At 40.3% G+C, this 57671-nt stretch carries 46 protein-coding genes (1 of these 46 running past the window's edge); 38 read left to right on the forward strand and 8 right to left on the reverse strand.

What is annotated here, in order from left to right; translation table 11 throughout:
* The first annotated feature begins 220 nt into the window (after nucleotides 1-220).
* The 21 genes from DC498_RS20660 to DC498_RS20760 all read left to right on the forward strand — a co-directional run bounded on the left by DC498_RS20660 (nucleotide 221) and on the right by DC498_RS20760 (nucleotide 28088).
* The gene (locus DC498_RS20660) at nucleotides 221-478 is read left to right on the forward strand and encodes a DUF6364 family protein (protein WP_116876068.1); all 258 of its coding nucleotides are present in this window, start codon (nucleotides 221-223) and stop codon (nucleotides 476-478) included.
* A gap of 7 nt (nucleotides 479-485) precedes the next feature.
* Entirely contained in the window at nucleotides 486-908 is a 423-nt protein-coding gene (locus DC498_RS20665; protein WP_116876069.1) for a type II toxin-antitoxin system VapC family toxin, read from the forward strand.
* Nucleotides 909-1132: 224 nt separating this feature from the next.
* Nucleotides 1133-1903: a GntR family transcriptional regulator gene (locus DC498_RS20670; RefSeq protein WP_240628063.1), complete on the forward strand. Its 771-nt coding sequence runs from the start codon at nucleotides 1133-1135 to the stop codon at nucleotides 1901-1903.
* Nucleotides 1904-2137: 234 nt separating this feature from the next.
* Nucleotides 2138-5260 carry a SusC/RagA family TonB-linked outer membrane protein gene (locus DC498_RS20675; protein ID WP_116876071.1) on the forward strand — a complete coding sequence of 1041 codons (3123 nt, stop codon included), beginning with the start codon at nucleotides 2138-2140 and terminating at the stop codon, nucleotides 5258-5260.
* A 19-nt stretch (nucleotides 5261-5279) separates the two neighbouring features.
* The gene (locus tag DC498_RS20680) at nucleotides 5280-6761 is read left to right on the forward strand and encodes a RagB/SusD family nutrient uptake outer membrane protein (protein ID WP_116876072.1); all 1482 of its coding nucleotides are present in this window, start codon (nucleotides 5280-5282) and stop codon (nucleotides 6759-6761) included.
* A 146-nt stretch (nucleotides 6762-6907) separates the two neighbouring features.
* Nucleotides 6908-8692, forward strand: coding sequence for a class I mannose-6-phosphate isomerase (locus DC498_RS20685; RefSeq protein WP_116876128.1), 1785 nt, complete (start codon nucleotides 6908-6910; stop codon nucleotides 8690-8692).
* Nucleotides 8692-10041: a sugar porter family MFS transporter gene (locus DC498_RS20690; protein WP_116876073.1), complete on the forward strand. Its 1350-nt coding sequence runs from the start codon at nucleotides 8692-8694 to the stop codon at nucleotides 10039-10041. The genes DC498_RS20685 and DC498_RS20690 overlap by 1 nt, the downstream gene beginning before the upstream one ends.
* A 26-nt stretch (nucleotides 10042-10067) precedes the next feature.
* Nucleotides 10068-10865, forward strand: coding sequence for a hypothetical protein (locus DC498_RS20695; RefSeq protein WP_116876074.1), 798 nt, complete (start codon nucleotides 10068-10070; stop codon nucleotides 10863-10865).
* A gap of 11 nt (nucleotides 10866-10876) precedes the next feature.
* Nucleotides 10877-12100: a DUF4185 domain-containing protein gene (locus DC498_RS20700; protein WP_116876075.1), complete on the forward strand. Its 1224-nt coding sequence runs from the start codon at nucleotides 10877-10879 to the stop codon at nucleotides 12098-12100.
* Nucleotides 12101-12222: 122 nt separating this feature from the next.
* Nucleotides 12223-14949, forward strand: a complete 2727-nt coding sequence (locus tag DC498_RS20705; RefSeq protein ID WP_116876076.1) for a GH92 family glycosyl hydrolase — start codon at nucleotides 12223-12225, stop codon at nucleotides 14947-14949.
* A 7-nt stretch (nucleotides 14950-14956) separates the two neighbouring features.
* Nucleotides 14957-15808, forward strand: a complete 852-nt coding sequence (locus DC498_RS20710) for an ROK family protein (RefSeq protein ID WP_165813916.1) — start codon at nucleotides 14957-14959, stop codon at nucleotides 15806-15808.
* A gap of 131 nt (nucleotides 15809-15939) precedes the next feature.
* Nucleotides 15940-16731 (forward strand): phosphatidylinositol-specific phospholipase C/glycerophosphodiester phosphodiesterase family protein, encoded by a 792-nt coding sequence (locus DC498_RS20715; protein WP_116876078.1) that lies wholly within the window; start codon nucleotides 15940-15942, stop codon nucleotides 16729-16731.
* Between the two features lie 164 nt (nucleotides 16732-16895).
* Complete coding sequence (locus DC498_RS20720; RefSeq protein WP_133176924.1) at nucleotides 16896-17237, forward strand: hypothetical protein; 342 nt, start codon at nucleotides 16896-16898, stop codon at nucleotides 17235-17237.
* Between the two features lie 105 nt (nucleotides 17238-17342).
* Nucleotides 17343-18137, forward strand: coding sequence for an MbnP family protein (locus tag DC498_RS20725; RefSeq protein WP_116876080.1), 795 nt, complete (start codon nucleotides 17343-17345; stop codon nucleotides 18135-18137).
* A gap of 4 nt (nucleotides 18138-18141) precedes the next feature.
* A complete protein-coding gene (locus tag DC498_RS20730) occupies nucleotides 18142-19173 on the forward strand; it encodes a cytochrome-c peroxidase (protein ID WP_116876129.1) in 1032 nt (343 codons plus the stop codon).
* Nucleotides 19170-20093, forward strand: a complete 924-nt coding sequence (locus tag DC498_RS20735) for a transporter (RefSeq protein WP_116876081.1) — start codon at nucleotides 19170-19172, stop codon at nucleotides 20091-20093. The genes DC498_RS20730 and DC498_RS20735 overlap by 4 nt, the downstream gene beginning before the upstream one ends.
* A 151-nt stretch (nucleotides 20094-20244) precedes the next feature.
* Entirely contained in the window at nucleotides 20245-20982 is a 738-nt protein-coding gene (locus DC498_RS20740; protein ID WP_116876082.1) for a hypothetical protein, read from the forward strand.
* Nucleotide 20983: 1 nt separating this feature from the next.
* Nucleotides 20984-23755, forward strand: coding sequence for a TonB-dependent receptor (locus DC498_RS20745; protein ID WP_116876130.1), 2772 nt, complete (start codon nucleotides 20984-20986; stop codon nucleotides 23753-23755).
* A complete protein-coding gene (locus DC498_RS20750) occupies nucleotides 23755-24918 on the forward strand; it encodes a DUF4249 domain-containing protein (RefSeq protein ID WP_116876083.1) in 1164 nt (387 codons plus the stop codon). The genes DC498_RS20745 and DC498_RS20750 overlap by 1 nt, the downstream gene beginning before the upstream one ends.
* Entirely contained in the window at nucleotides 24912-27347 is a 2436-nt protein-coding gene (locus tag DC498_RS20755; protein WP_116876084.1) for a hypothetical protein, read from the forward strand. The genes DC498_RS20750 and DC498_RS20755 overlap by 7 nt, the downstream gene beginning before the upstream one ends.
* 15 nt (nucleotides 27348-27362) lie before the next feature.
* On the forward strand, nucleotides 27363-28088 hold the full coding sequence (locus DC498_RS20760; protein ID WP_116876085.1) for a DUF92 domain-containing protein: 726 nt from the start codon (nucleotides 27363-27365) through the stop codon (nucleotides 28086-28088).
* Between the two features lie 39 nt (nucleotides 28089-28127).
* Here the strand turns inward: DC498_RS20760 and DC498_RS20765 are convergent, their stop codons facing one another.
* A complete protein-coding gene (locus tag DC498_RS20765) occupies nucleotides 28128-30359 on the reverse strand; it encodes a ligand-binding sensor domain-containing protein (protein WP_116876086.1) in 2232 nt (743 codons plus the stop codon).
* A gap of 226 nt (nucleotides 30360-30585) precedes the next feature.
* Between DC498_RS20765 and DC498_RS20770 the strand changes: the two genes are divergently transcribed.
* The 3 genes from DC498_RS20770 to DC498_RS20780 all read left to right on the forward strand — a co-directional run bounded on the left by DC498_RS20770 (nucleotide 30586) and on the right by DC498_RS20780 (nucleotide 34860).
* Nucleotides 30586-32406 carry a DNA polymerase III subunit gamma/tau gene (locus DC498_RS20770; protein WP_116876087.1) on the forward strand — a complete coding sequence of 607 codons (1821 nt, stop codon included), beginning with the start codon at nucleotides 30586-30588 and terminating at the stop codon, nucleotides 32404-32406.
* A gap of 131 nt (nucleotides 32407-32537) precedes the next feature.
* Nucleotides 32538-34181, forward strand: coding sequence for a pyruvate dehydrogenase complex dihydrolipoamide acetyltransferase (locus DC498_RS20775; protein ID WP_116876088.1), 1644 nt, complete (start codon nucleotides 32538-32540; stop codon nucleotides 34179-34181).
* A 76-nt stretch (nucleotides 34182-34257) separates the two neighbouring features.
* Nucleotides 34258-34860, forward strand: coding sequence for a 3-keto-disaccharide hydrolase (locus tag DC498_RS20780; RefSeq protein WP_116876131.1), 603 nt, complete (start codon nucleotides 34258-34260; stop codon nucleotides 34858-34860).
* 79 nt (nucleotides 34861-34939) lie between these two features.
* On the opposite strand, the gene DC498_RS20785 is transcribed toward DC498_RS20780, so the two are convergent.
* From DC498_RS20785 to asnB, 5 genes are all read right to left on the reverse strand, one after another.
* Nucleotides 34940-36076 (reverse strand): DegT/DnrJ/EryC1/StrS family aminotransferase, encoded by a 1137-nt coding sequence (locus tag DC498_RS20785; RefSeq protein ID WP_116876089.1) that lies wholly within the window; start codon nucleotides 36074-36076, stop codon nucleotides 34940-34942.
* 42 nt (nucleotides 36077-36118) lie between these two features.
* A complete protein-coding gene (locus DC498_RS20790) occupies nucleotides 36119-36754 on the reverse strand; it encodes an acetyltransferase (protein ID WP_116876090.1) in 636 nt (211 codons plus the stop codon).
* A 40-nt stretch (nucleotides 36755-36794) separates the two neighbouring features.
* On the reverse strand, nucleotides 36795-37400 hold the full coding sequence (locus DC498_RS20795; protein WP_116876091.1) for a sugar transferase: 606 nt from the start codon (nucleotides 37398-37400) through the stop codon (nucleotides 36795-36797).
* Between the two features lie 45 nt (nucleotides 37401-37445).
* Nucleotides 37446-38522, reverse strand: coding sequence for a glycosyltransferase family 4 protein (locus DC498_RS20800; protein ID WP_240628064.1), 1077 nt, complete (start codon nucleotides 38520-38522; stop codon nucleotides 37446-37448).
* Nucleotides 38523-38659: 137 nt separating this feature from the next.
* Nucleotides 38660-40564 (reverse strand): asparagine synthase (glutamine-hydrolyzing), encoded by a 1905-nt coding sequence (gene asnB / locus DC498_RS20805; protein WP_116876093.1) that lies wholly within the window; start codon nucleotides 40562-40564, stop codon nucleotides 38660-38662.
* Between the two features lie 434 nt (nucleotides 40565-40998).
* On the opposite strand from asnB, the gene DC498_RS20810 reads away from it, so the two are divergent.
* From DC498_RS20810 to DC498_RS20850, 9 genes are all read left to right on the forward strand, one after another.
* Nucleotides 40999-42312 (forward strand): flippase, encoded by a 1314-nt coding sequence (locus DC498_RS20810; RefSeq protein WP_116876094.1) that lies wholly within the window; start codon nucleotides 40999-41001, stop codon nucleotides 42310-42312.
* Nucleotides 42299-43459, forward strand: coding sequence for a glycosyltransferase (locus DC498_RS20815; RefSeq protein WP_116876095.1), 1161 nt, complete (start codon nucleotides 42299-42301; stop codon nucleotides 43457-43459). Before DC498_RS20810 ends, DC498_RS20815 begins: the two co-directional genes overlap by 14 nt.
* 109 nt (nucleotides 43460-43568) lie before the next feature.
* The gene (locus tag DC498_RS20820; protein ID WP_116876096.1) at nucleotides 43569-44339 is read left to right on the forward strand and encodes a polysaccharide biosynthesis/export family protein; all 771 of its coding nucleotides are present in this window, start codon (nucleotides 43569-43571) and stop codon (nucleotides 44337-44339) included.
* Nucleotides 44340-44367: 28 nt separating this feature from the next.
* The gene (locus DC498_RS20825) at nucleotides 44368-46797 is read left to right on the forward strand and encodes a GumC family protein (protein ID WP_116876097.1); all 2430 of its coding nucleotides are present in this window, start codon (nucleotides 44368-44370) and stop codon (nucleotides 46795-46797) included.
* 72 nt (nucleotides 46798-46869) lie between these two features.
* A complete protein-coding gene (locus DC498_RS20830) occupies nucleotides 46870-48093 on the forward strand; it encodes an O-antigen ligase family protein (protein ID WP_116876098.1) in 1224 nt (407 codons plus the stop codon).
* A 93-nt stretch (nucleotides 48094-48186) separates the two neighbouring features.
* Nucleotides 48187-49257, forward strand: a complete 1071-nt coding sequence (locus DC498_RS20835; protein WP_116876099.1) for a glycosyltransferase — start codon at nucleotides 48187-48189, stop codon at nucleotides 49255-49257.
* 35 nt (nucleotides 49258-49292) lie between these two features.
* Nucleotides 49293-50339: a polysaccharide deacetylase family protein gene (locus DC498_RS20840; protein ID WP_116876100.1), complete on the forward strand. Its 1047-nt coding sequence runs from the start codon at nucleotides 49293-49295 to the stop codon at nucleotides 50337-50339.
* Nucleotides 50340-50341: 2 nt separating this feature from the next.
* Nucleotides 50342-50815, forward strand: a complete 474-nt coding sequence (locus tag DC498_RS20845) for a 23S rRNA (pseudouridine(1915)-N(3))-methyltransferase RlmH (RefSeq protein ID WP_116876101.1) — start codon at nucleotides 50342-50344, stop codon at nucleotides 50813-50815.
* A gap of 60 nt (nucleotides 50816-50875) precedes the next feature.
* Nucleotides 50876-51520, forward strand: coding sequence for a rhomboid family intramembrane serine protease (locus tag DC498_RS20850; protein ID WP_116876102.1), 645 nt, complete (start codon nucleotides 50876-50878; stop codon nucleotides 51518-51520).
* On the opposite strand, the gene tilS is transcribed toward DC498_RS20850, so the two are convergent.
* Entirely contained in the window at nucleotides 51521-52885 is a 1365-nt protein-coding gene (gene tilS, locus DC498_RS20855; RefSeq protein WP_116876103.1) for a tRNA lysidine(34) synthetase TilS, read from the reverse strand.
* 22 nt (nucleotides 52886-52907) lie between these two features.
* Nucleotides 52908-53222: a tetratricopeptide repeat protein gene (locus DC498_RS20860; protein WP_116876104.1), complete on the reverse strand. Its 315-nt coding sequence runs from the start codon at nucleotides 53220-53222 to the stop codon at nucleotides 52908-52910.
* Nucleotides 53223-53342: 120 nt separating this feature from the next.
* Between DC498_RS20860 and DC498_RS20865 the strand changes: the two genes are divergently transcribed.
* The 5 genes from DC498_RS20865 to rocD form a co-directional block, all read left to right on the forward strand.
* Nucleotides 53343-54086 (forward strand): electron transfer flavoprotein subunit beta/FixA family protein, encoded by a 744-nt coding sequence (locus DC498_RS20865; protein ID WP_116876105.1) that lies wholly within the window; start codon nucleotides 53343-53345, stop codon nucleotides 54084-54086.
* 52 nt (nucleotides 54087-54138) lie between these two features.
* Nucleotides 54139-55107 (forward strand): electron transfer flavoprotein subunit alpha/FixB family protein, encoded by a 969-nt coding sequence (locus DC498_RS20870; protein WP_116876106.1) that lies wholly within the window; start codon nucleotides 54139-54141, stop codon nucleotides 55105-55107.
* A 115-nt stretch (nucleotides 55108-55222) separates the two neighbouring features.
* On the forward strand, nucleotides 55223-55819 hold the full coding sequence (locus DC498_RS20875; RefSeq protein ID WP_116876107.1) for a bifunctional nuclease family protein: 597 nt from the start codon (nucleotides 55223-55225) through the stop codon (nucleotides 55817-55819).
* A gap of 29 nt (nucleotides 55820-55848) precedes the next feature.
* Complete coding sequence (gene ispE, locus DC498_RS20880) at nucleotides 55849-56664, forward strand: 4-(cytidine 5'-diphospho)-2-C-methyl-D-erythritol kinase (RefSeq protein ID WP_240628065.1); 816 nt, start codon at nucleotides 55849-55851, stop codon at nucleotides 56662-56664.
* A gap of 183 nt (nucleotides 56665-56847) precedes the next feature.
* A protein-coding gene (gene rocD, locus DC498_RS20885; RefSeq protein WP_116876109.1) for an ornithine--oxo-acid transaminase crosses the window boundary here: on the forward strand, nucleotides 56848-57671 show its 5' portion. It continues 412 nt past the right edge of the window; only the first 824 of its 1236 coding nucleotides appear in the window; its start codon is at nucleotides 56848-56850; its stop codon lies beyond the right edge, outside the window.

Raw genomic sequence — 57671 nt, forward strand, 5'->3', positions numbered from 1 at the left:
TCTAACTCTCTGACTACTTTTTGCTTAAAGCTAATACTATACCGGATCACCGTTTGGACATCTCTTGTCATGGTATTACAGATTTTTTTGTTCTTAAATCTGTCTACTTATGCTAGGACAAGACATAAACCCCTGATAGCTGATACCTGACAACCGATAGCTAAGAAAATTTCATTTATACGTATAACTTTTTTACATTTGTAGTATAAACATGCTACCAATGGATGCCAAAGTAACTTTAAGCTTTAATGCCGAAGTAATTAAGCAGGCAAAAGCATATGCCGAATCGCAGGGTTTGAGTTTATCCCGCCTTATTGAGTTGCTTTTACAAAAAGTGATCAGCACCGGCCAGCATAATAACATCGAGCATATACCCATAGAAGATTGGGTAAGCATGGTGGCTGAAGGTCCGGCTGAATATAAAACCAAAGCGCTTTCCAAAAAGAAAAAGAAAGAATTTTACGAAAGCCGTAAATAGCCTTGTTGTGAAAGTATTTATTGACGCTAATATCCTGGTGGCTGTTATAAATAAAGAGTATCCCTTATATACTTATGCATCCCGCGTATTGAGCTGGATAACCACTAATAAACATCAGCCTGTTACTACCTCTGTAAGCCTTGCAATCACTTTTTATTTTGCAGAAAAAAAACATGGTACATCATCTGCTAAAGAACGCATCGCTTTGATGGCAGAACATTTAATCATTGCTGATTGTGGCAAAACAGAAGTATTGCAGGCTGCCACTGAAAAAAAGGTAAAAGATTTTGAAGACGGGCTGCAATATTTTGCAGCATTGAATACCGGTTGTAGTTGCATTGTAACGGAAAATGTAAGAGATTTCTATTTCGCTAAAATTGATGTATTGAATGCGAAAGATTTTTTGTTGAAGTTTTATAATAGAATGTAAAGCTGCAGTTATTTACAATTGATAGAGGCGATAAGATAGGAGTGCCAAGCGAAGACGCTTAACATAGAAAGGAACGTGCAGTTCGATACCAGGGTGACGTGCTTTCTGCAGCGGCGCAGGTCATGCAGCCAATAAATCAATCTCGTGATCTCTGATCTAATCAGCGAGAATTTAAAATATATCATGAAATATTTGTTTGTAATAAAAAAGGTTTTACATTTGGTATGTACGAACATACAGACAAAGTAATAGATACGATGACCGATTTTATTATAGATCACAGCAGCGCGGTGCCGCTGCATCTGCAGGTAGAGGATATGTTGAGGAAGCTGATAGAAAAACCGGAATACAAGGATGGAGGAAAGCTGTTGCCCAATGAAATAAATATGGCAAAGCGGCTGGGGGTTTCGAGGAGCACGGTAAGGCAGGCAACCAATAAGCTGGTTTATGAAAGCCTGCTGATCCGTAAAAAAGGCGTGGGCACAAGGGTTGCCAAAAATAATATTTCCACCCGGCTCAACAAATGGACCAGCTTTACGCATGAAATGGATGAAAAAGGGTTGCCTTTTAAAAATTATAGCATAAAAGTGCATATGGTAGTGCCCGATAAGGAGATCCAGCAGCTCTTCGGTATCAGCAAGGGTGAAAAGATATTAAAAATGGAAAGGCTGCGGGGCCCGGAATCGGGACCGGTGGTATATTTCGTATCTTATTTTCATCCGCGTACCGGCTTATCCATGGAAGATGATTTTTCGAAACCATTGTACGAAACGCTTGAAAGGGATCATCATATTGTGGCATCGGTTTCAAAGGAAGGGATCAGCGCTATACTTGCCGACGCGCAACTGAGCAAGGTACTGAACGTTAAAGCCGGAGATCCTATTCTTTTCAGGAAAAGAGTGGTTTGCGATCCGGGGGACCGGCCTTTTGAATATAACCTGGGCTACTACCGTGCCGATAGGTTTACCTATACCATAGATATAGAAAGAGCATAACAGGCTGGCATTAGATATAGGAAAGGAGGAAATTATTTTTGTTCAGTAATATGTACGAACATTTATACATAATGCATACATAGTAATATTATGTAGTGTTAAGTCAAGCAAATTTTGTCTGTGTGTTATCGTGAAAAGTGAGAAGATAAAGGTGAAAGCATGTTTCACGCCTCACATTTCACGTTTGACACAACAATAGGAGCTGTTGCCATTTTATAATTTTAAATATTAACGATGAAGCCTGCAACGATCAAAATGCCTGCCGCATTATTATCAGCCTTTTTCTGCCTGCTCTTTTGCAATGGGCTATCTGCTCAGCATAATACAAAAACCATCAGCGGCGTTGTTACTTCCATCTCCGGCGAACCTTTGCCCGGAGCCAGCATTGCTGTAAAAGGCAATGCCTCCGTCATCACCAAAGCCGCACAGGATGGATCTTTTTCCCTTACAGTGCCCGGTGGTAAATATGTACTGGTCATCTCCTACTCGGGATATGTTACACGGGAAATTACTGACAACAGAGTAAGCGTATTTGATATCCGCCTCACTGAAAATCCTGCGGAGCTGTCAACCGTTGTAGTGATCGGATACGGCACCGCCAGGAAAAGTGATCTTACAGGCTCGGTTGCATCTGTAAAAGCTGATGAGCTGAAAGCAGTACCTGTCACTTCGCTCGACCAGGCGCTTCAGGGAAGAGCTGCCGGCGTGCAGGTTACCCAAAACTCCGGCAAGCCCGGCGCGGAAACGTCTATACGTATACGTGGCACCAGCTCTATCAATGCCGGCAATGAACCGCTGTATGTAATTGATGGTATGCTGGTGAGCAGCGATGGCGGAGACCTGAGCGCCGGCGGCACCCGCGGTCCGCGGCTCAGCCCTTTATCTTCCATTAATCCCGGCGATATAGAATCTGTTGAAATATTAAAAGATGCTTCCGCTACGGCGATCTATGGCAGCCGCGGCGCTAATGGTGTAGTGTTGATCACCACTAAAAAAGGAAGATCCGGGAAAGGCACCCTTTCTTTCGAGACCTATTATGGGGTGCAGTCGGTAGCCAACAAGCTGCAACTGATGAATGCCGCCGAATTTGCCGACCTGGTGAATGACGCTAAGCTGAATGCGAATCAAACGCCCATCTATGTAAATCCTCCTAACCTCGGTAAAGGCACAGACTGGCAGGGGGAGCTGTTCAGAAAAGCGCCTATGGCCAATTACCAGTTGTCTTTTTCCGGCGGCGACGATAAAACGAAATATGCTATCTCCGGCTCTTATTTCGATCAAAAAGGGATCATACTTAATTCTGATTTTAAAAGATATGCTTTCCGTACCAATCTTGAAAGAAAGGTATTTGATAACCTGACCGCAGGCGCCACAGTGGCTTATTCGAGGATCAATAGTACAGGCGTATTGACCAATGCCGGGCAAATAGTGCCGGGAGTGGTAACATCAGCCTTGCTGTTCAATCCCGTACTGCCGGTATATGATTCCACAGCAGACGGGGGATACACTTTTGAGAATGACAGGGGAAAAGTGCTGGGCAACCCTATAGCCGAAGCAAAGGAATATACTTCTACTACCATATTGTCGCGGATATTGGGCAATGTGTTTTTAAGATACAATTTTACTCCCCGGCTTAGCTTTAAAACAAGCTTTGGATTAGACGCATTTACGAATGAAGAGGGAAGCTTCGGTCCCAATTTCTTAAAGCGCACACAGGCAAGTCTTGGGGAAGCATCCATAGGCAAAACAACCGGCTACACCTGGCTGAATGAAAATACGCTCGCTTACAACAACACTTTTAATACAAGACATACTATTGATGCTGTTGCGGGATATACCCTTCAGCAGTTTGCTAACGACAAGCTCTTTGTATATGCATTTGATTTCCCGGATAACCGGACGGGATACCATAACATCGGCGCTGCGCTGAAACCGCAAAAACCTTCCAATTCGGAATCTGCATGGAGCATGGTATCTTACCTGGCAAGGGTGAATTATACCCTAAACGATAAATACCTGCTCACGCTCACAGGCCGTGTGGACGGCTCTTCAAAATTTGCGGAAGGCAATAAATACGGCTTCTTTCCTTCGGGAGCTTTTGCGTGGCGGGTATCTAAAGAAAATTTCATGCAGCAGGTGCATGCCGTTTCTGATCTGAAATTGAGAGCCAGCTACGGCGTATTAGGCAACCAGGCAATACCTCCTTACCAGTCCCTGGCGCTGGTAGGGCCGTATGGCGAAGGTACTTTTCATGCAGGATCGCAAACAGAAGTATATACCGGACAGGAACCGTTGTCGTATGTGAATACAAAACTGAAATGGGAAACCACCCGCCAGCTTGATCTGGGTATTGATCTTTCTTTATTTAATAACCGGGTCAGCTTTACGGGAGATTATTATCAAAAGAAAACATTCGATCTGTTATTATCAAGCCCTATTCCGTTAACTACAGGTTTTTATACCACCCTTTTAAACATCGGGAATATAGAAAACCATGGTGTTGACCTGGATCTGCGCACTTTAAATACCGTAGGCAAATTTGAATGGACATCCGCTTTAAACTTTTCACTGAACAGGAATAAGATCACACAGATCAACAGCGAAACAGATATCATTCTTGAGAATGCGCTGCTGCTGCGCAACGGCGTATCCATCGGCACGTTCTACGGTTATATTTTTGATGGTATTTTTCAGACAGACGCTGAAGCTGCCGGCAGTCCTGTGCTCGTCGGGCAGGAGGCTTCCAGCTCTAACCCCGCCTCTGTTGCGAAGGCAGGAGACAGAAAGTACAGGGATGTGAGCAAGGATGGAAAGATTGATGTTAATGACCGCACCATACTCGGCAGCGCCATGCCCAAATTCACTTACGGGTTCACCAATACTTTTTCATTCAGGAATATTGACCTGTCTGTATTCCTGCAGGGATCTTACGGCAATAAGATGGCCAACTTCAATAGCTATGACCTGCTGAATTTCACAGGTCAGAATAATGTATTGGCTGAAGCGGGCGTAAACAGGTGGACGCCCGAAAATCCCGGCAACAAATATCCCCGCGCTCTGGCAGCAGGCAGCCTCGACCAGGGAATCTTTTCAACAGCTATACTGGAAGATGCATCCTACCTGCGTATTAAAAATATTACGCTCAGCTACCGGCTTTCATCGTCAGCAGCATCAAGGCTGGGAATGTCAAATCTTCGGATATACGTAAGCGGTAGTAACCTTTGGACATTTACCAAATATTCCGGCTATGATCCTGAAGCCAATACCTACGGGCAAAGCACCACACTGGTAGGCATAGACCTGGGAGGATACCCGCAAACACGTATTCTTCAACTGGGATTAAGCGCATCTTTCTAAACACTCCAAGCTTTTAATTATGAAATACAATAACATATACCTGATCATAGCCGCAACGCTTGGCACCGTTATATTTTCTTCCTGCAAAAAATTCCTGGAAGAAGATCCCAAAAGCCAGGTAACGATCACCAACTACTATAAAACAGAAGCGGATGCCATATCTGCCGTCAACTCCATTTATGCATATCTCAACTCCATCAGCACCGGTACTACGGCAGGCGTATACCACAGCACATTCTGGGTAACGATGGGATTAGCCTCCGATGAACTGCTGAATAACCAGGTAGCCGCTCCGCAATTCGATCAACTGGCAACCTTTACCTATACTTCGCAAAATAGCGCGCTTGAAGAAATATGGGCAATGCATTATAAAACCATTACCATTGCCAATATAGCCATAGCACGCATACCGGGCATAGCCATGAATGAATCGCTGAAAAACAGGCTGGTGGGAGAAGCGAAATTTTTAAGAGCGCTGATGTATTTTAATATGGTGCGCATGTTTGGCAGCATTCCCCTGCTGGTAGAAGAAAATAATCCGCTGACGCCTCCTCCTGCTTCGGCTGAAACCATATATGCACAGATCACCAGTGATCTTGATTTTGCTGCGGATAATCTTCCCGACAGCTATGATCCGGGTAACGGCAGGGGGCGCGCCACGAATGGTGCTGCCAATGCACTGCTGGCAAAAGTTTACCTTACACAAAAGCAATGGGACAAAGCTGCCACTACTGCAAAAAAAGTGATTGATTCCAACCGGTATGCACTGTGGGAAGATTTTGCAGATGTATTTAAGCTCTCCAGCCGCAATGGGAAAGAAGCGATATTTTCCGTAGGGTTCGGGGATGCAGGTGGCGCCATCATATTCTGGGAAGCAGGCCAGTTCCAGGTAAGGCTTTTGCCTCCCGACTTAAGTGTGGAAGGCGTAAAAAATGCGCAGGGCTGGCAGATCCCTACAGAGTACTTATATAACCGGTACGATGCAGACGACAGGAGAAGAGCCGTAACTTTTATTACTGAGATCAATGATCCGGCCACAGGCCCAAAAACGATCAGGCCCTATATACAAAAATACTGGGATCGTGCTGCAGAGCCTACCGGCAATGAATCTTCAAATGATTTTCCTGTATTGCGCTATGCGGATGTATTGCTCATGTATGCAGAAGCCAGTAACGAATTGGGGCAAACAGTTGTAGCTGAAGAGTATATTAATAAAATAAGAAAGAGAGCGCGGTTTAATGGTACGAACTATCTGCCAACGGTGCCGGATTATTCAGGGTTGAGTAAAGACCAGGTGCGCGACGCCATCATTAAGGAACGGCTGCTTGAGTTTGTGGCAGAAGGACAAAGGTGGTTTGATCTTGCCCGTACCAATACGCTGACAGAGAAAGTGCCTTTGGCCAAACCCGGCGTTACACCACAAACTAAAAATTACCTGTTCCCTATCCCGCAGAGAGAAATAGACCTGAACAATTCCCTGGAACAAAATACCGGGTATTGAGAGATGGCAGACGTGGGAAGCGAGATGTGAAATGTGAGATGATAAATGTGAGACGGCATAATTTCACTTTTCTCATTTCACTTCTCACGATGAGCAATAACATAATATAATTGACATAAAGTATAACAACATTTAAAACATTGGCATTGAAGAAATCGAACTTTAACAAATTTCCCTCTGTAGCCGTCAACGGGCTTACAGCTATTGAAGGTTGGGCAGATATCCTGGATGCGATTAATACTAAACTTAGTGAAGCCGGCTCTTCCCGGCATAAAACAATTGTAATTGAATGTTACCAGGGAGTGGTCATACAACCTCTTATAACGCAACTGGAAGAAAGTATACCCGGTTTAAAATGTATTAACGCGGAAACAGCATTGCGCAGCAGTGAAGAAATAGCAGAGATGGTCTACCCCTTTGTTACCGACGACCCGGTATTCGGTTATATCACTTCTCTTACTATACAGCATTTTTTTGATCCTGGGAAAATACAGCACCTGCAACGGGAGCTCTCAGATACTCCGGGAATACGGTGTATATATGGCACAGGAGCTTCCCTGATCGCACCTGATCCGGATATTTTCATTTATGCCGATATGCCCCGCTGGGAAATACAGTTGCGCTTTCGCAGAAATGAAGTTTCCAACCTGGGCGCGGATAACAAGAAAGCGGAATTTTCTTACCAGTACAGGCGCGCCTTCTTTGTAGACTGGCGTGTACTGGATCGTTTTAAACAAGAACTGTTCGGCAAATGGGACTATGTGCTGGATACTACCGGTGCCGCACAACCGAAGATGGTAAGCGGCGAAGCTTATTTTAAGGCCCTCGAATTAACAGCCGGTCAGCCTTTCAGGGTAGTGCCGTTTTTTGATCCCGGCCCCTGGGGAGGGCAATGGCTGAAAGAAGTATGTGACCTGGATCGTTCGGCAACCAATTATGCATGGGGCTTTGATTGTGTGCCTGAAGAAAACAGCCTGCTGCTGAATTTTGAAGGCGTGGTTTTTGAAACGCCTGCCATCAACCTGGTGTTCTGTCAGCCAAAGCAACTGCTTGGCGAAAAAGTATATGAAGCTTTCGGAGCGGAATTTCCCATACGATTCGATTTCCTGGATACTATGCAGGGTGGCAATCTCAGCCTGCAGGTACATCCCTTAAAATCCTATATCAGGGAAAAATTCGGAATGGCATATACTCAGGATGAGAGCTACTATATGCTGGAAGCAGCGGATGATGCGATCGCCTTTTTAGGGCTGAACGAAAATATTGAACCTGCAAAAATGCTGGCAGCTTTGGAAGAGGCGCAGCAAAATGGCGTAAGCTTTCCAGCGGAAGCATATGTGCAGAAATGGCCCATTAAAAAACACGATCACCTCCTGATACCTGCCGGCACCGTGCATTGTTCCGGCGCTAACAGTGTGGTACTGGAGATCAGCGCTACGCCGTATATCTTCACCTTTAAGCTATGGGACTGGGACAGGCCCGGCCTGGATGGCAAGCCACGCCCTATTTCCCTGGAACATGGAAAAAATGCTATCCAGTGGAACAGGACTGCCTCCTGGGTAAAAGATAATATCATTAATCATATACAAAAAGTTGCCGAAGGAGACGGATGGACAGAAGAATCTACCGGACTGCACCCCGATTCATTTATCGAAACAAGGCGTCACCGGTTTACTAAAAAAGTAGCCCATCATACCGGCGGCGTTGTAAATGTTATCAACCTGGTAGAGGGACGCGAAGTTATCATTGAAAGCCCTGCCGGCGCTTTTGCCCCGATGGTAATTCATTATGTTGAAACATTCATTGTTCCCGCCGGCGTGGGAGCATATACCATTCGCCCTTACGGAGAGAGCGAAGGAAAACCTTGTGTTACACTAAAGGCTTATGTAAGAAAGGAAAACCTGATTGATTATAAAATTAATGAACGCTGATGCGAAACAACTTAAAATACGTTTATCAATATACCGTTGTTGCCGCAGTGGGAGGTTTATTATTCGGGTATGACACTGCCGTGATCTCAGGCGCTATTGGTTTTATACAAAAGCAATACGGGCTCTCCGCTGCCATGACCGGCTGGGCTGCTTCCTGCGCGCTTATAGGCTGTATGCTGGGTGCTATGATGGCAGGATGGCTGAGCGACAGCTTCGGCAGGAAAAAAGTATTGCTCCTGTCGGCACTGGCATTTGCGGTTTCTTCCCTGGGCATCCTGCCGGCATCAGGCCTTTCCTGGTTTGTTTTTTTCAGGATGATCGGTGGTATCGGCATTGGCATCGCCTCCATTGTTTCTCCCATGTATATTTCGGAAATAGCGCCTGCGCATATACGTGGCCGGCTTATTTCCATTTACCAGCTTGGCATTGTGCTGGGTATTCTCCTCATTTATTTTGTCAACGCCGTTATTGCCGGAATGTATGATGAAAGCTGGAATATCACAACGGGGTGGCGGTATATGTTTGGGTCAGGGCTTATTCCCTCCCTGGCTTTTGTGTTATTGTTATTTACGGTGCCGGAAAGCCCGCGCTGGCTGGCCCGGCAAAACCTGTGGCAGAAAGCAGAAGCTGTACTGAACAAAGTGAGTGAAGCAAATGTAGCGGAGGAATTAAATAATATCCGCATTGCATTGCATACAAGAGAAGGCGGTTTTAAAGAATTGTTTAAGCCCGGCCTGCGCAAGGCTTTGGCAATAGGTATTATCCTTTCTGTTTTTTCGCAGGTCACTGGTATTAATGTGATCATGTATTATGCGCCGGAGATATTCAAAGCTACCGGTGAGGGCACTTCATCCGCCCTGGTACAAACAGTGCTGGTAGGTGGCATTAATGCTGTGATGACGCTCGTTGCTATAAAATATGTAGACAGGCTCGGGCGTAAAAAACTGCTGTTAACAGGTGCGGCAGGAATGGCAGTATGTCTTGCCGTAATAGGCTGGGCGTTTTACAACCAGATGACCACCGGCTACTGGGTGCTTGCAGGTATACTCCTGTATATCTGCTTCTTTGCCATGTCGCTCGGGCCGCTCACGTTTGTGGTGGTATCAGAGATATTTCCTACCCATGTGCGGGGAAGGGCAATGTCTGTCGCTATATTTTTTCTTTGGTTATCAGTATATATTGTTTCGCAAACTTTTCCCATGCTGCTGAACGCTATCGGAAGCGCTTATACATTCTGGATATATATGATCATGTCGGTGCTTGCTTTCCTGTTTGTGTGGAAGCAGGTGCCTGAAACCAGGGAAAAGACGCTTGAAGAAATTGAACAAATGTGGTCTGCATTAAAATGATTTTAAAAATTTAAACTATAACGATTATGCTACGCTGTAAGCCTTTTGCATGTATAACCCTTTTGCTGCTGCTGACTGCAGCCGGTTGTAAAAAGGATTCCAACAATGAAAATGGTCTTTTGTTAAAGCTTACGCCTGATAACGTAACTGGTAAATCGGGCCGTATTGTTGAAGCTACTTTATCCATTACATCCGCAACGCCTGTTAAAAGCATTGTGATCTATAAAACCATCAATCTTAAACGCGATAATACCTTCGGCGGCAGTGGTACTGAAACAGTCAGCCCGGTAAGCACAGGAACCGACACCTATGAATATAAATTCACTTACCAGCTCCTGGGAGAGGAAGTAGACAAGCTGGTTGGATTTAACTTTCACGTAGAAAATAATAATGGTTCGGCGGCAGAAAAAGACCTCACTGTCAATACCACCACTTCCGGGCAGCAGATCATGTACAGCCGGAAATGGAAGCTGATCTCAAGAATGTGGATCTCTGTAACTCCTCCTGCGGAGGATATGAAAGAATGTGAGAAAGATGATGTTTATTCCTGGAACGAAGACAGCACCTATAACATTAATTTCGGAAGCAATGCCTGTACCTTCGACGGTTTTAATGTGTTTGACCGCTGGGAGCTGAGCGAAGATGAAAAAACACTGACACAGGTATATCATTCCCTGTTTGATCCTGCTGCCATCACTACCGAAACCTATACTGTCAAAACGTTGACAAGCACAAAGATCGTCATGTCGCAGTTGATTGACCTCACAGTATTCGGTTTAACAGATCATGAAGAATTTGAATCCACTTTTGAACCGGCGCCATAAAATAAACAAGCATGAAAGATTTTAAGAAGACAGCATTTATCGCGGCGGCATTTGCCATCATGTCCTGCAACAATAATGATATAAACAATAAAGCTGAAGAAGACAGCCTGTCCTTAACACACCTGCAGTTCAGCGTGGAACGGGCAGAAGACTGGTCGGGCATGTTCCTGCGCAAGCACGGATGGTTTGGAGGAGACGGTATATTTGCAACAACGGCAAACGGCGTTGAAAAAGAAGGGTCGGCAAAAGAAAGCGAAACAATGATCTGGTTCAGCGATACCATGTTTGGCGATATCATCAATGATTCTTTGCAGACCGGCTATGGAATGATCAACAATTCCGTTGCCTGTCTGCAGGGAGGAAAGCCTGATACGGCTTCTATCCGTTTTTACTGGGATCAAACTCCGGAAGGAAAGCCTACATCTGTTTTTATTCCTCAAACACCTGCTGCTAAAGAAAAAGAGTATTACTGGCTGGGAGATGGCTTTACCAACCAGGAAAAAAATAATGATATCTATATTTTCGGGTACCGTATCAGCAATATTCCGGGGGTAGCTGTTTTCGGATTCAAAGAAGAGGGTAATACACTCATCACTATCCCGGCCAACGAAAAGCCGCCATACAAAAACATGCGCCAGTTGGATATTCCTTTCTTTCAGAACCAGCCGGTGGATGCTGTAGGATCGTTTGGAGCAGGTATACTCGTAAATACTGCCAAAGCCGGAGCGGCAAAGCCAGATGGTTATGTATATATCTATGGCGTGAGAGGTAAAGCAAAAGAAGTGATGGTGGCACGTGTGAAGCCTGCCGGTATTGAAACCTTCAGCGAATGGAGATTCTGGAATGGTACAGACTGGGCCGCTGATGTGAACGACATTAAACCCATAGCCGACAGGGCATCCAACGAGCTGAGTGTTACACCACTGGCTGATGGCAGGTACCTGATGGTTTTTCAAAAAGACGGGTTGGGAAAATTTGTAGGTATGCGGTTGGGCGCTTCGCCCGCAGGCCCGTTCGGGCCTATAATAGATGTATATGATGTAAGTGAAGACCTGAAAGAGAGTAAAAATCTTTTTCCCTATAACGCCAAGGCCCATCCGGTAATCTCTGCGCCGGGTGAGTTATTAATCAGCTATAATATCAATTCATTCGATTTTGACAAAGACATAAAATTATTTCCCAATCTCTACCGGCCGAGGTTTATACGCCTGAAGTACCGGTTGGGTAAAGAGTAAGCCTGGTTGCAGGTTGCAGGTTACAGGTACTCAAACTAAAAACCTGTAGCTAAATAGTAAGCCTGCGGCTAACAACCTGTAACCTGCAACCTGTAACTTCCCTCATCCTTCAAAGTTCATGCATGAAAATACGTTCTTCTTTCTTTGTTATTATACTGCTGGCCGGCTGCCATACCATGCAGGCCGGAACACGGAATATTGCAGGTAAAGCAACCATAACCGTATCTACCCAATTAAGTGATGCTTATTCCGGCAACAATGCTGTTGACGGGATAATCGGGATTGACGGTAAAGGAGAATGGGCCTGTGAAGGCAAAACCACTGATTGGGGCTATATCCGTTTTCCCTGGATACAGCTTACCTGGAATGAGCCTCAACTGATCAACAAAATCGTGCTGTACGATCGCCCTTCTCCTGTGGATAATATTGCCGGCGGAAAGCTTATTTTCAGCGATGGCTCTGAATTATGGGTCAACCAGATCCCCGCAGACGGAACAGGTAAGGCAATACAATTTCCGGCGAAGAAAGTTGACTGGGTAAAATTTGTGGTCACCGATGGCAGCGGCGCTGATCTCGGTTTTTCTGAAATAGAAGTATTTCCTTCTCCCGTGCAAATGAATGATTATGTATCGTGGGTAGATCCGTATATAGAGACCAATAGAGGAAGATATTTTTTCTTTATAACCGGGGGTGTTCCGTTTGGTATGGCTACCAGCGCCCCGCTTACCAGGAATAAAAATCAGAACGGCGGAGGATACAACTATAATGAAACGGAAATACTGGGGTTTGAACAGATTCATACCTGGATGATATCGGGCATTGAAATAATGCCGGCGACCGTAAAAGAAAATCCTGCTGCCGGTCAGCAGGGATGGAAATCCGCTTTTAATCATGATGATGAAATTGTACAGCCGGGCTATCACCGTGTGATGCTGCAGGATAATAAAATATGGGTGGAGCAAACCGCAACGGAGCGTGTAAATTTTTACAGGTTCACTTATACAAAAGATACAGATGCCCGTATCATCATTAACCTGGGCGGCTATGTGGCTAACAGCACAATGGAGAATGCGCATATCACCAAAGTAAGCAATACCGAAATAGAAGGCTGGTTCAGCTCGGTGAAAAGATATTGGGGCGGTCCCAAAGAGGTGAAGATATTTTTCGTCATTCAGTTTGATAAATCCTTTGATCACTTAGATGCCTGGCAGGGAACGAACCGGCAACAAAACATAGCCACTGCTTCAGGCGACAGCCTTGCGCTGGGCGCCGCCTATACGCTTAAAAAAGGAGATATGCTGCAAATGAAAATAGGGCTTTCTTATACCACCGTTGCCAATGCAAGGAATAACCTCAACACAGAATGCACTACCTGGGATTTTGAAGCGGTGAAAAATAATACACAGCAGGTATGGAATGAGTGGTTAGGAAAGATCGCGGTAAAAGGAGGATCTGAAAAAAATAAAATAAAGTTCTATACCGATCTCTGGCATGTGCTGCTGGGCAGGCAAAAGATCACGGATGTTTCCGGTGACTATCCTGACAGGACCACCGGCAAAAGAGAAGGCAATTTCACTGATGCTGTTTTCAGGATCAAAACAGTTCCCAAAGATGCGGAAGGCAAACCTGTATTCCAGATGTATAATTCCGATGCATGGTGGCTCACACAATGGAACCTGAATATTCTCTGGGGATTGGCCTGGCCGGAAATGATGGACGAATTTTCCGCATCCATGATCGAGTATGCCAATAACGGTTATTTATTGCCGCGGGGCCCCTGCGGCGGCGGCTATTCTTATATTATGACGAGTTGCCCTGCATCCAATCTTATTGTCAGCACTTATATGAAAGGCCTGTTGACGAAAGTGGATTCCCGTCATGCCTATGACGTGGTGAAGCGGAATCATTTACCGGGCGGTATGCTTGGCTCAAAAGAAGACATCAGTTTTTATACCCAAAAAGGATGGTGGCCGGATAACGCGGGCATTACCATAGAAGCTGCCTTCCAGGATTGGGGCATCGCACAGATGGCATATACATTAGGAAAGAAAAAAGACTATAGCTTTTTCAATAACCGCTCCAAAGGATGGACAAATTGTTTTGACGATCAGACAAAGTGGTTGCTTCCGAAGAATAAAAAGGGTGAGTTTATGCATAAAGACCCGTTGAGCGGCAATGGCTGGATTGAAGCCAATGCATGGCAGGCTACCTGGGGCTTATCGCACGCATTACCGGAGCTTATCACTAAAATGGGCGGGGCGGATACTTTTTGCCAACGGCTCAATTACGCATTTGAGCAATCAAGAGCCAGCAATTTTGTATTCGGCTATACCGAAGGATATGTCAGCTATGCCAACCAGCCGGGCTGCTCCAATGCGCATGTGTTCAGCTATGCCGGCAAACCCTGGCTCACACAATACTGGGTACGCAGGGTAAGAGAACAGGCTTATGGCGATACCACGCCCGATATGGGATATGGAGGGCATGATGAAGACCAGGGGCAAATGGGAGCAGTGAGCGCCCTGATGTCTATCGGGCTTTTCAGTATCACCGGCAATGAGTCTGTTAACCCTGTATATGAAATTACCTCTCCTGTATTTGATGAAGTAGTCATCCGGTTAAACAGGCGCTACTACAGCGGGGATACATTTACCATCACCACTTACAACAACAGCAGCAGCAATGATTATATACAAAAGGCAAGCCTGAACGGGCAACGCTATGATAATTTCTGGTTTTCCCATGATCTCTTTTCAAAAGGCGGCAGGCTGGAGCTTTGGCTGGGAGACAAGCCCAATGAAAAATGGGGCGTAAACCAATTACCTTCGCTGCAACCTAATGCAAAATAATCCAGTTATGAATTTAGTTGCCGGAGCAGATATCGGAGGATCACATATTACCGCAGGACTGGTTGATATAGACAACAGGAAACTGATTGATTCGTCTGTGGTAAGAAAACATATTGACCCGGCAGCGGATAGTGATATTATTATCGGGCAATGGTGTGATGCCATACTTGATTGCCATAAAACTGTCGGCATTACTATTCAGCAAACAGGTATTGCCATGCCCGGGCCTTTTGATTATGTAAACGGCATCAGTTATATTAAAGGGCTGCACAAATATGAAAACCTGTATGGATTGAATGTAAAAAGCATGATGGCAAAACAGTTGCAGGTTGAACCGGCGCAGATCAGTTTTAAGAATGACGCGCAGGCTTTTATGGCGGGAGAATTATTCTGCGGCTGTGCGGCAGGATATAGTAATGTAGTCGGCATTACGCTGGGCACAGGTCTTGGTTCTGCCGTTTATTATAATAATGAACAACGGGAAGGCGACCTGTATTGTATGCCCTTCAGGGAAGGTATGGCGGAAGATTATATCTCCTCACGCTGGTTTGTTTTTGAATATGAAAAGCTCACAGGCAATACAGTAAAAGGTGTAAAAGAACTTGCAGACAGGATGCATACCGACCCGCATGCCGCCCGTTTATTCGAAACCTTTGGCGCCACGCTGGCGGAAGTATTGCTCCTTCGCTATAAGGATCAAAATCCGGAGATCATTTTTATCGGCGGCAATATCGCACATGCCTGGGATTGTTTTATTCCTTCGGCGATCAGATACCTGGAAGAGCGGGATAGTACCATCAGGCTTACAAAAGCTATGCTGGGCGAAAAAGCCGCGCTGATCGGTGCGTGCTGCGGGTAATTGTTATCATAATTTGCCTTTACCCTTCAGCATAAGTTTTTTCCTAGTGTATCATTTTTATCGGCGGCGGGTTCCAAAGTTTTTGTCCTTATACTTCCTATCCCTTAGCTTTATCGTATCAATTCATCACTATGTACAAATTAAGTATTGTTTGCCTGTTAATATTTTTTCAGAGCATTGCTTTTTCACAACCTACGGTATATACTACTGCCAATGCACATTCGCATAATGATTATGAAAAGCCGCAACCTTTTACTGCCGCATACAATCAGCAATTTGGCTCAATAGAGGCGGATATTTTTTTGAAAGATGATGAGCTGTATGTTGCTCACACTGATGACCAGCTGGCGCAGAAACGAACGCTGGAGGCTTTTTACCTGAAACCATTAGCCGCGCTTATAAAAGAAAATAAAGGACTTGCTTACGCTGATAAAAAAAGGCAGTTACAGCTAATGATAGATATTAAAACAGAAGCGGTAAGCACGTTGAACAAACTGATAGAACAAATCAAAAAATATCCTTCGCTTATTACCTGCCCTACTTTAAAAATTGTTATTTCCGGTAACCGGCCGGCGCCTTTTGCTTTTGCCGATTTACCGGACTTTATTCATTTTGACGCGCAGTTTACTGTTGATTACCCTGAAGCTGCTTTAAAAAAAGTAGAAATGTACAGTGATAATTTTAAAAATTATTCTGCATGGAACGGGCAGGGAAATATACCGGAGAAAGATAGTACAGCTATTGCTGCCGCTATTGCCAAAGCACATGCTTTTCATAAAACAGTTCGTTTCTGGAATGCACCTGATACACCCGAAGCCTGGAACTTTTTTATGAATGCAGGTGTTGATTATATAAACACTGATCATATTGCAGAGATAGCTGAGTATCTTAACCGGAAAACGAAAGGCCGCAGGAAAATGTAAATATCGCACGTTGATCATCCACCTTCTCACGAAAAACGCAACTGATAACACTTAAATATTATTATGACTCTGGTCACATTTTATCTGCAGTTTAGTATATACATTTGCACATTCTTATTTCTGTAATGGTAAAATATTTTATAACTGTAATTTTATTAGCCTGTATGATGCTGCAAACTTTCAGCAGCGCTATTATTGTGGTTGATTATTATGCCAATACCGGTAACTATGCTAAAAATTGCGAGAATAAATATGTTCCGCAAATGCATTGTAACGGTAAATGCCAATTGATGCAGAAGTTGAAAAAAGAAGAAAAGAAAGAACAGCAGAATCCTGAAAGAAAGCTGGAGCATAAGAATGAAATTCCGCTCTCATCAAAATCTTTTTTCGCTACATTATTTACGCTTTGCGGAGATGCAGGTAAAATACGATTCCCTGTTTACGCTGAAGGAAAAACTATAAAATTCTCCCGCATTCTTTTCCATCCGCCGGATGCGAAAGCATAAATATCATCATTTTAGCTTGATAAGTTTATTGATATGCTGGTGCATGTATTAGTGTGCCTGCATACAGGCTAATGCTTTTATCAAACATTCATAACAAAACATTCCATGAAACATATTTTATATACAGCGATAATCTCGTTGCTGATTTTTTCTTCCTGCAAAAAAGACAATACCAACGAATATAACAGTAATAATAAGGGAGAGCTTTCCATAGAATTTGACAATATAGTAGGTGGTGAAAATCTCGCGTTAAACACAGGATCGTATACCAATTCCAGCGGTGAAACCTACAAGATCACAACACTTAAATACTTTATCAGTAATATTTCATTAGGAAAAGCTGACGGCACAACGTATACTGTTCCGCAGAATGACAGTTACTTTTTAATTGAAGAAGGTAATGAAGATGCGGATCATGCTTCCATAGAAGTTCCGGAAGGAGAATATAAAACCCTTACGTTTATGGTGGGTATAGATAGCCTGCGCAATACCAAAGATGTAAGTGAAAGAACAGGGGCGCTTGACCCGGCAGGTACTGCTAACGGCATGTATTGGGGCTGGAACAGCGGCTATATTTTCTTTAAAATTGAAGGCACTTCAACTGCATCAACCGCAGACGGGAATATGTTTATGTATCATATAGGTGGTTTTGGCGGATACTCTTCTTCTACCATCAATAATATAAAAACCGTTACGCTCAATTTAGAGCCGGGCGGTACTCCGAAAGTACACCAGGCTAAGGAAACCAATATTCATTTGATGGTTGATATTGCCAAACTTTTTGATAATAAATCACACATTAGTATAAAGGAGCATGCTGCAGTTATGTTTGATGCATACAGCACAACTATTGCAGATAACTACGCTACTATGTTTCGCCATGATCATACAGAAAACTAATGTCATGACCAGGAAATATTGGCTGAGCATAATTATACTTATTTCGGTTATATATGCCTGTAATAAAGATGCAATAACAGAACGGTTTGCAGGTTTTCAAACTCCTGCAAACTTTCCTGAACCGGCATATCATTTCTCCACCAATGAAATCACGCAAAATAAGTTTGAATTAGGACGCAAATTATTTTACGACCCTTTACTGTCGAGGAACAGTACCATCAGTTGCGGAAGCTGTCATATACAAACATCCGCATTTTCACATCATGGTCATAATGTGAGTCATGGCATTGATGATAAACTGGGAACAAGAAATGCGCCTGCTATTATGAATCTTGCGTGGTATAATTCTTTTATGTGGGATGGCGGTGTATTTGATCTTGATCTGCAACCCGTAGCGCCACTTACCAACCATGTGGAGATGGATGAAACAATGGAAAACGTGCTGAAGAAACTTAAAGCGAGTGCTGACTATCCATCATTATTTAATAAAGCTTTTGGTGAGCAGGAAATAACCACGGCTGCTGTGCTTAAAGCACTTTCACAGTTTATGCTGATGTGTGTAAGCAGCAATGCAAAATATGATAGTGTGAAGCGCGGTGAAGGAAAAGCTTTTACTGAGGAAGAGCAAAACGGGTACAAAATTTTTCAGCAGAAATGTAATAGCTGTCATACAGAGCCTTTGTTTACCGATAATAGCTTCAGAAATAACGGACTGACGCCTACTGCTCTTGATGATAAAGGGCGCCAACTGGTTACGCTAAACGACCAGGATGCATACACCTTTAAAGTGCCCAGCCTCAGAAACCTGGGATATACAGCACCTTATATGCACGACGGAAGATTTTATACGCTTGATGCTGCCCTGGAGCATTATAACAGCAAAGTTCAGCAGTCAGCAACCCTTGATCCCCTGCTTAAAAAAGAAACTATTCCGGGCATACGGTTAACCGATGAGGAAAAGAAATATCTCCTTGTGTTCTTAAAAACACTTGACGATCCATCATTTTTAAAAGACAAAAAACTCTCAGAACAATGAAAAAAATAATGATCAGCATATTATTGCTGCTCTCCGTGTCATTGCAGGTTTTGGCATGCGATATATGTGGTTGCGGAGTAGGCAGTTCATATATTGGCATATTACCAGAATTCAATACCAAGATTTTTGGTGTACGGTACAGGTACAGCTCCTTACTTACACATATTGGCTCTGATGGTGTAAATACTTATTTAACCAGCCGGGAGCATTACCGCACAGCTGAATTATGGGGAGGCTGGAATATTACCAAAAATCTGCGTGTAATGGTAACCGTTCCCTATAATTTTAATGAACGCATTAACCAGGGAATAACGCATACAAAAAATGGCATTGGCGATATAACGCTTTCCGGATATTATCAATTACTTAATAAAAGAAAAACACTGAACAATAATAAATTGCTGATACAAAGTTTATGGCTGGGTGCAGGCGTAAAATTGCCAGCAGGTAAATACAATCCTTCTGATAAGGAAAGCAGTAATAATAATACAAATCTTTTTCAACTTGGTACCGGCAGCACAGATTTTAACGCACATGCCATGTATGATCTTCGCCTGCAGGATGCTGGTATAAACGCTACTGCGAGTTATAAAATCAATACAACCAATAAATATGATTATACCTATGGCAATAAACTTAACCTCAGTACTCAGGTATATTATAAGTTCAGAATTCTGAATAAATTAATGCTGGCCCCAAATGCAGGAATCCAGTATGAAACGGCTCAGAAAGATTTAGATGGGAAATACCGGGTAGATGTTTCAGGTGGAAATATTTTAATGGGCACAGCAGGTATTGAAACAGCATTTTCTAAAATAAGCATTGGTGCTAACTGGCAAACTCCGTTGTCACAAAATCTGGCCAACGGATTTGCAAAAGCAGGTAACAGGATAATGGTGCATATGGCGGTTTCGTTGTAAAAAAATCAGCCATTTTAAAAAAGCTATGCAATAAGCGCAACGTATTGTGCTATTGGGTTGTCTGTATATAGTAAAATAAACCATTTGTATATATCTGTTGGCTATAACAGAAATTAGGTTTATTTTTCATGATAAATTCAGACCGTCCTGCATGAGAATATTGCAAACAATACTTATAATTTTTTTCTTTTATACTGCCATTCCGGCTATTTCACAAGGACAAAATCCGGACAGCGCGTTAGTAGCGCAGCAACGAAAAAATCCAGTTCAGCTATACTACAATTCGCTTGGTATACAATCCGGATTGTATAATGGCAGTGAATATACAGTATATGTACACCTTCTTAAGGATGGGCATCCCTACCTTGATACTACTAAATTGATGGATGGCGCTGTTTTTTATGATGGCATGCTATACAGGAATGTGCCTATGCTATATGATATTGTAAAGGATGAGCTTGTTATACAGCACTATAATAAAGTTTTTCATATACAACTTATAAAAAGTAAGGTTGATGAATTCAATATTCTCGGCAGACCATTTCTTCACCTGGGAAAAGACAGTACAATACAGGGTAATGTAAAGAATGGCTATTATGAAGTATTGTATAACGGGCAGATTAAGCTTTATGCCAAACGCATAAAAACAATACAGGAATTTATACCGGATATGCAGGTTGAGCGAAGGGTTTTTTCAAATAACCGCTATTTTATTTATAAGGATAACACATTTCATGAAGTATATAACCAGTCGTCTGTACTAAAAGTTTTGAAAGATAAAAAATTCGATTACAAACAGGCATTGAGAAAACAGCGTATTAAATTCCGCAAACAAAGAGAAACAGCAATGAAGCTGATGCTGCAACAGTATGAAAATGCAAATCATTAACATGAAGTCATCTTTACTATCTATCCTAACACTTTTTTTGTTGCTAGCGGGTACTGCTGCTTCGGCACAACAAAAAGAAGTGCTTGTAAGCGGCGACTTCTATAATATGCGGGCAAAGGAATTTGTTGCTGAGCTAGAAAAGAAAACAGGTTTGACTTTTTATTACGACACTACCGGCTTTGATACACTTAAAATTGACATTAGTGTAAAAGAACAACCTGTTACAAAAGTGCTTGCATCAGCCATAGGCGATTCAATATATAAATATACCCTGTATAATAATCTTTTATTTATTACCAAAGGTTCGCCGGTTGAAACCGAATTGCCGGAAGCCTTTTTTGTAGCAAAAGCAGTCAGCACTGATACAGGAAGCAAAGTGAAATATATAATAACTTCTATTGAAGAAGATTCAAAACCGCAGACCACAACCCCTGAAAATAAATTATTTGAGGTAGGCATAAAAACATCGGCGCCATTAAGCGGCACAGCAAAGCTGGCTGGATATGTTAAAGACATCAGTACTGGCGAACCCATACCCGGCGCCGCAGTATTTGTTGAAAAGCTGAAGATCTCCGTTAATGCCGATCAATTCGGGTATTATTCTATTACACTCCCCAAAGGCAGGCACTTAATCAATATTCAAAGCCTGGGTAAAAAAGATACCTGGAGACAGGTAATGCTATATGGCGATGGCACTTTGAATGTAGATATGAAAGATCATGTCTTATCATTAAAAGCAGTAATAATATCAGCAAAAAAAGCAGCGAATATTAACAGCCTTCAGATGGGGGTGGAAAAGGTAGATATAAAAACGATCAAACAGATCCCGGTTGTTTTTGGAGAAGCGGACATATTACGTGTAATACAAACCCTGCCAGGCGTTAAAACAGTTGGTGAAGCCAGTACAGGCTTTAATGTACGCGGAGGTTCTGCAGATCAAAATCTTATTTTGTTTAATGATGCAACCGTATATAATCCTTCCCACTTTTTTGGCTTCTTTTCGGCATTCAATCCTGATGTAGTCAGCAGTGTTGAATTATATAAAAGCAGTATTCCTGCAAAATATGGAGGAAGATTATCTTCTGTGCTGGATGTAGTAAGCCGTGAGGGGAACAAGAAAAAAATCACAGGCTCAGCAGGAATTGGTTTATTAACCAGCAGGCTTAATATAGAAGGTCCGTTAATTAAAGATAAAACCTCATTTATTGTTGGCGGCCGTATTACTTATGCCAACTGGTTAATGCAATTTCTTCCCGCTGAATACAAAAAAAGTAAGGCGTCTTTTTATGATATAAACGTCTTGCTCAGTCATAAAATCAACGATAAAAACGACTTGTATTTAACTGCCTATATGAGCAATGATCGCTTTAATCTTAACAGCGATACGGTATATGGTTATGGCAATAAAAATATCGTTCTTAAATGGAAGCATGTTTTCAACAATAAGCTTCAAAGTATAGTTAGCACAGGATATGATTCTTATGGTTATACCATTTACAGCGAAAAAAACCCTGTTAATGCTTACGATATGAAGTTTGATATCAACCAGAGTAATGCAAAAATCCACTTCAACTATTTTGTAAATTCAAAGCATACACTTGACTTTGGTTTAAGCTCAATATATTATACCCTGCACCCCGGCTCATTTCAACCGAGGGGAGATAAATCACTTGTAGTACCTGATGTTGTGACAAAAGAACAGGCATTGGAAAGTGCTGCGTATCTCACTGAAAAGTATAATATCACCTCTTCATTATCTGTTCAGGCGGGTATTCGTTTTTCATTATATAATTATATGGGGCCAAAAACCATATATCAATACGCTGATGGATTGCCTAAAGAAACCGGTAATATCACTGATACCCTTCAATACAATAAGGGAAAATTCATCAATAAATATTTCGGACCTGAATACCGCCTTTCATTACGGTATGCCATAACCGATAATTTCTCTGTGAAAGCCGGGTATAATTCATTAAGGCAGTATATACATATGCTTTCTAACACAACAGCTATTGCACCAACCGATATATGGAAGCTAAGTGACCCTAACATTAAACCACAATACGGAGATCAGTTCTCCATTGGTTTTTATAAGAATTTTAAATCAAACACCATTGAAACTTCTGTAGAAACTTATTATAAAAGATTAAAGGATTTCCTGGATTTTAAAAGCGGCGCCAGGCTTGTATTAAACGATCATATTGAAACAGATGTATTTAATACGGTAGGTAAAGCATATGGTGTTGAGTTAATGATTAAGAAATTAACCGGTAAGCTTAATGGCTGGGTAAGTTATACATGGTCACGCACTTTTCTCAGGATGAACGATTCTACCAAAGGACAGGTTATTAACAATGGTGATTATTATCCTGCCAACTATGATAAGCCACATGAGGTAACCGCTATTGGAAATTACAGGTTTTCGCACCGGTTCAGCCTTTCAATGAATGTTACCTATAGTACAGGCCGTCCCATTACAATTCCCATTGGCAGATATTATTATGAAGGAAGCTACAGGGCTTTATATTCCGACAGGAACGCCTATCGCATACCCGATTATTTCCGCATGGATTTTTCGATGAATTTAGAAGGTAATCATAAAGTAAAACAGAAAACACATAATTCCTGGACATTCGGAGTATATAACCTTCTTGGCAGGAAAAATCCTTACTCTGTATACTTTGTTTCGGAGGATGGCATCATCAACGGATATAAGCTATCTGTTTTTGGTGCAGCTATATTATATGCCAATTTTAATATCAGATTTTGATGAAGAGAAAATATTACATATCGCGACCGCAATATTTTATGATTATTATTTTATTTTTCTTTTCAGTTACCTGCAAAGAAAAATATGCATTACCCAAAACGCTGATTGACAAAAGCTATCTTGTTGTAGAAGGATATATTGACGGAGGAAACGACTCTACCTTTATACGGCTTACCAGAACAGTTAGTTCGGCAGATACAACAAGCATTAAGAACGAAAGCAATGCGACAGTATATATTGAAGGAGAAGACGGTCAATCTTTTTATCTGAATGAGATCAATCCCGGCACATATGCAGGCGGACCTTTCTCACTCAACCAAACGCAGCAATACAGGCTTAATATATCAACCGGCAATGGCAAATCATATTTGTCAGACTATGTAGACATTAAACAAACACCTGCCATTGATAGCATAAGCTGGGCAAGAACAGCTGATGGCGTTCAGATATATGCCAACACGCATGATCCGCAAAACAGTACAACGTACTATGCATGGAACTATCATGAAACCTGGGAATTCTATTCAGCTTTTTATTCCAACTGGGAATATACCGGCAGTCCGGACCCGGATAGTGTAATGGTAAGAAGAACCAATGGAGATTCATTATACCGTTGCTGGCAATCGAATATTTCCACTGAAATTATTGTAGGTTCTTCTGCAAAGCTCAGTGAAGATATTATTTACCTCTACCCGCTGATACTTATTCCTGAAGCTTCGTGGAAGCTTCAAAAAAGATATAGTGTGCTGGTAAAGCAACGTGCTTTGAGTAAAGGCGCATACGAGTATCTTGAAAACATGAAAAAGAATTCAGAACAACTGGGTTCCATATTTGATCCCCAGCCTTCCACAAGCAATGGCAATGTTCACTGCGTGGATGACGCAAAGGAAATTGTATTAGGATATGTATACAGCAGCACTTCTGTACAAAAAAGAATATTTATAGAACGCTCCCAGGTGCAAGACTGGAAATACCGGTTTAGTTGCGAAGAGGTTTCCATAAAGAACGATCTTGACAGTTTGGCTGATGCCTTCGCAGGAAACGCGTACATACCTACAACAGAAGAAGGTTCGGGGCCTGTGATCGCCAGGTATAAGGGCGCTGCGGTATACTGTGTAGATTGCAGGTTGAGGGGCGTACATGAAAAACCTGATTTTTGGTAAAAAAATATTACGACAGAACAATTATACTAATGCAGGGAAAAAGAAATTTTAGGTATCTCCTGTTTTGCTTTTGTTTTTTCTTCCAAAGAGCTTTAGCACAGGGAGATTTTACCGGGGTGATCAGCCAGCAATTCAACCAGTATAGCCAACAGGCATTTACTGAAAAAATCTATCTGCATACAGATAGAAATTTTTATTTATCAGGTGAAATAATCTGGTTTAAAACATATATTACTGATGCCGTAAAACATCACCTGAGCAACCTGAGTAAGATTGCTTATACTGAGCTTATCGATAAAAACAACAATGTATTGCTGCAGGCTAAAACAGGTATAACAGAAGGAACCGGCAACGGCTCATTTTACCTGCCTGCAAATATTCCCTCAGGCAATTATAAAATACGGTGCTATACCAACTGGATGAAAAATTTTGACCCGGCTTTCTTTTTTGAAAGTACGGTTACAATTGTAAATACTGCTTCTTCGGCCATGCTGCCTGTAATTGACACAATACCTTTTTATGATATAACCTTTTTTCCTGAAGGTGGAAATCTTGTGCAGGAAACAGAAAATAATATAGGGTTTACAATAACAGATAAGAACGGCGCAGGACTAAACAAATGCACAGGCATTGTAACGGATGGAAATGATAGCATTGTTCTTTTTTCCCCGCAACATGCAGGAATAGGTACATTTTTGTTTACACCTTTAAAAGGGCATTCATATGTAGCGCATATTATTGATACATTGGGAAAAGAAATTGCAAGGAAAGCTATACCACCTGCAGCCGAAGGATTAGCCTTGCGGCTGACCAAAACATCTTCAGGTCAGATAGCAATCGCTGTAAAATGTATGCCCGGGGATCCTGAAAATGGTAAAGCGTTGTATTTATTTGCCCATACCAGAGGTGTTATTAAGTCTGTACAAAAAGCTTTGATGCGTTCAGGAGTAGCGCAGTTTATCGTAGATGAAAGCCAATTGAATGATGGCATAACACATTTTACCATATTCAATAACGAACGCAGACCTGTTTGTGAAAGACTATATTTTAAACGCCCTGCTCAAAAACTTAATATCGGGCTATCATTAGATGCAAAGCAGTATTCTGCGAGGAGAAAAGCAGCTTTAACAATCATTTCAGCTGATGCTGATAATAAATCCGTGCCTGCAAATATGTCTCTGTCTGTTTACAGGGCAGATGATTTACAGAAGGAAAAAACAACAGATATATACAGCTACTTATGGTTAAATGCTGATCTTACAGGGAATATTGAAAATCCATTATACTACTTCAATAATATCAATGATGTAACCACCAGGCAATTAGATAACCTCATGCTCACGCATGGATGGAGAAGATTTAAATGGGATAATATTCAGCAAAACAAAAAGCCCCTGTTTGAATTTTTGCCGGAATTTGAAGGACAGATAATAACCGGAAAAATCATAGACAGCGCTACAAAAAGACCTTTCCGGGACGCAATAGTATTTGGTTCAGTACCTGGTTTATACACACAATTTTATGCTTCCCAGTCAGACAAGAATGGTAATATACAATTCTACACAAAGAATGTTGTAGGCCCAGGTGAACTGGTATTACAAGCCCAGGAAACTGATAAGCATTTTTATAATATTGAAGTCAACACTCCTTTTTCAGGAAAATTCACAACAAACACACTGGCGGATTTGAATATATCCCCGGGTTTAAAAAGTGCTTTGGAAACAAGCAGTATCAATGCACAACTGCAGAGAAAATACGCTGCCGACATGTTGCGGAAATATAATTTACCGGATATTGATACCTCAACATTTTATGGAAAGCCAGACGAGCGTTATATGCTTGATGATTATACCCGGTTTACAACCATGGAAGAGGTATTGCGTGAATATATTCCCGGTGTTATTGTGAGCAGGGCTAATCGTAAATTCAAGCTTGCCGCTTTTGATATTCAAAATAAAAGGCTATTCAAAGATAGCCCGCTCCTGTTGTTAGATGGAGTGCCTGTGCAGGATGCGGACAGAATAATGAGCTACGATCCTTTGAAAGTAAGAAAGATCGAGGTTGTTACACGGCGGTATTATTATGGTCCATTAGTATTAGACGGCATTGTTAATTTTATTACTTACAAGGGAAACCTGGAAGAATTTGAAATGGATCCGCGGTCGGTGATTGTAGATTTTGACGGTATTCAATTGCAGAGAGAATTTTATATGCCTGCTTATGATACTGAAGAACAAAGAAAAAGCCGGCTTGCTGATTTCAGGAATCTTTTATACTGGAACCCTGATGTAACTACCAACAAAAACGGGGAAACACAACTACAGTTTTACACCAGCGATATGAAAGGGAAATACATAGGAGTGATTGAAGGTATTACTACGGATGGAAAAGCCGGAAGAAATACATTCAGTTTTGAAGTGACACAATAACTTATTCATAAAATAATGTGGAGGTTAGTATGTGAACACCCGGTATTGATTACACTAATTCTTTCCGGTGGCTTATTATCAGCAGTATTAAAAAAACTTACCTGGGCTGCAGCATTTACAGGTTGTATACTCGCACTATTAATATTTGCAGGAGCAGGCTATACAGGCATTGCTATGATGACAACATTTTTTATTAGCGGCGTTATTGCTACAGGTTGGAAGTCTTCTCAAAAATTTAAAAACGGGTTGGCAGAAAACAAGCGTGGCACACGCACAGCAAACCAGGTTTTAGCCAACGCAGGCGTACCGGCGTTAACAGGAGTTTTGTTTTTGCTGGATATTATTTCATATCCATTATCTGTATTAATTATTGCGGCGTGCTTTTCTTCAGCCATTGCTGATACAGTATCATCCGAGATGGGAAATGTTTATGGAAGAAAGTGTTACAATATACTTACCCTCAAAAAAGATGAACGTGGATTAAATGGGGTAGTGAGTATTGAAGGCTTTTTATTTGGACTGGGAGGCAGCATACTAATTGCCGCCATATATGGCTTTAATTATGGATGGAATATGTATGTGCTGATCATTATTATTTGCGGCACAGCAGGCAATATCCTTGATTCTGTATTAGGCGCTACATTAGAAAGAAAACATCAGATAAACAATAATACCGTGAATTTTCTCAATACGCTTTTCGCAGGAGTGTTGGCGGCGATAATATATCAGATACTGCTCTAACACAGCCTCTCCTTCTTCAGGAAAGACGGGAGGTATTATTTATTCAATCATATTCAAATATCTTCCCATCCAGTAAGGCAGCAACCAGAATACCGGTTCCCTTTCCGTATTGGTTTGACCATTAACAGCAGTCCAGGGATTTTTATCCCAACGTACCGTAGCGCGTATGCTTGCAGGCGGTAATTCGCTAACCTGTAAGTCATCCAGCACCGGCACGCGAACCATTTGCACATCTTCTCTTTTGCTGTGATCAATCCCCCAGTTAACCAAATCGAGCGGCGTATCTTTTAAAAATTCAATGGATGCAGGCAATTCAGTTTTTTTATGGGTAGCGTAACTGTAAAAGAAATTGATCAATGGATTTTTATCATCCTTTCTTGCCACCATCCAGGTGGCAAAATGCGATTGATAAAACTGCAATAATTCCGGATCTTTTTCACAATGCAGCAGGATGGGATATAAGTACATTTGTAACACAACATCAAAATAAATAAACCATGCGGGATTTTGCTGCTGTATTTTTTTCATATTCTCCAGGTAATGCTCATCCTTAATCAGCCGCAGGTAATGTTGCTGGTATTTATTATTGCCTGTCATGTAATGCGCCAGCTTTAAAAAGCTAAGCATCTCCATAGCGTTCTGATTTCTGTCAGGCATCCATTCAGGATCACGGTTAAGGTTATCCGGGCTCCACACACTCCAACGGGTGTGCTGTCCGTCAATATCAATCATGTTGAAATTGTTCCTGATCAGATGATCAACAAGTTTTGCTACATGCTTTGCTACCACTTGTTTTTCCTTTTTGTCTGCCACCAGTTCATAATAAAAAAAGTAACCCATCATATGACCGCACCATTCATCACTGCTGGTATCACCTTTCCATAACCATTTACCGTCTTTCGATTTACGCCAGCGCATTTCCACAGGCTTAAATCTCGGCTCTTTCACCAGTTCCTCAGCTAATGCTTTATCAGTATATTTTAAATTCTTATCGTGTACATTATCTCCCCACGATGCAGGCACAATCGTTCTTGCAAAAAAACCATCCGTCTCTGTTATTTCCTCCAGCAGTTTTAAAAAATCAAACATCTTCTTTGCCTTTTCCTTTGCATCAGTATTTTTTGTTACTGCATAGCGAAAAGATTCCATAGCAAGATAGTTACCGCCATATTCACCGTCATTATCATCATCCTCCGGCTCCCATCTTGTTACATCATTGGGATCGGGCAAACGGCATTGCCCAACGATCCACGGCTCACGAACATGACGCTGCATGGTAACATCATAAAAATATTTTTCTTTTTCGGCGAGTGTCATCAGCTTGCTGTGAATGGCGCTTACACCTTCCTGTGTAGCAATCCATGCTGTTCCTTCCTTATCAAATGTTATTTGATTCACCTTGTCGTTAAGCAGCCATCTACGGCTGAAGCGAAGAGATTTACTTCCGTTATTATGAAAACGAACAATGCCCACATCTGTACCAACCCATACTGAGCTATCCGGTGCAACAGCAACACAGTTCACATATTGAGAAGATAATCCATCGGCAGTCCTTAATGTTTTCTTTTTATTGTAGCCGTTTAAAATGGTTACACCTCCCAAACCGCCTGCCCACACATCATTACCTTTTATTGCCACTCCTTTTATATAAGCGCTGATCAGGTATGTGGTATCAAAAAAATATTTCAGAGAACCAGGAGTATAATGGTATAGACCTACATCCGTTCCAATCCATACGCCTGTATTCCCATCTGAAATTGCTGAGCGCACCGATTTAGCAATGCGGATATCTTTCCTGGTTGATGCCGCCGGTGTACATAACCATATATCCCTGGGTCCGAAAGCATATACACCATCTTTTGCGACACACAGCACAGAGACTGGCCCATTTGTATCTGCCATTTTTTTGAAAGCATTATACCTGTAGTGAAAAACTCCCTTCCATGTTCCGGCCCAAATACCGGATGCAGGGTCGTATAGTACAGTATAGGCAGGCCCGTCTTCCAGACCGCTTATTACTTTTTCCCAGCCTGTACCATTAATATGCTTTTTAAAAATACCTTCTGATGTTGCCATCCAGATATTTGATTGATCATCGGTAGCTATGCTCCTGATATTTGCATCTTTAAGTCCTTTAGGAAAATGAGGTATATGATATTCTTGTACAAAAGGGATATCTGCAGTATTTGTTGGTGATAATACTAATTGTGCTTTACTGCCGGTAACAATTATGCATATGAAGCAAAAGAAATATATTGTTCGTAGCCGCATTTAAGGGAAATTTACAAGTAGAAATGTATTGATTGCAGATAGGTTTTCAGTAGGAGAACTTAATTGATGGGATATACTCTTTTATAAAGGTGAGCCGGTATTTCAGTTTCAATTAATTTCCCCCGCATTTCCACCTTTTACCTTATTTTCAAATTAATTCCCCCACCTTTCCACACTCCCATATTCCCTTATTTCCACATTAGTTAGTTCCCTTACATTTGCATATATGGATAATTTCATTGTATCGGCGCGTAAGTATCGTCCTCAAACCTTTAATACGGTTGTTGGGCAGGCGCATATTACTACCACCCTTAAAAATGCGATCAAAAATAACCAGTTGGCGCACGCGTTTTTATTCTGTGGTCCCAGGGGAGTGGGCAAAACAACCTGTGCAAGAATCCTGGCTAAAACCATCAATTGCGAGAATGTTCAAAAAGATGGAGAAGCTTGTAACAAATGTACATCCTGTGTGTCATTTAATGAAGGTACTTCACTTAATATACATGAGCTTGATGCGGCGAGTAACAACTCCGTTGATGATATACGAACTTTAACAGAACAGGTGAGGTTTGCTCCACAGGCAGGTAAGTATAAAGTATATATTATAGATGAGGTGCACATGCTCAGCTCTTCAGCCTTCAACGCGTTTCTGAAAACACTGGAAGAGCCACCGCCATATGCCATTTTTATACTGGCAACTACGGAGAAGCACAAAATACTACCGACTATATTATCGCGCTGCCAGATATTTGACTTTAAGCGCATTACCCCGAATGATACAGTTGAGCATCTTGAAGAAATATGCGGTAAAGAAGGAATAAACGCAGATAAAGCTGCACTGCAGGTTATAGCGCAAAAAAGCGAAGGCTGTATGCGTGATGCCCTCAGCATTCTTGATAAAATAGTGAGTTTTACCAATGGAAAGTTAAGTTACCAGAATACACTGGAACACCTGAATATATTAGACGCTGATTATTATTTTAAACTGGTTGATGCGATGATGGAGCAGGATGCCGCGGCCGCCCTGCTTTTGTATGATAATATTAACCGGAAAGGATTTGAAGGTGATATTGTTTTGAATGGCTTTGCTGAATTCATCAGGAATGTGCTGGTTTGTAAAGATGATCGCGTAACGGAATTGCTTGAAGTAGTGGAAAGTTTTAAGGATAAGTATAAAGAAGCAGCAAAAAAGTTGTCAGTTTCATGGCTGATAAGTGCTTTAAATGTACTGAACGAGGCTGAAATAAATTATCGGGGCGCAAGAAATAAGAAATTGCATACAGAATTAGCGCTCATCAAACTTACCTATTTGGCCCAGGCGGTTCAACTGGTAAATGAAAGCGGCGGTACTGCTAAAAAAAAACTGATTGATGCAACAAAACCTGTTGCATTCAGGAAGATTAAACCATTACCCGTAAAAGCATCTTCCATTGAAAAATCTGCTCCTGCAGTTGATACACCCGAAGCCAGGCTTACCATTGCTAAGGAAGTGCAGAACGCACAATCCGGCACCCAGGCTGCAGCACCTGCAGAAAGAATGCAGGCAGCAAATACAACAGCAACAATTACCGGGGCTGTTGAGGAAAAGAAAGCCAAACCTACGCTTGGCGCTTTGTCTAAAATAAGGGAACAGATAGCACAGCGACAGCCCCAGGCAGCCGTGGTTAAGGATTTAACAGAAGAAAGCCTTGAACAAGCCTGGGGTTTATATATTGAAAAGCTTACTGAGCAGAAGAATCATTCGGCTGTTACGAATTTCAGATTGGCTAAACTACGGGTGATAGAAAGCAATAGTTTTGAAATTACAGTTGAGAGCAATATCCAGCAAAAATTTATTGAGCAGGAGAGGGGTATGTTGATAGAGCACCTGCAATTATTTTTCAATAACCGCACACTCACCTATAATATACAGGTTAGGGAAAATCCGGAAGCCAATGTGCCGGTAGAGCGTCCCATGAGCAGCAAAGAGCAGTTTATGAAAATGGCAGAAGAATATCCATTAATAAAGGAGTTAAAAGAACGTCTTAAGATGGATCTGGATTATTAAAGAATATCCTGCCGGTTCAGGGCATGCAATGCCGGATACAGAAAAGATTATATGCTTCATGGCTTTTGCTGTTTTTGCCTTAATTTCGACCTTCCAAAAAGATATCTTAAAACTAAAATTTCTTATATACCATGGCTGAAGTAATCAAAATGCCGAGAATGAGTGACACAATGACGGAGGGAGTGATTGTTGAATGGCATAAAAAAGTAGGCGATAAAGTAAAATCTGGTGATTTGCTGGCTGAAGTGGAAACCGACAAAGCAACAATGGAGCTGGATAGCTACAACGACGGAACCCTTTTGTATATAGGGGTTGAAAAGGGCAAAAGTGCAAAGGTTGATGATGTAATAGCCGTTGTTGGAAAAGAAGGAGAAGATTACAAATCAGTATTGGGTGGAGGTGCTGCTGCCAAACCAGAAGCCTCTAAAGCTGAAGCTGCACCTAAGCAGGAGGAAGCAAAAAAAGAGGAGCCCAAAGCTGCTCCTGCTGCAACGGTCACTCCTGAGCAGTTAGGCGTTACTGTTATCAGGATGCCCCTGTTGAGTGATACGATGACAGAAGGAAAAATAGTGCAGTGGCATAAAAAGGTAGGAGATAAAGTAAAAAGCGACGATAACCTTGCAGATGTAGAAACCGACAAAGCTACCATGGAAGTGGTTGGCTATGCTGACGGTACATTATTATATACCGGCGTTCCGGAAGGTGAAGCTGCTAAAGTGAATGATGTTATTGCTATAGTTGGAAAGGAGGGAACAGATATTAATGGATTGCTGGCTTCTTTAAAAAGCCCGCAGGCTGGTGATAAAACGGCATCTGCCGCTACGCAAACACCATCTGCTTCAGGTTCAACACCAGCTCCTGCTGAACAAGAGGCAACAGGCGCGGCTTCGGATAATGGCAGGGTGAAAGCCTCGCCACTTGCTAAAAAAATAGCACAGGAAAAAGGCGTTGATCTTAAGCTGGTTCAGGGCTCCGGGGATGGGGGAAGGATTATTAAAAAAGATATTGACAACTTTACACCTGCCGCCGCATCAACCAAAGCTACACCTGCCGCGGCCGCTTCTGTTGCTCAGTTTAACGCAGCACCAGGAACAGAAGGATACACGGATATCAGCCTTAGCCAGATGCGTAAGGTTATTGCCCGCCGCCTGAGCGAAAGCAAATTCAGCGCCCCGCATTTCTATCTCACCATGGAGATAAATATGGATAATGCAATGGCTGCCCGTGCGCAGATGAATGAAGTAAGTCCCGTAAAGATCAGCTTTAATGACATGGTAGTGAAAGCTGCGGCTATGGCGCTTAAAAAGCATCCTGCGGTAAACAGCAGCTGGATGAATGAATCTATCCGCCAATGGCATCATGTGCATATTGGCGTAGCTGTAGCTATTGAAGATGGTTTGATCGTGCCGGTTATACGTTTTGCAGATCAAAAATCATTGAGCCAGATTGCTGCTGAAAGTAAGGATTTGAGTGGCAAAGCCCGCAACAAAAAACTGCAGCCAAATGAATTCAGCGGAAATACATTTACGGTATCGAACCTTGGTATGATGGATATTGATGAATTTACCGCAATTATAAACCCGCCGGACAGCGCAATTATGGCTGTGGGCAGAATTAAGGAAGTTGTAGTGAGGAAAGGAGATGGCTTTGGCGTATCTAATTTTATGAAAGTAACATTGAGCTGCGATCACAGGAGTGTAGACGGCGCTGTTGGCTCTGCGTTCCTTCAAACATTTAAAAAATACCTGGAGAACCCGGTGACAATGCTGGTGTAATTAAGGAATTTGAAAATGTGGAAATGTGAAAATTTTGATGGAAAAGTTTTAAAGGCTAGTAATTAAAATAATGATGATGAAAAAAATAGTTCTGTTCTTATTGATTGCATTCATGGTAAATACCAGTGTTTCTGCACAAAAATCGGTTTCCATTTTTAATGGTAAAGATTTAACCGGATGGACTGCTCATGGTACTGAAAAATGGTATGTAGAGAAAGGATTATTGATTTGCGAAAGTGGCCCGGATAAAGCATATGGTTATCTTTCTACCGATAAAAGATATAAAAATTTTGATTTGACGCTGGAGTTTAAGCAAAGTGCAAATGGCAACAGCGGCGTATTTTTCCGTTCATCTATTGATGGTGTAAAGATCAGTGGCTGGCAGGCTGAAGTGGCGCCTCCGGGCAGCAATACCGGTGGCATTTATGAATCCTACGGCCGTGGCTGGTTAATTAAACCGGAAGCGGAAAAAGACAAATACCTGAAGTTTGGTGAATGGAATACTTATCGCATAAGAGTTGTAGGTGATGAAGTTACTACCTGGCTCAATGGGCATGAAATGATCACATTAAAAGATGAAAAAGTTGGTAAAGGCGAAGGTTTTATTGCTTTGCAGATCCATGATGGTGGCGGTATTAAAGTTGCCTGGCGAAATATTAAAATAAAAGAACTGCCTTAAGGTGAATGGACAAAAAAGTTTGTTGTTTATAGTTTGTAGTTGATTAACCCGTAACCCTAAACCACAAACTACAAACACTCTAAGCAAACACCTTCTTAATTTCCCGCAATATCCTTTCTCTTTCCTCATCCTTTAAATTTGAGCCTGAAGGAAGACAGAGCCCATCTTTAAATAAAGCCTCAGAAGTGCCATCTCCATAAAAAGGAGCATCTTTAAAAATGGGTTGACAGTGCATGGGTTTCCATAAAGGTCTGCTTTCTATATTCACAGCATCTAAAGCCAGGCGCAGATCTTCACGGGTTTTAGCAGGATGATTAATCAATACTGTGGTTAACCACCTGTTGGAATAGCAGCCTTGAGGCTCTTCACAAAAGCTGATGCCTTCAATATTGGCGAGTGCTTTTTTATACCAGTCAAAATTCGCTCTGCGCTGCAGCACGCGGTCATTTAATACTTCCATCTGGCCTCTTCCTATACCAGCACATATATTGCTCATTCTGTAGTTATAGCCAATATGAGAATGCTGGTAATGCGGAGCCGCATCACGCGCCTGTGTTGAAAGGAATCTGGCTTTTTCTGCAAGCTTTGCATCATGTGCAACCAATGCGCCACCGCCGGAAGTGGTAATGATTTTATTTCCGTTAAATGATAATGCAGCTATAATACCGAATGTGCCGCAGTTTTGCCCGTTCAAATGACTTCCCAGGGCTTCCGCCGCATCTTCAATAACCGGTATTTCATATTTGCCGGCTATGTTGCTGATCTCGGTCATTTTTGCCGGCATGCCATATAAATGTACAGGAATAATAGCCTTTGGTTTTTTGCCTTTGGAGATTCTGTCTTTAATTGCTATTTCCAACAATTCGGGTGACATATTCCAGGTCTCTTTTTCACTATCTACAAAAACGGGTGTAGCACCCTGGTAGGCGATTGGGTTAGCAGATGCCGAGAAGGTCATGCTCTGGCAAATCACTTCATCGCCTGCTTTTACATCCAGTAATATTAAAGCAAGATGAAGCGCTGCCGTACCGGAACTTAAAGCGGCAACGTGAATGCTGTTTTCATTTCCGGGATGGAGAAATGACGCAATGTCCTTTTCTAATCCATTTACATTTGGTCCGAGTGGCGCTACCCAATTCTCGTCAAATGCCTGTGTAACAAATTTTCTTTCAGAGCCACCCATATGGGGTGAAGAGAGCCATATTTTTTGGAGCATAGTGCCGCAAATTTACATACTAATAGCAGCCATTGCAAATGCCTAAGAGTGATATTTGATAATTCTGGACGGAATACCAACTGCTGTAATACTGGCGGGTAGATTTCTTATAACCATAGACATTCCACCCACTACAGTATTTTTTCCAATACGTATGGATTGTTTAGTAGCAGCATTTATACCCATTGACACACATTCTTCAATATATGTGAAGCCGCCTAATGATACGCCGGGGGCAAGTGTTGAATATTGTGCTATCGTGCAATCATGCCCTATAGCACAATTCATGTTTATGGTTGTAAAATCTTCTAAAACAGCATTGTAATTAACCGATACGCCAGGATAAATAATTACTCCTTTACCTATAGTTACGTTATTTGATATCCAGTTGTTTGGTGCAATTAAAGATGGGTACTCAATATTGTTGATTCTTATTTTTTGGATAATTTCTTTTTTGGTAATGGGATTTGCAATGCTTACCACGCAGCCAATAGTTTCAGTTTCGTTATTAATGAGATGAATGCCCCCTATTACGGGGTATCCCGCTACAATTGTGCCCCATTTTTTTTCGTCGTCATCCAAAAACCCTGTTATTTCAAATCCTTTAACTTCAAAACAGTTAAAGTTGTATGCTATAAATTTGCCTACATTGCCACAGCCAATTATAAAAAGTTTCATTTGAGGCAATTTAAGAATTTAATATTCAATAGAATTAATTTCATACGGTGCCTGTAAAAGGATGCATAGTTACGTTTTCATCAGCATTTATCCCTTCCTTTTTGAAAACCTTGATAAAGGTCAGCCATAAGATTTTTATATCCAGCATAAATGAGCAATTGTTAACATACCAAATATCATACTCGAATTTTTGTTCCCATGAAATGGCATTTCTGCCATTTACCTGTGCCCAACCTGTAATACCGGGTTTTACCTCATGCCTCCTTTTTTGAGTAGGGCTGTATAATGGAAGATATTCAACAAGCAGGGGCCTTGGCCCCACCAGGCTCATATCTCCTTTTATCACGTTTAAAAGTTGTGGTATTTCATCAAGAGAGGTGTTCCTGATAAAACCACCTATCTTGGTAATACGCAAATTATTCGGAAGTAATTTTCCTGCACTATCTTTCTTGTCATTCATTGTTTTGAACTTGATTACACGAAAGATTCGTTCATTTTTACCAGGTCTTTGCTGAAAAAAGAATGGTTTTCCGTGATTAGCGAAAGATAAGAGTATTGTAATTAGCAGAAAGATAGGAAAAACAATTAAAAAAATTGTCAATGCAATTAAAAAATCTAAAAGGGGTTTGAAAAAATGCCTGTACATATTTTATATCATTGCTATTAAAATAGCAGCCTAAAGTTATTATACTTATGCTGATTGATTTTTATATTCTTCTAAAATTTGTTCCCATATATATGCCTGGCTATAATGGGAAACAATAATATTTCTGCAAGCAGAGGCTATCCTGTGACGCGCATCCTTATTATCTATTAAATACCGCATGGCATCAGTAAGAGCATGTACATCTTTTACAGGAACTATAATACCATTAACGTTATTTTCAATAATTTCATTACAGCCATTAATATTACTAACAATACTTGGAATGCCCATTGCTCCTGCCTGCAGCACTACGTTAGGAAAGCCTTCCCTGTAACTGGGAAAAACAAAAATATCCGAAACTGCCAGGAAGGGTCTTACGTCTGCCTGGACTCCTGCAGCATAAATTTGAGGGTGCGATGTTATAATCTGTTCCGTCTCTTTATCCAAAGGATCGATTGCTCTTTCCGCGCTACCTACCAGTACCAGCTTAATATTCCTGTATTTTTCCGCATTTATGGCGAACGATTTAATTAACTCTTTTATTCCCTTATCTTTTACAATACGACCTATAAAACAGAATGTAATATCTGCATCCTTTAGTCCTATTTTTTCTTTTAACTCCTGTTTTGTTGTTTCGCTGATATTAGCCGGATCAAAATAGTTACTGTCAATTCCATTAGAACTGCCATTGCCTATTACTTTCAGTTTACTCTCTTTGCATAACCCGTTCTGAACAATTATTTCTTTTAGCTTAAAAGAATTAGGATAAATTCCCGTAGCACATCTATAGGTTATTTTTTCAACAGTATTAAGAAGCGTTCTCTTAAACCCCTTAGTTTCGAGTAGTGGTAGCCCTGCTACTGTATGCATTCGAACTGGTATACCGCAAATTTTTGCAGCAAGCATTCCCAATGTTCCTGCTTTAGGAGTATGGGTATGTACTATCAATGGACGTTCTTTCCTTATTAATTTTATTAATTGAAATAATGATTTTAAGTCCTGGAATGGAGATAAAGTGCGTGTCATATATATGGCATGTGTAAAAACACCTTCTCTCTTCTTCACTTCTTCCAGCCGTTCTCCCGGGCTAGAAACAGCATGAACTTCATAGTATTGATTCATATACTTAAGCTGGTTCTTCAGTAATGAATTTAATGAAGCTGGAATTGTTGTTATTCTGACTAACTTGGGTCTCAACATACACGTATTAAAGTCTGTATCTATAAGTCTTGAAAATTAATTTAAAGGTTTATGATTCGTCATTCGATATTGTATTTATGAGAATACCACATCTGGAAACAAAAGTATGACCATACTTTAAAAGTGTTGTCTACCTTTTGTGAAATATGACCATCTACGAGTTTCTTTATGTAATCATGATTAAAAATACCCTGCGCCTGCACAAAATCCCGGTCAGTATACTTAAGCAGCTCACTTCTCAAAGAATCTCTAAGCCAGTTGCCAACAGGCACTCCAAAGCCATGTTTCTTTAAATTAAGAAATTCATCCGGAAAATATTTGCTAAACGCGTCTTTAAGAATTTTTTTCTTGTTTCTTTTGTTCAAAAGAAATTTTTCCGGAAGACTGCTGGCATAATTCCAGATAACAGGATTTAAAAAAGGCGCTCTGCATTCCAGCGAGGCGAGCATGCTGGCCCTGTCTACTTTTGTAAGCATATCTCCCTCCAGGCTTACCATCCTGTCTATATTCCTCATCTCGGTAATATTATCAGGCCCATCAAAACCGCTTTTTTCTTTATAATAAGAAAATACATCGCTGCACAACCATCCGTTTAATAATAATGGCTCAATGGTTTTTCCCGGAAATCCCATTGAAATAATATTCCAGTAATATGTTTTGTCGTATTCAACAGCATTTATGAATTTCCTGATCTTAAATTTTAGTCCCCGGTTATCGTTCCTGGTAGCAAATAAGCCATCGGCTATTTTAAGCAGGCCTTTGTTTACAAATTCAGGAACAACAGAGGTGTATTTCCGGTTAAACTCCGCCATATAGTATTTATTATACCCGGCAAAAACCTCATCTCCGCCATCGCCCGTTAATACTACCTTAACGGTGCTTTTAGCCTTGCTGGCAACAAGATATGAAGGCAGAGCTGATGAATCTGCAAAAGGCTCATCAAAATTAAGTACCACATTGTTTACCTGGTCAAATAAATCATCCTGGTCAATGATAAACTCATGATGGTTACTGTTAATAAGTTTAGCCACAGTTCTTGCTTTGGGGGATTCATCAAAAGCTTTTTCTTTAAATCCGATAGAAAATGTATCAATAGGCTTTGATGAAGATTTTGAAAGACATAAAGACACAATGGAGGAATCAACTCCTCCTGATAAAAAAGTTCCGACAGGAACATCGGAAACTGATCTTGACCTTACACTTTCAAACACCATAGCTTCAATTTGCTTAACAGCATCACCATAAGTTACATTTACGCCAGGTGGGTAATGTTCACAGAGGTCGTATCTTGCCATAAGCAGTTCATTGGCTTTTAAATCATATTCCAGGTAGTTACCCGGTTCCAGTTTATAAATATCATCGTAAATAGTATATGGCGCAGGTATGTAGGTAAGCCTGAAAAATAAATTCAGACCTGTTATTGATATGGGATGTTTATAACCACTTATGTGTTGAATAGCTTTTAGCTCAGATGACCAAATTAACTGTTCAGTATTATTTGAATAATACAGGGGCTTTTCTCCAAATTTATCTCTTACAATATATATCTTCTGCTTCAACATATCGTAAATGCTGAAAGCAAACATACCATCAAGCTTATTAAAAGCTTCAATGCCGTACTGATCATACAGGTGAAGTACTACTTCTGTATCAGAGGTTGTAGAAAAATGGGGATTGAAATTTTTGATCAGCTCTTTTTTCAGCGTTTGGTAATTGTATATTTCCCCATTAAAAACAATTACTTTTTTACGATCCCGGGAAAATATAGGTTGTTTCCCTGTTGAAAGATCAATGATAGACAGCCTGCGCATTCCCATTCCAATAGTCTTCCCCCCGGCAATATCAGAAAAACTTCCATCATCATCCGGACCACGGTGAATAATACAGTTGTTCATGTGTGAAATCTCTGTCTTCACTTTCTCAAGTGCTTCAACTTTTTTAACTATGCCGTTTATACCACACATGCATTTATAATTTTTCCGGTTTCAAGGTTGCAAATATATCTTCTAAAAACTGATATGAAAATTGTTATAATATTATATCAGATAATTGGTTAACTTATTAACGTACAACAATTTCTTGTTGATATACTTCATTATCAAAAAGATAATTTTATCTTTGCAAACCTAACGGGCACATGTAAAAAAAGCAGTTTTCTTGTTTATGATAAGAAAATACTTTAAGAAAAAAGTACAAATCAAGCGTTTTCCTTCCAAATCCTAATATCAATTATTTAACATTTTGCAACGGTATAAAACGATGCAGATCAATTGCTGCACTGCTGGTATCCGGTAAGGCAAAGCTGTATAATTATTTTAATTATAGGATAATCTGTATATTAAATAATAAAATGCAAATTGGTTTGTTGTAATACTAAGTATAAAATTGAAATAAAACATTGGCACGTTCATTTGCAAAGGATCTGATTTCTGTTTTAACAAGCAAAGGCATCGTTATAATCTTAGGATTTGGCACTGCTATGCTAACGGCAAGGTTTCTTGGTCCTGAGGGCAACGGAATAATTGCGGCTTTGATGGTATATCCTAGCCTGTTTATGTCTATCGGATCCTTAGGAATACAGCAGTCTACTACCTATTTTGTCGGACAAAATAAATACAGCACTAATGAGATTTACGGGTCTGTACTGGCTATATGGATGTTTACCAATTTGTTCAGTATGCTTATTTGCTTCCTGTTAATTTACTTTTTTACTCACCAGAGTTACCCGCTGATTTATGTATTGCTTGCCATTATCGGAATTCCTTTCACATTATATACCAACTACAGCTCAGGCATATTTCTTGGACAGCAAAGGATAAAAGAGTTTAACAGGATCAACTGGATACCTGTTGCTATTAATTTTTTGGCAACCCTGGTACTGGTTGTTATGCTAAAACTTGGGGTTACGGGGTCAATGATAGGAACCTTTTCAGGTGCGTTGATTATGTCCGTTGTTGTTTTCACACAGATGTCGAAATTTGTTGCTTTTAAACCGATCTTCAACCGCGGCATCATAAAAAAGATGCTCAGTCTTGGTATTACCTATGCAATTGCTTTAATGGTAGCTAACATTAACTATTACGGAGATGTTGTGGTGTTGGAAAGATTGTCTTCTGCTACCGAAATAGGGTTATATAGTAAAGGTGTGTTCATTGCACAGTTTTTATGGGAAATTCCTATGCTGATGGGCTCACTGATATTTTCACGTAGTGCTGCTGCAACTGACCGTATGGATTTTTCCCTTAAGACCTGCAGGTTACTCAGGTTTGCCGGCGTTGTTATGCTGATTGCCTGTGCAGCGCTGTACCTTATGGCATCCTTGGTTATTTATTTTTTATATGGAAAAGAATTTGAGGGAAGCATAATGGTATTAAGGTTGCTGTTGCCGGGAGTGTTTGTACTAACGATATTTAAAGTATTATACATGGACATGGCAGGCAGAGGTAAACCCTGGTTGTCAATGAAAGCAATGATACCGTCTGCCATCCTAAATATTATATTGAATATTTTATGGGTACCCTCTTACGGCGCGAATGGTTCTGCTTTTGCTTCAACCGTGAGCTATATTTTCGCCGCTTTCCTTTTCTTATGGATATATTCAAAAGATACCGGCATAAGTATTAAAACTATTTTATCATTTACAAATGAGGATAAGGCTTTGTTCAAAATGTATGTTTCTAAAATAAAAAGGATACCCAATGGCAGAGTATAAACTAAAGCTTGTAGCTATTTACTATGGAACACCTCAGAGCGGAGTGAATAAAAAGGTTATTTACCAGGTGCAGGGACTTGCTAAAAATGGCATTAATGCGGAAGTATTGTTCCTTGGAAACCAGGGAGAAAAGGATGTGTTTGAACATGAGTTTATTAAATTCCTGCCAACCCAGTCACCACCATATAAATCATTTATCGATAAATTAAATGCAATCAGGTCTTTAAAGCAGAGTTATCAGAAAGTGCTGCTTGAAGGAGATGATAATGAGATAATTTATCTTCGAAATTATGTTCCTGCGCGCTGGTTTTATAAGGCTTTGCAGAAAACTAAAAAGAAAGTAATACTTGAAATCCTGTCTAATAATTTCCAGGAAGCACTTTGGCGTAAAAGCTACTTCTATTATTTGAGTCTTTGTTTATATCACAGGGCTATCCTGAAAAATGTTAATCTTATTATTGGAGTTACCAGCGAGGTTATATACAAACATTTTAATCCCGAAAAATACGGGGTTTCCAAAATGGTAATTGGAAATGGAATTAAGGTAGAAGCTGTTCCTTTACGAAAAAAAACTACAGATACTGACAATGCTGTATTTAATTTTACATGTGTTGCCGAACTGAGCCCTCCGCATGGTGTTGACCGGCTTTTGCGGGGCTTGCAAAATTATACAGGTAGAGACAATGTTATATTGCATATAGTAGGCAGGGGAAGTGAGTTCCAGAATCTTAAAAACCTTGCAGAAGAGCTTGCACTTTCAAATGTGGTTTTCCATGGATTTCTTTCCGGTGAAAAATTAGATGATATATTGGAACAAACTGATTTGGCTATTGGTGCTTTGGCAATTCATAGAAGTAATATAATATATTCCTCGATTCTTAAGGCGCGTGAATATTGTGCAAGAGGAATTCCATTTGTTAATAGTGGCAAAGACGAGGAATTTCCAGAGAGCTTTCCATATGTGCATGCTATTGAATCAGCAGAAACTCCTGTTGAAATTGCTCCTTTGGTGGAATTTGTGAAGCGGGTTGTAGAAATACCAGGCTATAAACAAAATATGAGGACATATGCAACAGATGTTTTATCATGGGATGTAAAAATGAATACATTGGCGCAGTTCATAAAAAAAGAATGGATATCTGAGTAATAATGCGTGAATATTTATTTTGGTGAGTGTTTTTAAGATAATTTTATTACTTAAACCATATAACTGTTGGATATATTGATTAAAGCTGCTAACATTATAATATTTAAATATGAAAAAAGAAAGTCTTATTTTATTGCTTGCTGTTTTTGTTTTCTCTTCGTGCAGGGTTGGCAAACAACTGCCGTATTTTCAGGACCTGAATGTTGATGCGGCAAGAGTGCAGGAGGTAAGAGTTGCTGCAGAAAATCCATTAAAGCTTCAGGCTGATGACCAGGTTCAGGTAGTAATAAGCAGTGTAAGCCCTGAGGCAGCTCAATTATTTAACCTGATGGGAACAGCGGTAGTATCTGGGCAGAATTCGCCGATGATGCAAAGCTTATACATCGTATCGCCTTCAGGCAGCATTACAATACCTGGCATTGGCGATATTAAAGTTGCAGGGCTCACTACCGATCAGGCAAAAGCTACTATAAGAGAAGCTGTGGTTCCATACCTGAAAGACGCCGTAGTGAGCACAACATTGGTTAATTTTCGGGTAACAATAATGGGAGAAGTTAATAGACCGAGCACATTGCAGATAGTGGGTGAAAAAATTAATGTACTTGAGGCATTAGGTATGGCCGGGGATTTAACGGTTTTTGCAAAACGCAATAATATAAAAGTAATCAGAAAGGCAGGTGATAAGGTTGAGGTTGCTCATTTAGACTTAAATAATAGCGAGGTAATGAGGTCTCCTTATTATAATCTTCGTCAAAATGATGTAGTATATGTTGAGCCAATCAAGCGAAAAGGATTGCAAACTGAAGGGTTAAATGTTTTAATACCAATTATAACCAGTTTCATTTCGCTGGGTATAGTTGCTTTAACGAGGATAAAGTAAGTAATTTTTAAATTTAAATACCATAGCCGTGCAATCGCATACACAAAATATAAGGTCCCAAATTATTAATAGCGGACAGGACGATTCAGGAATTGATCCTAAACAGATATTTCTAAAAATACTTAATAATTGGCCCTGGCTTGTTTTGTCATTGATTTCAACGCTTGCATTGGGAATATTGTATAATAGATATGCTGAGCCGGTGTATAAGGCAGAGGCCGCTGTTCTTATAAAAGATGAAAAGAAAGGTGGAGCAGGGTTATTAGAAAACCCCTTGTTAAAAGAACTTAATCTGAGTGGCGGCGGCAAGCTGGTTGATAATGAAGTAGAAGTTCTAAAGAGTTATGATTTAATGGAGTCTGCGGTAAGGAAAGAGCAGTTGTTTTTGCATATTAAGAGCAAGGGAACACTGACAAGCCGCTCAGTGTTCGGTGAAGAATTTCCTTTAATTGTAAGAGTAGCTAATCCTGATACCATTTCAGAGCCATTCAGCTGGTTGGTTAATCATAATCTTAAAGAAGATAAATGGGAGGTAAATTATAGCAAGACTCATCCTTCTTTGGATGTTGTTTTGGAAAAGTGGTTTAATATTAATGGGATTATTATTCAATTTTTAAATAACCCTTCCTATAATGTTCAGTCCCATAAAATTCCGGATACTGTTAATGTTGATTCAAAATACACATTTGGTTTTTATCCGGTAGGAGCAAGTGTTAGTGGCTATCTTAAGGCGTTATCGGTGCAGCCACTCAGTAAAACAAGTAGTATCATCGGACTTGAAATACTTGATCATAATCAGCGAAAAGCCAGGGCTACTTTAAAAGCCCTTATAGATACCTATAACGAACAAGGGCTGGAAGATAAAAAGCAAGTGAGTACAAATACGCTCGAGTTTCTTAATAGCAGGCTTGCAATAATAGAAAAAGAATTGAGACTGGTGGAAGGACAGGTTGAAAAGTTTAAAAGTACCAATAAAATTACCGACGTATCAGCGGAAGCTCAGCAATATCTTGACCAGGCCAAGGAAGTTGACCTGCAAAAGGCACAACAACAAACCAATTTGAACATCCTGGAATCTTTAGAAGAAAGTATAAAGAATAACCAGGATGACAGCAGGATGGTAACATCTGCTTCGGGAATCGTTGAACCATCCTTAGCCGGTTTAATACAGGATTATAATAAGCTTGTATTAGAAAGGGAGCGTCAAACGGAACGGCTGGGCCCCAAAAATCCCATTACAGTTGATCTGGGGAATCAGGTTGTGAATGCAAAATCAAGCCTGCTAAGTAATATTTCAATTCTAAAGCAAGGATATAAAATTACACTGAATAATATAAATAACAAGGATGCTGAATTGTCATTACGGATCAGGAATATACCTCAAATGGAGAAGAATCTTGTACAGATAAAAAGAGATCAGTCTGTAAAAGAGCAGTTATATTTCTTTTTGCTTCAGAAAAAGGAAGAATCAGCCATAACACTCGCTTCTACTACCCTGGATTCCCGTAGCATAGAAAAGCCAAGGAATGCAGGTAAAGTAAAACCTAATAAACAGCTTGTACTTGCTATAGCTGTATTACTGGGTTTATTATTACCCGCAGGTGTTATTTATTTCGCCAGTCTTTTTGATAACAAAGTTGGTGATAAAACCGAAGTCGAGCATAAATGTAAAGCTCCTGTATTAGGAGAGATCTCGTATGCAAGAAAAGAGAAATCTCCTATTGTTATTGAAAAAGGAAGCCGTTCAATTGTTGCTGAACAGTTCAGGGTAATCAGGACAAATATCGGGTTTGTAAGAAATGGAGGGAAAAACTCGAAGATAATATTGGTAACGTCACATCGTCCTGCAGAAGGTAAATCATTTGTTAGCTTAAATCTTGCGGCAAGCTTTGCCTTATTAGATAAGAAAGTTGTTGTATTGGAATTTGATTTGCGCAAGCCAAGATTATCCCAATCACTAAAAATTCAGGCAGGGCAGGGGATCAGCAACTATCTCAGCAGTGATTCCGTTAATCTCAAATCATTGCTACATGAAGTGCCTGGATTTAATGACAATTTGTTTTTGTTACCTGCAGGTCCTATTCCCCCCAACCCTGCTGAACTTATTCTTGGAAAAAACATGAATGTTATGATGGAGGCTTTAAAGAATGATTTTGATTATATTATTCTTGATACTCCTCCATATAGCCTCGTAACAGATTCTTCATTATTGGCTGAATATGCCGATATTAACCTGGTTGTATTGCGTCATGAATATACGTTTAAGTTTGTATTGCAGGAATTGAATAAAAAAATAGCAGAGAATCCGGGTCAGCATTTATATACCGTTATTAACAGGGTAGGAGAAAGAAGGAACTATACAAAGTTTAAAAACTATGGCTACACTGAATATTTTGACGCTCCCGATAAGGCTGTAAATGGATGGCGCAGGCTTTTCAGAAGAAGAGCGGAGAGTTAATTTTGATATATAATAGTATTTCGGAAATCAAGGTGTCATTGGTTATTTCAACTGACTTCTATAAATTATTATATGGCAGGAACTGGTAAGGTAGATAGATTTTTAGCAGTATGGATTACTGTGCCTATTTTTTTGGGTTATTCTACATACTTCTTTCCATATAGTTTGAAGTCTTTTTTTTCGCCGATTACGATGATTGCTGTAAGCGTTTTTTTTTATATACTTTTTTCCTTCCTGACAAAACCCCGCTTTAATTTCGTGCCAGAGCTGCGAATACTGATTTTGTTTTTTCTTGTTCTTTTTATAGGGCTGCTTTATACAAACGCGCTTAAGTATGGCAGTGATAAACTCAATATCTTATTTGCCTGGGTTTTTTTATTTTACCTGTATGGGTTTATTATCATAAACAATTTTGATCTTTTTGTAAAGGCAACTTTTTTTAGCGGCGCAGTATTTCTTTTCTTACTGTTTAGTAAGTTTGGCGATCCTATAACTTTTTTTAAATCTATGCAGGGCGAGATAGTAAGGCTTGGCGTTACTAAATCAGACGATAATGAAGATTATTTACTAAATCCCATATGGGTTGCCCGGTATCTTGGTTTTTTGTTTCTGATAGCATTGTATTCCCTTAAAAAGGGTAAGATCAATTACCTGACATATGCATACCTGCTGTGTATCTTTCTTTACATGATTACTTCCGGCTCAAAAGGGCCGATTTTTGCCTTGATAGTAGCCTCATTGATTTTTTTTGCTGACAGCAGGCTTGCTAAAAATATGCGGAATATTATCATATTTATTTTTATATGCCTTGGGGTTCTGGCATTATTGAATTTTATTGACTTTTTTTCATCCTCCTTTTTCATTTCACGTTTTTCCGGAGAAAGTTCTTCGGGAGCCGAAAGAGAAGATCTTATTGGTGTTGCTTTAGAGTATAGAGGGTTAGGTAGTTTTTTTTGGGGTACAGGCACCGGAAATTTTGGCTATATCATGTCGCAAAGGGATACAAGAGCATATCCCCATAATATTTTTGCTGAACTATATTGTGAAAATGGAATAATCGGGGCATCTTTTATCCTGGTTATGCTTTATAGTGTAGTTAGAAAATACACTTTGATTTTTAAAAACCGTACACTTAAACTCTTATGTGCTCTTTTTATATTCTTTTTTTTAAACGCTTTATTTTCAGGAGACCTGTTCTCAAATGAATATTTGTTTATTTTCTTCATTCTTTTTCATTACGAGGCAAAAATGGTAACAAAAGAAGAAGAATTTATGCTTATGCTGAATACAGCCTGATTGAGAATCTTTTCTATAATAAATGTATTTTATTGTTCGTTCTATATTATATATCAATCGATTGGATATTTTTTAAAATCACCCTAGTTATCAATGAAAGTTTTACAGGTTATTAATGCCCTAACAGCCGGAGGAGCTCAAAAGCTTATTGCTGATTTTGTACCTATAATGAACAAAAAGAATGTGCCGACGGATGTTTTGTTGTTTACTGAAGATAAAGGCCCGTTTCTTCATATTCTACTGGAGAAAAACGTGAAGGTTTTAAATATAAAATCAAAACATTTATACTCGCCCTATAATGCGCTGATGGCGGCAAAATATTTTGATAAGTATGATATCATACATGCGCATTTGTTTCCCGCTATATATTGGACGTCATTAGCTAAAATCGTTAGACCTGCTAACAAAAAAGCAAAGTATCTTTTAACCGAACACAATAATTCTAACCGCCGGTTTACAAAATCTTACCTGCAACCCGTAGATAAGTTTATTTATGACAGGTTTGATGCACTTATAGCTATTAGTGAAAGTGTAAAAGATGTATTGTGGAAACGTGTGGCACATCCTAATATACCAATTGTTTATAATGCGGTAAATGTTAACGATCTGTCTGCCGCCGTTCCCGTATCGTTGCCTGAAAATCAAATAAATCTATTAATGGTGGCAGCATTCCGTGATCAGAAAGATCAGCATACCTTAATTAAGGCTATGCAACAATTAGACGACAGGTATCATCTATACCTTGCCGGAGAAGGTGCAACACTTGAAGAATGCAGGCAGTTGGCTACAGACTTAAATGTTGAGCAACGGGTACATTTTATGGGCGTAAGAAAAGATGTACCAGGATTAATGAAAGCTGCGGATATTAATATCCTCTCGAGCCATTGGGAGGGATTATCCTGTGTGGTACTGGAAGCAATGGCTTCAGGAAAGCCATTTATTGGAACAGATATCTATGGAATTAAAGAAATGTTTATGGATAATCCCTTTGCCCTATTCCAAACCGGAGATGTTGACGCTTTATCACAAAAAATAAGAAAAGTAGCAGAGGATAAAGCGTTTGCTTTGTTGCAGAGTGAAACGAACTTTGAAACAGTTAAAAAATTTGATATTGATTTGATGACTGATCAGTATCTGGATATATATACACGATTGCTGAAGTAATACTAATATCAATCAGCAGGTACAATACATTCAAAATGAATCATGGAAACTTTGTTATATCGTTAGACTTTGAGTTAATGTGGGGGGTCCGTGACCTTGTTACTATTGAGCAATATGGAAAAAATATTGCCGGGGTTCATTCTGTTATTCCAAAATTACTTGATGCGTTTGGCACATACAATGTAGAAGCAACTTTTGCAACTGTCGGGTTCCTTTTTTTTGAAACCAAAGCCGGGTTGTTGCCGGAGGTTCCTGCTTTATTGCCTACATATTCCGATACTAATTTATCGCCGTATAATGGTCACTTTAACGAAATAAAAGATAATCATACCGATGATCCATACCATTATGCGCCATTATTGATCAGGGCTATTCAAAAGCATCCCCGGCATGAGATAAGTACACATACGTTTTCTCATTATTATTGTTTAGAGCCCGGTCAAACAAAGGAACAATTCAGAGAAGATTTGATTGCAGCAAAAAAAATTGCTGCTGCATTTAACATTCCGATTACTTCTATTATTTTTCCAAGAAATCAATATAATGTTGAGTATACCGATGTGTGTACCAGCCTTGGTATTACTTCATACAGGGGTAATGAAAGGCATTGGGTTTATGATTCAACAAAAGAAATCAGTAATGTTTTTTTGAAATTCCTGATTTCACTTGGAGGAAGTAAAAAAGCAAAATTAAAATTAATGCTCCGCAGGCTCTTCAGGAAGATGGATGCATACATTAATATATCCGGAAACAATTGTTATAGCCTTAGCGATCTTAAAAATTCTTTTCCTGTAGATATTCCTTCAAGCCGTTTACTTCGTCCTTATTCTCCTGCATTGGCTTTGTTTGAACCATTAAGGCTGAGAAGAATTATAAACGGTATGACATATGCTGCAAAAAACAACCTTACCTTTCATCTGTGGTGGCATCCTCATAATTTTGGTATACACCAGGATAAGAATTTTGCTTTTCTTGAGAAGATCCTGAAGCATTATCAATACCTGAATAAAACATATAATTTTCAATCTATCACAATGACCAATCTTGCAAACAGTATTTTAACAGAGCATAAAAACGGTTAGTTATGAAAGTGCTGTTTTATACTATAGGAAAGCCTGATGATGTGAATATAAAACAAGGTATTGATGAGTTTACAAAACGTATTGCAAGATATTATCCTCTGGAATGGAAAATTATAGCACCTCCCAAAAACGCTGGTTCCATTACAGAAAATGAATTGAAAACCAAAGAAGCCGAATTGATATTGGGGAACCTGAAAAAAGAGGATTACCTGGTAGCCCTTGATGAAAGAGGCAGGATGCTTACATCAGTTCAACTGGCAGCAACTATACAAGCCCGGGCCAATGAAAGCGTAAAACAATTGGTATTTCTTATTGGGGGTGCTTATGGTATTGATGAAAGTATTTTAAAAAGGGCCAATTTCATATGGTCATTATCCTCGCTTACTTTTCCTCACCAGCTTGTACGGCTCATTCTTGCAGAGCAGGTATACAGAGCCTGTACTATCATCAAAGGTGAAAAATATCATCATGCATAATTTAACGGAAGATAATCCCTTGTTACAGGGCTTTCAATTATCTTCGGCAAAAAACAAGGGATGTCCATTACACTTACCATTATTATACTTACCAGTATTATTTCTATTGTAGCGATGAGCAATGCCAAGATGAAAGGCGAACTTATTTTTTGGCCGGCAGTTATTAAAAACAACAACCAATACTACAGGTTTCTTTCTTATGGGTTAATTCATGCAGATTATATACATCTTTCTTTCAACATGCTTGCCCTGTATTCCTTTGGTGTATTTGTGGAAGATCATTTGTTTTCAGCACCTTATTTTTTTGGCGCAAGAGGGAAGATATTTTTCCTTGTTATGTATGTTGGAGCGCTGATTGTATCTACCATTCCCGATTATATAAAATATAAAGACATATACGGATATACTGCGTTAGGGGCATCCGGCGCGGTATCGGCTGTTATCTTTGCCGGAATAATTTTACAGCCCAATCTACCCATCCGCTTTATGTTCATTCCATTTGATATACCCGGGTATATATTCGGTATTTTATTCCTCGCACTTTCAGCGTATTTAGCTAAAAAAGGTACCGGCAATATCGGGCATGTCGCACATTTTTTTGGTGCATTATTTGGTATTGCATTTACTGTAATTATGGTAAAAGCATTTTCAACGAATCATGTTGATGTGCTAAGTGATTTTATGAAGGCTATTTTAAGCCGTTAATCAGGCCGGCTGAAATTTAATTTGTAATATATCAGTTGTTTTATCGTTCACTTTAAACCTGTTATCAGTTCTTTGGTTCACAACCCAAATAATCTTTTTATTCATTTCCAGTACCCACACTTTTTCTTTTTCTACTAATGACATTTTCCTGTCAATCAGGAATCGCGCTATCTTCTTCTTTTTGGTCATGCCCAACGGGTAAAAATAATCTCCCTGTTTCCAGCGGCGCAATAATAAAGGAAAGCGGATGTCTTTTACGTCAAGGAGGGCTATATTCTGAGCAGAGGGGAGTGCAGATTTGTTTTCCTGGTATTTTTTATGTGAAAAACTCAACCTGCCATTCTCAAAAAAAATCACTTCGCTTTCTTTATCAACCACAATAATGGCATCACTTTTCGCCTGCAAAGGAGAAATAATAATCCAGTTACGATTTTTAAGTACTCTGTGTGTTGGCGATACAATAAATCTCCCTGTTTCGCTGTTCAGCAATTTCAGTACTTCATCTGTTTGAGCAGAACTGAAGCCATATGCTTTTATAATCTCAAATATGATGGTATGCAGGGGAGATGCCTGCAGCAATTTCAATACCGGGATATACACTTCGCCATTACGAAATTCAAGCAATTTCTTCTTGTGATGTTCAATTGCCTGGTTGTATAAAACGTCTGCATCTCTGAAATGAGTAATTGTTTTATTGATATTTACTGATGCCTGCGGGTAAATAGCCTCAACAGCAGGTACAATATTATGCCGGATGTAATTCCGGGAATATTTATCAGATGCATTACTGGAATCTTCCCTGTATACTAACCCATTTTTAGTAGCAAAGGATAACAGCTCTTTTTTTTGTGCAAATAAAAGTGGCCGCACAAGCCTGCCTGTCTTAGGCAAAATTCCTCTCATGCCGGAAATGCCCGTTCCTTTAAATAAATTCATCAATACCGTTTCCGCATTATCATCTGCATGATGTGCCGTAACGATATATTGAGGATTAGCTGCTTCGTAAATTCTGGAAGAGGATACAATTTCATTAAACCATTGATATCGTAACTCCCTTGCCGCAACCTGGATGGAACATTTTTGTGCCTGAGCATATGCGTTGGTATCAAATTTTTTAACCAAAAACCTGACAGCATATTTTTTAGCAAGCGCTTGTACAAACTGCTCATCTTTATCACTTTCATCTCCCCGCAACTGAAAATTACAATGCGCTATTATAAATTTATAACCAGCCGAGTAACATAGCTCGCACAAAACAACAGAATCAATACCTCCGCTCACGGTAAGCAACAGCATATCATCAGGAGTAAACAGTTGCTCGCTGGTTACAAAATGCCTGAAGCTATCGATCAGGGTTTCATTCATTTGTCATTTGTTAAAGTATGAATTACAGGTCGGCAATATCTTCATGTGCTGCCTGTAATTCATTATAAGTTTTCATATCTTTTAAAGTCCTGGCTCTCTGCATACCTTTTTCATACCATGCTATAGCAGTTGGATAATCATTTGCCCTTTCCAGCAGTTTTGCCAAATGATAATAAGAACCGGTATAATCAGGATCTCTTTCTAAAATAGCTTCAAACAATATCTTCGCTTCGGCATCATTTCCCTCCTTTACATATTCCAGGGCAAGTGCATGCTGTAAAAAATTGTCCGTGGGATCATCTTTTAAAAGTTGCTGTAATTTTTCTTTTCTTTCCATCCTTGAACAATATTTTAATAAAATACATCATTATATTCTGAAAGGGTTGCTATATTTGTATGCAAATTAGTTGCATAAACAACTTTTTCCCTGACTAACTATATCATAAAATATCTTCTAATGAAAATTTTAGTCTGCATCAGTAAAGCGCCTGACACCACAACAAAAATAGCCTTCACTGATAACAATACGAAATTTGCCGCTGATGGTGTTCAATGGATCATCAACCCCTACGATGAGTGGTATGCCCTGGTACGTGCTATTGAATTGAAAGAAAAGGACCCCTCAACCATTATTCACCTGGTAACAGTTGGTGAAGCGGATGCGGAACCTGTAATACGTAAAGCGCTTGCCCTGGGTGGCGATGAAGCCATAAGAGTAAATGCAGGCAGCGGGGATAGTTATTATATTGCGTCTCAAATTGCAGCAATTGCAGGGCAGGGCGCATACGATCTTATTTTTACCGGAAAGGAAACGATAGATTATAACGGCTCCTCTATAGGTGGGATGGTATCGGAGTTATTAAATCTTCCTTATGTTTCGCTGGCTATAAAATTTGAGCTTAACGGAGCCAGTGCTGTTATTACAAGAGAAATAGAAGGTGGGGAAGAAGTATGTGAAGTTGGATTGCCTGTTGTAGTAAGTTGTCAAAAAGGAATGGCAGAAGCCCGTATACCTAATATGCGCGGCATTATGGCTGCAAGAACAAAGCCGCTTAAAGTAGTTGAACCTGCAGCGGTTGACAGCCTTACAAGCATTGTCAGTTTTGAGTTACCGCCTGCAAAAGCTGGTGTAAAACTTGTTCCGGCAGATAATCCTGCTGAATTGGTCAGATTGCTTCACGAAGAAGCTAAGGCATTCTAAATAACCTAAAACCTGCCGGCAGGCAGATTTCAAATTTCAAATTTCAAATTTTATGTCTGTTTTAATATTCATAGATCAATCAGAAGGGCATATAAAAAAAGCTTCTCTTGAAGCATTGAGTTACGGCACTGAGATTGCTGGAAAATCCGGGATTGCTGCAGAAGGTATTATACTAGGGAATGTGAGTGAAGATATTGCTGCTTTGGGTAAGTATGGCGTAAAGAAAATTTATCATGTAGATAATGCCGCGCTTAACCATTTTGATGCGCAGGTGTTTACCAATGCTATTGCAGAGGTGGTACAGCGCAGCGGCGCAAAAGTGATTGTATTTTCAAACAATGTAGATGGCAAATCTGTAGCACCGCGTCTTTCTGTTAAGCTTAAAGCAGGATTGGTATCTGGTGCGGTTGCATTGCCAGATACAAGCAATGGCTTCATAGTGAAGAAAACCGTGTTTTCAGGAAAAGCTTTTGCCAATATTGCCCTGAATGCGGATATAAAAATTATTGCGCTTAATCCAAACTCATTTTCAGTAAATACCGGAGGGGAGGGGAGTGCTGAAGTAGTAAAAACTGATGTAAAAGTGGAGGAGGCTAAAGTAAAAGTTACCAGTGTAAATAAAGTAAAAGGTGAAGTACCGTTGAGTGAAGCTGATATTGTGGTGAGTGGGGGGCGTGGGCTAAAAGGTCCCGAAAACTGGGGCATGATTGAAGAGCTGGCCAAATTGCTTGGCGCAGCCACTGCCTGCAGCCGCCCTGTTGCTGACACACATTGGAGACCACATCATGAGCATGTTGGTCAAACCGGGCTGGCAATTGCACCTAATTTATATATAGCTATCGGTATCTCCGGGGCAATACAACACCTTGCCGGGGTGAACAGGAGTAAAATAATAGTAGTAATTAATAAAGACCCGGAAGCGCCATTTTTCAAGGCTGCTGATTATGGTATAGTTGGCGATGCTTTTGAAGTGGTTCCCAGGCTGATAGAAGAGATAAAAAAAGTGAAAGGCGTAGCATGAGAAAACACACTGTCCTTCAACTAAAACCGCACTGTTTTAAACAGGTGCGGTTTTTTTTATTTTAAGTTTTTCAGATTATCCTTTTTGCAAATTTCTTGTACATTCGCAGCAGATTATGAAGAAAATAGAACTGGAAATAGTAGCGCTGTCGCATAGTATTACGCAAACTCATTCTTACGCGGTAGTGCTGGGAGAAACCAATGGGTTAAGACGTTTGCCGATTGTGATCGGAGGCTTTGAAGCGCAGGCTATTGCTGTTGCGCTTGAACGTATGCAACCCAGCAGGCCGCTTACGCATGATCTTATGAAGAATTTCATGATGGCCTTTAATGTAGAACTTCATGAAATAATAATCAGCGATTTACAGGAAGGGATATTTTATTCAAAACTCCTTTGCAGCAATGAGCACGATACGGTAGAGATAGATTCGCGTACATCTGATGCCCTTGCGCTTGCTGTGCGCTTTGGGTGCCCGATATATACATATGAACATATACTTGAAAGCGCAGGTATATTGATGGAAGATTCCGGCAAAAAGAAAAAATCTGATGAAGAGCAACCGGTAGTAAAAGAAACAGGAGGCAGTAAAGATGATCTTAGAGGCATGTCGCTGGAAGACCTTAATCAATTACTTTCAGAAGTGCTTGAGCAGGAAGACTATCTCCGCGCAATAGCCATACGCGACGAGATCAATCACCGTAAGAAAAAATAAATCTCCTTTACTTAATTATAATTGCTGTGGTGCTCTTTCCTAATTGTAAGATTAATATTGGGCTTAACATCACGTCAAAACGCAGCGATGGTTTTCATAATCTTGAAACCATTTTTTATCCTGTACAATGGACTGATGTGCTGGAAATAACCAGCAACCAGCCTGCTGTCTCACCGGCAATACATTTATCCGGGCTGGATATACAGGGAAATCCTGCAGAAAATATTTGCTTAAAGGCATATGATTTACTTAAAAAGGATTTTCCGCAATTACCTTCGGTAGATATTTACCTGCACAAAACCATTCCTTCCGGCGCAGGGCTTGGAGGCGGCTCTGCTGACGGCGCTTTTACCTTAAAGTTGCTGAATGTAAAATTTAACCTGGGGCTCACAGAAAAGCAATTGATAGAATACAGCCTGCACCTCGGCAGCGACTGCCCTTTTTTTATTTATAATAAGCCTTGCTTTGCAGGCGGCAGAGGAGAGGAAATGCAGCCGGTATCACTGGATTTATCAGCTTATACTATTATGCTTGTTAACCCGGGCATTCATGTGAATACAGGTTGGGCTTTTTCAAATATACGTCCTTTGCAACCGGTTAAGTCAGTAAGGTATATTATTGAGCAGTCTCCGGCTACGTGGAAACATGAAATGATCAATGATTTTGAAGCTCCTGTGCTTGCAAAATATCCTGAGATAGCCGGAATAAAGCAAAAAATGTATGAGCAGGGTGCGGTATATGCATCTATGTCTGGCAGTGGTTCAACCGTGTATGGCATATTTGCTTCAGATGCTGTTGCGCCAATAGAATGGCCAAAACACTATATGCAGCAGTTAACCAGATAAAACTTATCTTGCACCAAATTTATTTTTATAATACACGCTGGTTATATACTATCTTTTCTCGATCAGAATCTTGATTTCCTCAATCATTAATATCTGGTCTGATCATTATATACAGGTATCTTTTCGCGATACGTTTCCGGTTATTTTTATTGATTATTATTTCATTTCTGTAATTAACCTGCTATGCATTTAACAGATATTATTTCTGATAAAACCAATTATTATTTAGCGCTTGAAGAAAAATATGGTGCACATAATTATCATCCGTTGCCTGTAGTATTGCAAAAAGGCAAAGGCGTATATGTCTGGGATATCAATGAAAAAAAATATTATGATTTCCTGAGCGGTTATTCTGCTGTTAACCAGGGGCATTGTCATCCGCGTATAATTGATGCTTTGGTAAACCAGGCACAGAAACTAACACTTACATCAAGAGCTTTTTATAATAATCTGTTGGGCGAATATGAAGCATACATAACAGCATACTTTGGTTATAACAAAGTATTGCCCATGAATACAGGTGTAGAGGCGGTTGAAACAGCGTTAAAACTTTGCAGGCGATGGGGGTACGCAGTAAAAGGCATCCAGGAGAATAAGGCAAAGGTCATTGTTTGTGCAGGTAATTTTCATGGCAGAACTACGTCGGTAATATCTTTCAGTACCGATCCTTCATCAACCAAACAATTCGGTCCGTTTACACCAGGTTTTTCGGTTATTCCTTACAATGATATTGCCGCGTTGGAAGAGGCTTTAAGCGATAAAAATATTGCAGGCTTTCTGGTAGAACCTATACAGGGCGAGGCAGGAGTTGAAGTGCCGCAGGAAGCATACCTGGCAAAAGCAAAAGCGTTATGCAAAAAAAACGATGTGTTGTTTATAGCAGATGAAATACAAACCGGCTTATGCCGTACCGGTAAAATATTATGTTGTGATCATGAAAATGTAAGACCAGATATATTGATCCTGGGCAAGGCATTGAGCGGGGGCACATTACCAGTAAGCGCTGT

Source organism: Terrimonas sp. (genome assembly GCF_003075435.1).
In the GTDB taxonomy this organism is placed as follows: domain Bacteria; phylum Bacteroidota; class Bacteroidia; order Chitinophagales; family Chitinophagaceae; genus Agriterribacter.

Excerpts from the sequence above, each read along its gene's own strand:
- DC498_RS20830 (WP_116876098.1), top strand. The coding sequence starts at position 46,870 with ATGGCAGGAACTGGTAAGGTAGATAGATTTTTAGCAGTATGGATTACT.
- DC498_RS20750 (WP_116876083.1), top strand. The coding sequence starts at position 23,755 with ATGAAGAGAAAATATTACATATCGCGACCGCAATATTTTATGATTATT.
- DC498_RS20795 (WP_116876091.1), bottom strand. The coding sequence starts at position 37,400 with ATGTACAGGCATTTTTTCAAACCCCTTTTAGATTTTTTAATTGCATTG.
- DC498_RS20660 (WP_116876068.1), top strand. The coding sequence starts at position 221 with ATGGATGCCAAAGTAACTTTAAGCTTTAATGCCGAAGTAATTAAGCAG.
- DC498_RS20720 (WP_133176924.1), top strand. The coding sequence starts at position 16,896 with ATGATGCTGCAAACTTTCAGCAGCGCTATTATTGTGGTTGATTATTAT.
- DC498_RS20875 (WP_116876107.1), top strand. The coding sequence starts at position 55,223 with ATGAAGAAAATAGAACTGGAAATAGTAGCGCTGTCGCATAGTATTACG.
- DC498_RS20870 (WP_116876106.1), top strand. The coding sequence starts at position 54,139 with ATGTCTGTTTTAATATTCATAGATCAATCAGAAGGGCATATAAAAAAA.
- DC498_RS20765 (WP_116876086.1), bottom strand. The coding sequence starts at position 30,359 with ATGCGGCTACGAACAATATATTTCTTTTGCTTCATATGCATAATTGTT.
- DC498_RS20780 (WP_116876131.1), top strand. The coding sequence starts at position 34,258 with ATGAAAAAAATAGTTCTGTTCTTATTGATTGCATTCATGGTAAATACC.
- DC498_RS20775 (WP_116876088.1), top strand. The coding sequence starts at position 32,538 with ATGGCTGAAGTAATCAAAATGCCGAGAATGAGTGACACAATGACGGAG.
- DC498_RS20700 (WP_116876075.1), top strand. The coding sequence starts at position 10,877 with ATGAAAGATTTTAAGAAGACAGCATTTATCGCGGCGGCATTTGCCATC.
- DC498_RS20705 (WP_116876076.1), top strand. The coding sequence starts at position 12,223 with ATGAAAATACGTTCTTCTTTCTTTGTTATTATACTGCTGGCCGGCTGC.
- DC498_RS20725 (WP_116876080.1), top strand. The coding sequence starts at position 17,343 with ATGAAACATATTTTATATACAGCGATAATCTCGTTGCTGATTTTTTCT.
- DC498_RS20815 (WP_116876095.1), top strand. The coding sequence starts at position 42,299 with ATGGCAGAGTATAAACTAAAGCTTGTAGCTATTTACTATGGAACACCT.
- DC498_RS20745 (WP_116876130.1), top strand. The coding sequence starts at position 20,984 with ATGAAGTCATCTTTACTATCTATCCTAACACTTTTTTTGTTGCTAGCG.
- DC498_RS20715 (WP_116876078.1), top strand. The coding sequence starts at position 15,940 with ATGTACAAATTAAGTATTGTTTGCCTGTTAATATTTTTTCAGAGCATT.
- DC498_RS20675 (WP_116876071.1), top strand. The coding sequence starts at position 2,138 with ATGAAGCCTGCAACGATCAAAATGCCTGCCGCATTATTATCAGCCTTT.
- DC498_RS20770 (WP_116876087.1), top strand. The coding sequence starts at position 30,586 with ATGGATAATTTCATTGTATCGGCGCGTAAGTATCGTCCTCAAACCTTT.
- DC498_RS20790 (WP_116876090.1), bottom strand. The coding sequence starts at position 36,754 with ATGAAACTTTTTATAATTGGCTGTGGCAATGTAGGCAAATTTATAGCA.
- tilS (WP_116876103.1), bottom strand. The coding sequence starts at position 52,885 with ATGAATGAAACCCTGATCGATAGCTTCAGGCATTTTGTAACCAGCGAG.
- DC498_RS20840 (WP_116876100.1), top strand. The coding sequence starts at position 49,293 with ATGAATCATGGAAACTTTGTTATATCGTTAGACTTTGAGTTAATGTGG.
- DC498_RS20860 (WP_116876104.1), bottom strand. The coding sequence starts at position 53,222 with ATGGAAAGAAAAGAAAAATTACAGCAACTTTTAAAAGATGATCCCACG.
- DC498_RS20730 (WP_116876129.1), top strand. The coding sequence starts at position 18,142 with ATGACCAGGAAATATTGGCTGAGCATAATTATACTTATTTCGGTTATA.
- DC498_RS20845 (WP_116876101.1), top strand. The coding sequence starts at position 50,342 with ATGAAAGTGCTGTTTTATACTATAGGAAAGCCTGATGATGTGAATATA.
- DC498_RS20785 (WP_116876089.1), bottom strand. The coding sequence starts at position 36,076 with ATGCTCCAAAAAATATGGCTCTCTTCACCCCATATGGGTGGCTCTGAA.
- DC498_RS20735 (WP_116876081.1), top strand. The coding sequence starts at position 19,170 with ATGAAAAAAATAATGATCAGCATATTATTGCTGCTCTCCGTGTCATTG.
- DC498_RS20865 (WP_116876105.1), top strand. The coding sequence starts at position 53,343 with ATGAAAATTTTAGTCTGCATCAGTAAAGCGCCTGACACCACAACAAAA.
- DC498_RS20710 (WP_165813916.1), top strand. The coding sequence starts at position 14,957 with ATGAATTTAGTTGCCGGAGCAGATATCGGAGGATCACATATTACCGCA.
- DC498_RS20760 (WP_116876085.1), top strand. The coding sequence starts at position 27,363 with ATGTGGAGGTTAGTATGTGAACACCCGGTATTGATTACACTAATTCTT.
- DC498_RS20690 (WP_116876073.1), top strand. The coding sequence starts at position 8,692 with ATGCGAAACAACTTAAAATACGTTTATCAATATACCGTTGTTGCCGCA.
- DC498_RS20820 (WP_116876096.1), top strand. The coding sequence starts at position 43,569 with ATGAAAAAAGAAAGTCTTATTTTATTGCTTGCTGTTTTTGTTTTCTCT.
- DC498_RS20800 (WP_240628064.1), bottom strand. The coding sequence starts at position 38,522 with ATGAATCAATACTATGAAGTTCATGCTGTTTCTAGCCCGGGAGAACGG.
- DC498_RS20670 (WP_240628063.1), top strand. The coding sequence starts at position 1,133 with ATGTACGAACATACAGACAAAGTAATAGATACGATGACCGATTTTATT.
- DC498_RS20680 (WP_116876072.1), top strand. The coding sequence starts at position 5,280 with ATGAAATACAATAACATATACCTGATCATAGCCGCAACGCTTGGCACC.
- DC498_RS20695 (WP_116876074.1), top strand. The coding sequence starts at position 10,068 with ATGCTACGCTGTAAGCCTTTTGCATGTATAACCCTTTTGCTGCTGCTG.
- DC498_RS20850 (WP_116876102.1), top strand. The coding sequence starts at position 50,876 with ATGTCCATTACACTTACCATTATTATACTTACCAGTATTATTTCTATT.
- DC498_RS20835 (WP_116876099.1), top strand. The coding sequence starts at position 48,187 with ATGAAAGTTTTACAGGTTATTAATGCCCTAACAGCCGGAGGAGCTCAA.
- DC498_RS20740 (WP_116876082.1), top strand. The coding sequence starts at position 20,245 with ATGAGAATATTGCAAACAATACTTATAATTTTTTTCTTTTATACTGCC.
- asnB (WP_116876093.1), bottom strand. The coding sequence starts at position 40,564 with ATGTGTGGTATAAACGGCATAGTTAAAAAAGTTGAAGCACTTGAGAAA.